Raw genomic sequence first — 55,415 nt, forward strand, 5'->3', positions numbered from 1 at the left:
GCCGCGTCCAGGATGCCGGCACCGCACTGCGAGCAGCTGCCCGGGAAGGCGCGTGCACTGCTGACCAGCGCGGCCTTGATCTGGTCGGGCGTGGCCGTCGGCTTGGCGCTGTACATCAAGGCGACGACGCCGGCCACGTGGGGCGTGGCCATCGACGTGCCTTGGTAGTAGGCGTAGCTGTCCGCGCCCGGTGCCTTGGTGCCGGCGTTCAGCGTGCTCAGGATGCCGTTGCTGCTGCTCGAGCGAACGTCACCACCGGGCGCTGCCAGCGTGACGATGGAGCCGTAGTTCGAGTAGTAGGCGCGGGCGCCGTTGCGGTCCGTGGCCGCCACGGCGATGACGCCGGAGCAGTTGGCCGGGTTGGAGTTGCTCGCGTTCTGGTTCTCGTTGCCGGCCGCCACGACGACGCTCGTGCCGCGCGAACGGGCGCTGTTGATGGCGTTCTGCGACGTCGTGTCGCAGGCGCCGCCGCCGCCCAGGGACATGTTGATGACCTTGGCCGGCGTGGCGTTGGTGGGCAGGCCCGAGACGCTGCCGCCCGAGGCCCAGACCATGCCGTCGGCGATGTCGGAGGTGTAGCCGCCGCACTTGCCCAGCACACGCACCGGCTGCACCTTGGCATTGAAGGCGATGCCGGCGACGCCGCTCGAGTTGTTCGTCTTGGCCGCGATGGTGCCAGCCACGTGGGTGCCGTGCCAGCTGGAGTTGCCGGCCGGCTCGCCGGTGCCGCATTCGCCCGCGGCCACCCAGTCGCCCGGGTCGCTGGGGTCGCTGTCGCGCGCCGTACCGTCGTTGGAAACGGCGGTGTCGTTGATCATGTCGTAGCCGGCCACGATCTGGCCGGACAGGTCGGCATGCGGGCGGTAGCCGGTGTCGATGACGGCCACGACGACACCGCTGCCGGTCGCCAGGTCCCAGGCCGCCGGGGCGCGGATGCCGCCGGTCGTCTCGTACAGGTCCCACTGCGAGCTGTAGCTCGAGTCGTTGGGCGTCATCATGGGGTACATCTTGCGGTCGGGTTCCGCATAGGCGATGTTGGCGTCGGCAGCCTTGAGCTGGTTGGCCAGGCTCTGCATCTCGCCGTGCGAGAGGCTCTTGTCGAGCTTGTAGATGTGGGCACCGGTGCCCATCTGGCGCAGCAGGCGGGCCTTGGCGCCGCGCAGGGCCACGGCCGAGTTGACGGCGCTCAGGCGCGCATCCAGCACATTGGCGGCCACACCGACGGCGCGCAGCACCGTGGCGTCCTTGGCATCGACCTGGGAGGCGTCGCGGTAGCTGATGATGAGGCGGTCGGTACTGCCGGCGCGCTGCGCCAGGCTGGCGATGCCCACGTCAACCTGGGTGTTGGACACACCGGCCTGGCTGGCGCCTGCGGTCAGCAGGCCGCAGGCCAGTGCGAGCAGGGTTCTCTTGTTGGCAAAAGCAAAACTCATTTGGTGGTTTCCGGAAAAGTCACCGTGGCGGACGGCGTACCGGCTCGGCCCGCGGGATCTCCACGAGGAGCACCACTGTGTTCAGTCACCGGCAGGACTCTCAACCCAACAACCAACGTCCCTGACCGGCATGGCGCATCCGAAGCGGCGCGCAGTGTGTCCGCGCCGCGAAGCCAGCCTTGTCACCAGGCGCAGTGACGGAAGTAACCCTAGCGGGCAACCCCGGATGACAGGCGCTGTGACGAATGGCATGCGGGTGCTCAAACGAGCGTTTTGGCCCGGTCGCAGTTCAGCCGCGGTTTTCTGCGGACCGTCGCACGCTGGCGGCAACTCATCGCTTGCAGCTTGGGGCCGCCCACCCGCACGCCTAGCCTGACAACAGGACGACGCAATTCGCGGCGCCCGCCTCCCGCCAGAACCCCACAGGAGCTTGTCATGTCCACCCGCTACTCGATCGCCCAGCGCACGCCCTTGCAAAACAGCCTGTTCGCCGGCATCGCCTGCGCCATCACATTGATCCTGGCCGCGGGCCCGGCGCTGGCACAGTCTGGTGACCTGGAGCGCGTCGAAATCAGCGGCCGCGTCTACGAGGCCCCGACACGCCTGGACGTGCGCGCGAATTGCGCCCACATCGAAGAGCAGCTGCAGGACGCCCTGCAACCGACCTGGGTGCGCGAGCGCCGCGCCGGCCAGGTGAAGGTGCAGCTGGTCATGGAGGGCGGCGAGATCACGGCCGTCAAGGCCAAGGGCATCTCGCACACCGTCGAGCGCTCGGTGCGCCACGCCGTGAACAGCCTGCATTGCGGCACGCAGACGACGGCCGGCGCACAGATCTACCGCTTCCGCGTCGACTTCCTCGACCCCTACGCGCAACCCGCCAGCAGCGACACGCAGACGGCCAGCGCCAAGACCAGCGTGCGGCTTGCGCTCGCCGCTGAGTGATCAGGGCCTGATGGCGGCGGCGATGGCCGCATCGACGGCCGTCAACGGCTGCGCCAGGCGCGCAGCCGCACCACCCGCCACCTCGTCACGCTGGGCCGCGGCCCAGACCGGCGCCGGGAAGTGACTGTCCCAGTCGAAGCGCGCGATGACGTGCCAATGCAGATGCGGCACGACATTGCCCAGGCTGGCGACATTGACCTTGGTCGGCGCGAGCAAAGACCTTAGAACCCGCTCGACCTCGGTGACAGCGTCCATGCAGGCGTGTCTATCCGTGTCCGGCAGGTCGCTGAACTCGGCGACATGCGCGTTCCAGATGACTCGATAGAAGGCCGGAAAACGCCGCGCCTCGTCGCCATCGGAGACGCGCACGACCCGGAACCGCGGCGTGCGCGCGACGACGAGGCCGCCGTCGCCATCACACAGCGGACACAGCACGCCGCTCACACCAGCACCCGCTCGATGCCGCCGTTGTTGGCCTTGGCCACGTACTCGGGCATCCAGTTGGGGCCGAGGATCTGGTTGGCCATCTCGACGACGATGTAGTCGGCTTCCAGCAGGCCGTTCTGCAGGTCGTTGCCGTAGCGGCTCAGGCCCTGCAGGCAGCTCGGGCAGGAGGTCAGGATCTTCAGGTTGTCGTTCGCACCGACCTGGCCGGACTCGCGCAGCTGCGTCTCGGTCTTGCGCAGCTCCTCTTCCTTGCGGAAGCGCACCTGCGTCGAAATGTCGGGCCGCGTCACGCCCAGCGTGCCGCTCTCGCCGCAGCAGCGCTCGCTCTTCACGACGTTGTCACCCACCAGCGCCTTCACCGTCTTCATCGGCTCCTGCAGCTTCATCGGCGAATGGCAGGGGTCGTGGTACAGGTAGCTGTTCTTGGAGCCGAGGGTGATGCCCTTCTCCAGCAGGTACTCGTGGATGTCGATGATGCGGCAGCCGGGGAAGATGTCCTCGAACTTGTAGCCCTGCAGTTGGTCGAAGCAGGTGCCGCAGCTGACCACCACCGTCTTGATGTCGAGGTAGTTCAGCGTGTTGGCGACGCGGTGGAAGAGCACCCGGTTGTCGGTGATCATCTTCTCGGCCTTGTCGAACTGGCCCGAGCCGCGCTGTGGGTAGCCGCAGCACAGATAGCCCGGCGGCAGCACCGTCTGCACGCCGGCATGCCAGAGCATGGCCTGCGTGGCCAGGCCCACCTGGCTGAACAGGCGCTCCGAGCCGCAGCCGGGGAAATAGAAAACGGCCTCGGTTTCGCTCGCCATCGACGGCGGACGGATGATGGGCACGTAGTCCTTGTCCTCGATGTCCAGCAGCGCACGCGCCGTCTTCTTGGGCAGGCCACCCGGCAACTTCTTGTTGATGAAGTGGATGACCTGTTCCTTGATGGGCGCGCTGCCGACGGTGGCGCGCGGCGCGCTGGTCTGCTTGCGGCCCGCGAGCTTGAACAGGTCGACCGCAAAGCGCTGGGCCTTGAAGCCGATGCCCACCATGGCCGTGCGCGCCAGCTTGATGGTCTCGGGGTTGGTCGCGTTCAGCATGAACATGGCCGCCGCGTTGCCGGGGCGCCAGGTCTTCTGGCCCATCTTGCGCAACAGGTTGCGCATATTCATCGTCACATCGCCAAAGTCGATCTTGACCGGGCAAGGCGACAGGCATTTGTGGCAGACCGTGCAGTGGTCGGCCACGTCCTCGAACTCCTGCCAATGCTTGATGGACACGCCGCGGCGCGTCTGCTCCTCGTACAGGAAGGCCTCGACGAGCAGCGAGGTGGCGAGGATCTTGTTGCGCGGGCTGTAGAGCAGGTTGGCACGCGGCACATGCGTGGCGCAGACCGGTTTGCACTTGCCGCAGCGCAGGCAGTCCTTGATCGAGTTGGCGATCTCGCCGATGTCGCTCTGCTGCATGATCAGCGACTCATGCCCCATCAGGCCGAAGGACGGCGTGTAGGCATTGCGCAGGTCGGCCGGGTGGGCGGCATCACGCAGCAGCTTGCCCTTGTTGAAACGGCCCTCGGGGTCGACGCGTTGCTTGTAGGCCGTGAAGTTGGCCAGCTCGTCGTCGGTCAGGAACTCCAGCTTGGTGATGCCGATGCCATGCTCGCCGGAGATCACGCCGTCCAGCGAGCGCGCCAGCGTCATGATGCGTGCCACGGCCGCGTGGGCCGTCTGCAGCATCTCGTAGTTGTCGCTGTTGACGGGGATGTTGGTGTGCACATTGCCGTCGCCGGCGTGCATGTGCAGGGCCACCCAGACGCGGCCGCGCAGCACTTCCTTGTGGATGCGCTTGAGTTCGGCGATCAGCGGCTCGAAGGCCGCGCCGTTGAACAGAGCCTGCAGGGGCTTCAAGATCTGCGTCTTCCACGACGCGCGCAGTTCGTGCGTCTGCAGGCCCTCGAAGAAGCCCGTATCCAGCCCGCTGAGCCAGTCCTGCCACTGGCCACCCACCTCGCGCAACAGCGAGAGCGCCTGCTGCACGCGATCTTCCAGCAGCTCGGCGCTCGGGATGTCGCCCGCGTCATCGGTCTTGCCCAGCGGCAGCTTGCCCGTCAGGAACAAGGCTTGCAGCGCCGCCACCAGGGCCAGCTTGTTGCGCAGGCTCAGTTCGATGTTGATGCGCTCGATGCCCAGCGTGTACTCGCCCATGCGGTGCAAGGGGATGACGACGTCCTCGTTCACCTTGAACGCGTTCGTGTGCTTGCTGATGGCCGCCGTGCGCTTGCGGTCCAGCCAGAACTTCTTGCGCGCATCGGCGCTGACGGCGACGAAGCCCTCACCCGAGCGGCCATTGGCGAGGCGCACGACCTCGCTGGTGGCACGCGCCACCGCATCGGCATCGTCACCGGAGATGTCGCCCACCAGCACCATCTTGGGCAGGCCGCCGCGCTTGCTCTTGGTCGCGTAGCCCACCGCCTTCAGGTAGCGGTCGTCCAGATGCTCCAGGCCCGCCAGCAGCACGCCGGTGTCGGCAATCGAGAACATGTAGTCCTTGATGTCGACGATGCTGGGCACGCAGTCCTTGGGGTTGCCGAAGAACTCCAGGCAGACGGTGCGCGTGTGCGCCGGCATGCGGTGCACGATCCAGCGTGCGCTGGTGATGAGGCCGTCGCAGCCTTCCTTCTGGATGCCCGGCAGGCCGGCGAGGAACTTGTCCGTCACGTCCTTGCCCAGGCCCTCCTTGCGGAAGACGCGGCCGGGGATATCGAGGCGCTCGGTCTTCTCCAGCTTGGTGCCCGACGCGTCGAAGTAGCGCAGCTCGAAGCTCGCCACCTCCACGTCATGGATCTTGCCGAGGTTGTGGTTGAGGCGGATCACCTCGAGCCACTTGGCCTCGGGCGTCACCATCTTCCAGCTGGCGAGGTTGTCCAGGGCCGTGCCCCAGAGCACGGCCTTCTTGCCGCCCGCGTTCATGGCCACGTTGCCGCCGATGCAGCTGGCCTCGGCCGAGGTCGGGTCCACGGCGAAGACGAAGCCATTGGCCTCGGCCATGTCGGCCACGCGCTGGGTGACGACGCCGGCCTCGCTGAAGATGGTCGGCACCTCGCGGTCCAGGCCCGGCAGCTGCAGCATCTCGACGCCGCGCAAGGCTTCGAGCTTCTCGGTGTTGATGACGGCGCTGTTCCACACCAGCGGGATCGCGCCGCCCGTGTAGCCGGTGCCGCCGCCGCGCGGGATGACGGTCAGGCCCAGCTCGAAGCAGGCACCCACCAGCCCGGCCATCTCGGCCTCGGTGTCGGGCGTCAGCACGACAAAGGGGTACTCGACACGCCAGTCGGTCGCGTCGGTCACATGGGACACGCGGGACAGGCCGTCGAACTTGATGTTGTCCTTGGCCGTGTGGCGGGCCAGCGTCTTGGCGGCACGCTTGCGCAGCGTGCCGACGCTGTCGAAGAACTTGCCGAACTCGGCCACGGCGCCGCGTGCGGCCTGCAGCAGTTCGCCCACGGCCGTGTCGCGCTGCGGGTCGCTCACCGGGTCGCGGCGCTTCTGCACCTCGCCCAGGCGGTGGTGCAGGGCCTCGATCAGCTGCCCGCGGCGGCGCGGGTTGTCCAGCAGGTCGTCCTGCAGATAAGGATTGCGCTGCACCACCCAGATGTCGCCCAGCACCTCATACAACATGCGCGCGGACCGGCCGGTGCGGCGCTCCAGCCGCAATTGGTCCAGCAGCTCCCAGGCCCGGGAGCCCAGCAGGCGGATGACGATCTCGCGGTCGGAGAACGACGTGTAGTTGTAGGGAATCTCACGCAACCGGGGGGCTGCGCTCTCGTCCGCCAAATTCGGAGCATCGGCGGTGGGCATCAGGGGATGCGGAGCGTTCATGGCAACCGGCTTGACCGGGAAAATAGCCTTGGCAGGCTGGTTCGGGCGGGCAGCGGCTCGGGTCGGCGCCAGGGCGGGCAAGGATCGCCCGGCTTGTGGCCACGGCCCCTCGCGGCAGGGGTTGGAATCCTAACCGAGGGGGGCTTCTCCCTAGGGGGCCACCGTATATGCCCGCCATTCGCGGCTCATCAAGCGGCGCTATGCTGGCCCGCAAAACACGCATGGAGACACTGCAATGAAGTCGTTCGCCCTTGCTGCAGCCTTGCTGGCCCTGGCCGGCTCGGCCCAGGCCCAGACCGAGATCCATTGGTGGCACGCCATGGGCGGGGCGCGCGGCGAGTGGATCAATGACCTGGCCAAGGATTTCAACGCCAGCCAGAAGGACTACAAGGTCATCCCAACCTTCAAGGGCACCTACGAAGAGTCCATGCCGGCGGCCATCGCGGCCTTCCGGGCCGGCCAGGCGCCCCACATCCTGCAGGTCTTCGAGGTTGGCACGGCCACCATGATGGCCAGCAAGGCGGCCATCAAGCCGGTGGCGGACATCATGAAGGAGTCGGGCATCCCCTTCGACCCCAGCGCCTATGTGCCCGCTGTGGCCAGCTACTACACGGCACCCAACGGCCAGATGCTGAGTTTCCCCTTCAACAGCTCGACCACCGTCTTTTTCTACAACAAGGATGCGCTGAAAGCCGCCGGCGTCGACAAACCGCCCACCAGCTGGCCCGAGGTGGCCTCCGCGGCCGCCAAGCTCAAGGCCAATGGCAGCAAATGCCCCCTCACCACGTCCTGGATGAGCTGGACGCAGCTGGAGAGCTTCTCGGCCTGGCACAACGTCGAGTTCGCCACCAAGAACAACGGTTTCGGCGGCCTGGACGCGCGCCTGGCCTTCAACACGCCCCTGCACCTGCGCCACATCGAGAACCTGGCCAACATGGCCAAGCAGGGGCTGTTCGTCTACAAGGGCCGCGGCAATTCGCCGGACGCCACCTTCATCTCGGGTGAATGCGCGATGACGACAGCGTCGTCGAGCATCTACGGCGACGTCAAGAAGAGCGCCAAGTTCGCCTTCGGCCTCACCGCCCTGCCCTACTACCCCGACGTGCCCGGCGCGCCGCAGAACACCGTCATCGGCGGCGCCAGCCTGTGGGTGATGGCGGGCAAGAAACCGGCCGAATACAAGGGCGTGGCCAAGTTCTTCGAATACCTGGCGCGGGCCGACGTGGCGTCGGAAAGTCACAAGCGCACCGGCTACCTGCCGGCCACCAAGGCGGCCTTCGTCGCCACCGAGGCCAGCGGCTTCTACAAGGCCAACCCGGGCAGCGACGTGGCCGTCAACCAGATGATCCGCAAGACCACCGACAAGTCGCGTGGCGTGCGCCTGGGCAACCACCCGCAGATCCGCACCATCGTCGACGAAGAGTTCGAGCTGATCTGGGCTGGCAAGAAGACGGCCAAGGAAGGCATCGACGCTGCCATCCAGCGCGGCAACGATCAGCTCGAGAAGTTCGCCAGAACAGCGAAGCTGTAGGTCACGGACATGGCGCAAGAAAAACGCGTCGTCTTCCGCTCCCGCTGGCTGCCCTGGCTGCTGCTGGCGCCGCAGGCTGTGGTCATCGGCGTGTTCTTCTTCTGGCCCGCGGCCCAGGCCCTGCTGCAATCGCTGCAGCAGCAGGACGCCTTCGGCCTGTCGACCGAATGGGTGGGCCTGGCCAATTTCAAGGCGCTGTGGGCCGACGCTAGCTATCTCGACTCGTTCAAGACCACGGCGCTGTTCTCCATCCTGGTGGCCGGCCTGGGCCTCTCCATCTCACTGCTCCTGGCCGTCATGGCCAATCGCGTGGTGCGCGGCGCGGGTATCTACAAGACGCTGCTGATCTGGCCCTATGCCGTGGCACCGGCCATCGCCGGCGTGCTGTGGCTCTTCATGTTCGCACCCTCCATCGGCATCGTGGCCTATGGCCTGCGCGCCCTGGGTTTCGACTGGAACCACTTGCTCAACCCCGACCACGCCATGACGCTCATCGTCATGGCGGCGGTGTGGAAGCAGATCTCCTACAACTTCCTGTTCTTCCTGGCGGGTCTGCAGTCCATCCCGCGCTCCCTCATCGAGGCGGCGGCCATCGATGGCGCCAGCCCCTGGCGGCGCTTCTGGGACGTGACCTTCCCGCTGCTGTCGCCCACCAGCTTCTTCCTGCTGGTCATCAACATCGTCTACGCCTTCTTCGACACCTTCGGCATCGTCGACGCCGCCACGCAAGGCGGTCCGGGCAAGGAGACGGCCATCCTGGTCTACAAGGTCTATCACGACGGCTTCAAGGCCCTGGACCTGGGCGGCTCGGCGGCGCAGAGTGTGGTGCTCATGGTCATCGTGGTCAGCCTGACGGTGCTGCAGTTCCGCTTCGTCGAGAAGAAAGTGAACTACTGATGGTCGAAAGAAAACCCTGGCTCGACTGGCTGGCACACACCATCCTGCTGCTGGGCGTGGCGGTAGTGGCCTTTCCGCTGTACGTGACCTTCGTCGCCGCCTCGCAGACGGCCGAGGCCATCCTGCATGCGCCCATGCCGCTGCTGCCGGGCGGCCATCTGATCGACAACATGGCCACGGCGCTGGGCGGCGGCACGGGTTCCGGCTCCAGTGCGCCGGTGGCCCGCATGATGTGGGTGAGTCTGGTGACGGCCATGGTGATTGCCATCGGCAAGATCGCCATCTCGCTGCTGTCGGCCTTTGCCATCGTCTACTTCCGCTTCCCGCTGCGGCAGCTGTTCTTCTGGGCCATCTTCGTGACGCTGATGCTGCCGGTGGAGGTCCGCATCGGGCCCACCTATCAGGTGGTGGCTGACCTGCACATGCTCAACAGCTATGCCGGCCTGACCGTGCCGCTGATCGCCTCGGCCACGGCCACCTTCTTGTTCCGCCAGTTCTTCCTGACCGTGCCGGACGAGCTGGTGGAAGCCTCGCGCATCGACGGCGCCTCGCCGCTGCGCTTTTTCAAGGACGTGCTGCTGCCGCTGTCCACCACCAGCATCGCCGCCCTCTTCGTCATCCAGTTCATCTACGGTTGGAACCAGTACCTCTGGCCGCTGCTCGTCACCACCGATGAGTCCATGTACCCCGTCGTTATCGGCATCAAGCGAATGATCAGCGGCGGCGAGGCCGCCAATGACTGGAACCTCGTCATGGCGACAGCCCTGCTGGCGATGATTCCCCCAGCGCTGGTGGTGATCCTGATGCAGCGCTGGTTCGTCAAAGGTCTGGTCGACACAGAGAAGTAGAGGACTTCGGGGACAGACCTGACCGGGTACCCCCGGTCTGCTCTGTCCTCGACTGATTCAGGAAATTCATGGCTTCCATTTCCATTCGCAAGCTGATCAAACGCTACGGCCACGGCCCCAAGGCCGTCCAGGTGATCCACGGCGTCGATGCTGACGTGAAGGACGGCGAGTTCGTCGTCATCGTGGGCCCCTCAGGCTGCGGCAAGTCCACGCTGCTGCGCATGGTGGCGGGGCTGGAAGAGGTCAGCGAAGGTGAGATCGCCATCGGCGCGCGTGTCGTCAACGACGTCGAGCCGGCGGATCGCGACATCGCCATGGTGTTCCAGAACTACGCCCTCTACCCGCACATGAGCGTGGGCGAGAACATGGCCTATGGCCTGAAGCTGCGCAAGATGCCCAAGGCTCAGATCGATGAGCGCGTGCAGCGCGCCGCCAAGATCCTGGAGCTCGGCCACTTGCTGGAACGCAAGCCGCGCGAACTGTCCGGCGGCCAACGTCAGCGCGTCGCCATGGGCCGCGCCATCGTGCGCGACCCGCAGGTCTTTTTGTTCGACGAGCCGCTGTCCAACCTCGACGCCAAGCTGCGCGTGCAGACCCGGCTGGAGATCCAGAAGCTGCACCGCGAGCTGGGTGTCACCTCACTGTTCGTCACCCACGATCAGGTCGAGGCCATGACGCTGGCCCAGCGCATCATCGTCATGAACGGCGGCCGCATCGAGCAGATGGGCACGCCCGAAGAGGTCTACGGCCAGCCGGCCTCGACCTTCGTCGCCAGCTTCATCGGCTCGCCGGCCATGAATCTGCTTCCGGGCCGCCAGCACGGTGGGCAATTCCACATCGACGGCGCGGCCCTCGACGTGCCGCCCGGCGTGGAGGGCGAACTGACGCTGGGCCTGCGCCCCGAGCATGCGCAGGTGGCTGACCGCGGCTGGCCGCTGCGCGTGGAGATGATCGAGATGCTGGGCGCCGAGCGCCTGGTCTACGGCAAGCTGGGCGCCGGCACGCCGTTCACGCTGCGCCTGGACGCCACCCTGCCACCGCCCCAAGCTGGCGAATGGTTGCACCTGGCCTTCAGCCCCTTGCATCTGCATCGCTTCGACGCCAAGACGGGGCAGCGGCTGTGATGTCCCCCTGGCCCTACCCTCTCTGGCTGGCCCACCGTGGCGCCGGCAAGCTGGCACCGGAAAACACGCTGGCCGCCTTCCGCATGGGCGCGGGCTTTGGCTTTCGCGCATTCGAATGCGATGTCAAGCTGAGCCAGGACGGCCAGACCTTTCTGCTGCACGACGACACGCTGGACCGCACCACCAGCGGCCAGGGCTCGCCCGCCGAGCAGGACTGGGCGCAAATGAATCGGCTTGACGCCGGCAGTTGGCACAGCCCTCCCTTTGCCGCCGAACCCCTGCCCCGCTTCTCCCAGATCGCTGCCTTCTGCCAAGCCAATGGTTGCGCGCTGAATGTCGAGATCAAGCCCTGCCCGGGTGAGGAGGCGCGCACCGGCGCGGCAGTCGCCCGCGAGGCTGCGCGGCTCTGGGCCGGCGCCTTGCCACCGCTGCTGAGCAGCTTCAAGCCCGAAGCCATCGCAGCCGCCCGCGATGCCGAACCCACCCTGCCGCGAGCGCTGCTGCTGGACAAGCTCTGGGACGGCTGGCCGGAAGCCGCCGAAGCCCTCGGCGTCGTCGCCGTCATCACCAACTACCGGCTGATGGATCGTGCGCTGATCGAGCGACTGCACGCCAAGGGTTGGCGGGCGCTGGTCTACACGGTCAATGACGCGGCGATTGCCCAGCGGCTGATCGAGGACGGCATCGACGGCCTCATCACGGACGCAGTGGATCGCCTCGGCCCCGGTAGCAGCTGACCAGGGCCGTCACCCGGTAGAAATGGCTGCCCGGCCGCAGCCGTGCCGCGTCGCAGGCCGGCTTGAAGTCGGCCTCGCCCTCGTTCAGCAACATGCGCACCAGGCGCTCGCCCTGCGTGCCGCGCCAGACCTCCCACTGCACATTGGCCGCCATCGGGATGACGTTCTCGGTGCGCCAGGGGCTGGCGGCGTAGCTGTAGGGGCGCTCGCGCGACAGCGGCTGGTGAACGCCGGCGATACCGATGGCCGACACCAGCGGCGCCACGATCTCGGCATGGGCGAAGCGCAGCACAGCGCCTTCGCCGGTGGTCAGCCGGTCCAGCATGTCGTCGAGCAACTGCGTGGCAATGTCATAGCTCGCCGGCCCGGTTTCGGCCAGGCCCGGCCCCTTGCGATAGAAGTCCTCGGCATCGTCATGCTCGGCGAACACGGCCGCAGCTGAAGCCGGCACATAGGCGGAGAAATCGCGCGCCAGTTCCAGCTTCAGATCGGCCGCCGCGCCACGCAGGTCGACGATGTGCTGAGCAGCGTCGATGGGCTTGGCAACGCGCAACGCGAACTCGGCGCCATAGAGACCTGTGAGCACCTGCTGAGCCGCAACAGCCAAGCGTGGATCAGCGTCGATGCGTCGTTGCTGCTCGGCCAACTCCGGCCCGCGCAGCCAGGCCTGGTAGGCAAGGCTGCGTTTCAACGTGGCCTGCCGCGCCGGCGAGTCGGCCGTGTCGCGCGAATCGCTGAGGCGATGGAAGTACAGCAGGAAGCGATCCGAGCCCCAGCTTGCCGGCACGCGAGCCTTGGGCGCTGTGCGACGCAGCGAATCGACAAAACTGCGTGAGCTGTCCACCGCGCGGTCCACGCCCGAGCTCAGCACTTCGACGCTCGGGCCGTTGTCGAACAGCGCAGGCAGCCGGGCAGCCATGCGCTGCGCCAGTTGCTCATGCTCGACGACACCGAGCCCGCTCAGGTTGCCGTAGCCGATGCGCTGCTGCGCCTCGATGAAACGCTGCAGGTCGGCGCCGAAGCGCTGGCCCAGTGGCGTCAACGCCCCCTGCGCCTCGGCCTCGCGCCACAGCTTGAGCGCTGCCTCGTCACTGCCCGCCTTGGTCAGCCCCCGGCTGCCGTGCCGCGCCACGAGTTGCACCGCCACCGGCGCATAGCCCGCCGGCGCCGTCTCGTAGCGGGCAGCGTCCTGGCGCGGCGCATAGGGCGTCTTGGAGCCGAGGTGCTCGCTTGCTTCAGCCGTGTGACAGGCCAGCACGAAGCCGGCCCACAACAACAGCCGGCCGATGTCATCGCCGATTCGCATTGGCTTCCTAGGCTGCGCGGTTTTCTTCTGCATTGCCATGAGCCTAAACATCTTCCGTGACAAGAACTCGACGCCGTTGACCGCGCTGGGCGCCGCCATCGCCGCGCTGCTGGCTTCAACAGCCCAGGCCCAGACGGCGCCCGAGAAGATCGACACCATCGTCGTGACCGGCCAGGCGTCCAGCCTGCGCAAGTCGCTGAAGATGCAGGCCAACGCCGACAACATCGTCAGCGCCGTCGTCGCCGACGACATCGGCGCCCTGCCCGACGTCAACGCGGCCGAGGCGCTGGCGCGGCTGCCGGGTGTGTCGGTGCAGCGCGACCAGGGCGAGGGCCGCTATGTGGTCGTGCGCGGCCTCGGCCCCGACATGAACACCATCACCATCAACGGCTCGCTGGTGCCTTCGCCCGAAGCCAGCCGCCGCGGTGTCAGCATGGACGTGCTGCCGTCAGGCCTGATCCGGTCGCTGGAAGTCATCAAGTCGCTGACGCCCGACATGGACGCCAACTCCCTGGGCGGCACCGTGGACGTGAAGACGCTGTCGGCCTTCGACCTGCCGGCCAGCCTGCTTAGCGCAGGCGTGACAGTCAGCCGCGATCAGCTGACACGCCAGAACAGCCCCGCCGCAGGCCTGCTGGGCGCCACCCGCCTGATGGGCGGCACCCTCGGCGTGGCCGCAGCACTCAACGTCGATCAGCGCAAGTTCGGCTCCGAGGACGTCGAAACCGACGGCGCCTGGAGCAATGGCAAGCTGGCCGGTGTCGAGCTGCGCCACTACCGCCCCAACCGCGATCGCGCCGCCTTTGCCGCCAACGTCGACTACAAGCCGGCCGCGGGCAGCAGCTTCCATGCGCGCGGCATCCTGGCCCGCTTCAGCGACGACGAGGAGCGCGATCGCCTGACCATCAGCAATATCAGCGGCGGCTCGATCGCCGAGGGCGCCACCGCCACGGTGCGCGCCGAGCGCCGGCTGCGCGACCGCAAATACACGCGCTCCATCGCGTCGCTCGTGCTCGGCACCGAGCAGGAATGGCAGGACTGGCTGCTGCAGGCCAGCGTCGGCCTTGGCAAGGGCAATGAGCGCACACCTGAGCAGATCAACGACGCCCGCTTCCGCCAGAACAATGTGGCCGGCGTGTCCTTCACCGACACCGTCAAACCCCTAGTCACCGGCCCGGCCGCTCTCTACGACGCCAGCAAATACACGCTGAACGCGTTGACGATCCAGAAGCGCCGCAGCGACGACGACGAGCACAACGGCCGCGTGGACGTCACCCGCGCCTTCACGCTGAACGGCGGCGGCAAGCTGGACCTGAAGTTCGGCGCCAAGCTCAGCCGCCGCGAGAAGCGCAACGACACCGACCAGTGGAGCTACACCAGCAACTCGGCCACCAGCCCCAACTACTGGGGTGCGGGCTCCACCTCGCTGTCGGCCTTCGTCAAGGACTCGCAGCTGGACTTCGGCACCGGCGCCATCGGCTCGGCCATCGATTCCAACGCCATCTGGGCGCGACTGGCCACGCTGCCGCGCGACCCGGCCAAGGTGGCCGGCGCTTCGGCCCTGGCCGACTACCGCCTCAACGAGAACATCGACGCCGCCTATGGCCAGGCGTCGGTGGACCTGACCGCCGCCTGGAACGTGCTGGCCGGCCTGCGCCTGGAGCGCACACGCTTCGACGCCAGCGGCTTCGCGAGCTCGGTGGCCGGCGTCATCACGCCCACGCAGTACGCCAAGGGCTACAGCAATTGGCTGCCGGGCCTGCACAGCCGCTACAAGCTCGACCGCGACACCAGTCTGCGCGGCGCCTGGACGAACACCGTCGTGCGCCCCAACTTCGACCAGCTCTCGCCCTCCATCACGCTGGCCAGCGCTACCGAGGCCACGGTGGGCAACCCGCTGCTCAACCCCATGCGTGCCCACAACATCGACCTTGGCGTGGAGCACATGCTGGGCGACGACGGTGCCGTGTCGGCCTATCTCTTCCACAAGGACATCACGGACTTCACCTACGCCACCAACATCGCCGGCACCGGCTCGTGGGCGGGCTACACAAGCGTGACCGGCTACGCCAACGGTCCCAGCGCCAAGGTGCAGGGCGTGGAGCTGTCCTGGCAGCAACAGCTGCGCATGCTGCCGGGCTGGATGAAGGGCTTCATCGTCGGCGCCAACGCGGCCGTCACGCATTCCAGCGCCGACGTCGGCCGCTACGACGTCACCAGCAAGACCGCGCTGCTGCGCAGCACCCGCCTGCCCGGTCAGTCCGACACGACGATCAACCTGATGCTGGGCTACGAGGCCGGCCCGCTGAGCGCACGGCTGGCCGTCAACCACAAGTCCAAATACCTGCTGCAGTTCGGCAGCGACGTGACCAACCCGGCACAGGACCAGGTCGTGGCGGGCCAGCGCCAGTTGGACCTGTCGGTCGGATACAAGATCACGCCGTCGGTGCAGCTCACCTTCGAGGGCGTGAACCTCAACAACGAGCACTACTACACCTATGTCGGTGTGCCTTCGCTGAACTACCAGTACGAGCAGTACGGCCGCACCTACAAGCTGGGCTTGAAGGTCGCGTTGTTCTAGGCCATGCGTGAGTAGACGTAGGTGTCGCGGGCATGCCCGTCGACACCCAGCGTCTAGTTGCGCAAGATGCCTTCGAGCTCGAAGCCACAGCGCTCGGCGACCGCGCGGCTCCTGGTGTTGCGCGGGTCGCAGCGGATCTCCAGACGACGCGCCGCGAGCTGGTCGAACGCCAGCGCCGTCAGCAGTTTCACCGCCTCGCTGACATGGCCCTGGCCCACCGGCTCGGGGCGAATCCAGTGCCGATCTCGAACTTGCGCGCCGCCCAGTCCATGCGGTGCAGGCTGGTACCGCCCAGCAGGCGCCCCGGGCGGCCATCGGCACGGCGGGCGTAGATGTGGAAGCCCAGGTCGCAGCGGGCGATGAAGTCGGCCTGCATGCGGCGCGCGACCAACTCCGAACTCTCCGCCTTTGGCGCCTCCTGGGCCCAGGGCATCCAGGGGCGCAGATTCAACGATGCGGTGATTGCGCAGCGCCTGATAGATGACGGCATCGACGGCATCATCACGGTTGCTGTAGACCGCCTCGGACCCGGCCGCTGAAACAACTGCAAGAGTTCACGAGGCCGAATTCTCCGCTCAGCGCGACGCCCGGCGATTTCGCCGCCTAGGGTTGGCTCAGCGTTGCACATCAGGGCAGCAATTGGCAGTTTGACGTGCAGTGCGCGCGAACGGCCGGCAGATACCTCCGCCGCAGCCCTTGTCAGTTTCTTTGCTCTTCATCGATCGCCAGAGCGAGGGCTTCCTGAACGATTCTTGAGATCGGGATCGCCAGGATCTGCCGATCGCGCGGCCGGTTCCGGCTCGCCGCCATTTGCTCGCTCAGAGTCGCCTTTGCCCGCCCAAAGTGCCGGGCCACTGCGCCAGCAGAGCACAGCCCCGACTGGACTGCCAGATTGCCTACCAGTGCCCGCGCCCTTGCGGCCAGGTGGTCCTTGCGAACCAACAGGCTCTGCCCACTTCGTGCCCGCAGCTTGACCTCCACCCAGCGCTCCAGGAGCGCCAGCGCACCGGAGATGCTCTTCGTCTGGCTGGCTGCCACGAGCACGGCCGCGGCGCCGCGAACCTGTCGTGACATCGGCCCTAAGGGGCCGACCGCGCCGGACGCGAGGACGATCCCATGCTCAAGCTCCCACTGAAGCGTTTCCACCTCGCTCGGACGCCGTGACACCAGCGCGCGAAGGGCAGCTCGGCCCTCCAGCAACGAGCTTCCCAGCATCCCGTACAGCACGGAAGGGTCGTAACCCTCCACCCAGTCCAAGCCCACGGCGCTACGAATGGCCGAAAACGGGAAATGCGTCGGCGCGACGCATAACCCCAAGGAAACCGGCCTCCACGCCAGCATGCGCACCTCTTGCAGGAACTGCTCAACATTGCAGAGCCGCCGGGTCCGATAGGGGCTAGCGAAGACCGGCCCTGGGATGCCGTCAACGTCGCGTACCCAACGCGCAACGATATTCGCCACGCCATGCGCAATCGCGTCGGGCTTGTCGCTGGCGGGTAAGGCGCACAAGAGATGAACCTCTGAACTAGTCAGCAGGAAAAAGAACAGCTTGCGCTCGGGTGAACGGTGCGCCTGCAGCAAACGGGATCGGATTCTGCGGGCCAGCGTCGGCGTGTTCATGAGATTGCGCCCCGTGGCCGTCTGCCAGAAAACATGCCATGTGCTAAAGGCGTTGCCTTCGAAGATGGAAACGTCCATCTTTCTATGACGTTAGCGATTGAACTCTTTTCCTCGCGTTTTCACGGATGGCGAGTCGAACGTTCGGCATTCCAAGTGCGTTGGCCGCCACGGTCGCCGGCGCGGAGGCACGCCATGGACGTGGAGTTAGTTGCCTAGATGAGCCGGCGTTGACCCAGATCGCAACGTGCATTCGCGCGGAGCGGTCCTAGCGAAGAAGCGAAACCGAACGAACAACCCGTCGCACCACTTCAGCCAGATCCGGAACACGTCCGCGATCAACTGGGCAAACCGCCGTCGCCCTGCCTCGCGTCGATGCCGAACACCGGACAGGACTCGAAGAAATCTATGGAGGACGTGTGCGGGAATTCGTAGCTTTGCCTGGCCTGACGCATTTCGCTGAAGGCAATTTCACCTGCAACCAACCGAAGGAGAACGTGATGAACGAAGACCTGCAACTGGAAATCGTTGACCTGGGCGACGCGAAGGAGGAGACCAAGGGTCGCATCCAGGGCGTGGAACCCGAGCTGAACGAAGCAGCTCCGTACAAGCCCTGATCACGGCGTGGTGCCCAAAGCGCGCGGACGAAGGTTTTCGCGCCAACAACACCGCTACACGTGATCGTTGATCTGAGCAGGACCGGGGAGAAATCCAAGGTCCTGCTTCGGGCGCCAGCACCACTGCCCGCGCAGCGGCGGCGACGCGCGTCACCAAAGAGAGTTGTCATGCAAAGCATCAATGCGCGAGGACCGCAGTACCGATTGGCCGATCATGTCCGGGCATGCCGCGTTGACGAGCAGGTCCTCCTGTTGGACTTGCGGCGAAATAAATACCTTGGCTTTCGTGGTCCACAACTGGACGCACTGAGTCAGGTCATCGTCGACTGGCCTTGCTCCCTTGCCGACGGGAACAGCGCACCATTGAGCCCGTCCGCCCTGGCGCGGCTGCAGCCTTTGCTCGACCAACAGTTGCTGTCAGAGGCGCACACAGAAGGTCAACTTGGCCCGCTGCTCCCGCAAGCGCTCGAATGTATCGATCCCGATGCCAACCACACACGTCCAACCGCGGCCGGGCGAGACGTACTTCGCCTTGCCTGGGCCGCCGCTGGCGCTGCGCTCTGGCTGAGGCGCCTGAACCTGGCTGAGATTGCTAGCCGCGTTGCGCGTCTGCGATCGCTGGGCGGCACCAACGACGAGCGGGAAAGCACGGCGGCCTTGCGTGACGCCGTATCGTCGTACATGCGGCTTCGCCCTTTCCTGTTCACGGCTCACGACAAATGCTTGCATGACTCGCTGACGCTCATTCGTTTTCTAGCCCGCCGCAGGATGTTTCCCGCTTGGGTCATCGGCGTGCGAACCCGGCCTTTTGCTGCGCATTCATGGGTGCAGAGCGAAAGCCGGGTCCTCAATGACGTACACGAACACGTCCGCACCTACACGCCGATCCTCATCGTCTGAGCCGAGCGGCAATCCATGTTCCGCTATATCGCCTTTTGCTGGGAGGTCACCAGTCCGGAGCAGGCAGATCTCGCGCACCGACTTGAGCAGGCCCTATTGGGACGGGGCTGGAGATCAGCGTTTCAGATCTCGGGACACCGCGTCTTCATGACCGGCAACGTCCGGGGCGTCAACGATGCGTACCCGTTGGCGGCAAATCAGGGCGTCATCCTGGGGCGAATCTTCAGGCGCGGCGTGCCCTCATCACGTGGGGACGGTGACGTCGCACTCACGGAGCTCGAGGCCCAACGCATCGTTCACACCGACGGACGCAGCCTCGTCGACCATTTCTGGGGCCGATATGTCGCCTTCCTGCCCTCGTGGACAGGAGTGCCGCACGTGCTGCGCGATCCCACGGGAACCTTGCCCTGCTACCGCCTCGAGGTTCTGGGCATCGCCGTCGTCCTGTCACGGCTCGATGATCTGCTGTCACTGCCGCACATCGCCGCGCCGCCGGTGCATTGGGATGCCGTCACAGCCCACATGGTGCTGGGCCAGGTGAGCGGCCGCGAGACGCTCCTGACCGGCGTCACCCAGGTCCTTGCCGGTGAATTGGTAGCACTGGCGCGCGGTCAAGGTACCCCGCAACAGCTTTGGAACGCAGTCGATCACGCCCGGCGCACCTCATGGATCTCCGCGCCTGAAGCGGCTACGCAGCTGCGCGACACCGTTGCCGCCTGTGTGCAGAGCTGGTCCTCGTGTTACGAAACCATCGTGCTCAGGCTGTCCGGCGGCGTGGATTCCGCCATCCTGCTGGGCAACCTCGTCGCCGATCGCAACAGCGGCGACGTCGTCTGCCTGAACTATCACTCCCCCGGCACGGACAGCGACGAGCGCGCCTACGCCCGCCTTGCGGCTGCGCTGAACGAGGTGGAGCTGGTCGAGGGCACCATCGACGATGGTTATCGCCTTGAAAATGTCCTGGACGTCGCTCGTACTCCCACGCCGGCCAACTACCTCGGGTTCATGGGAACAGGTCGTGGCGATGCCGACGTCGCCGCATCCCGCGGGGCAGGCGCCGTCTTCAACGGCGCGGGCGGAGACCAGCTCTTTTTCGAGGTCCGATGCACCTGGCCTGCGGCCGACTACCTGAAGCTGCGCGGCATCGAGCTGGGATTTTTATCGGCGACCCTGGACGCGGCCCGTCTTGGCAACGTCTCCTTCTGGACCGCGCTGAAGCAGGCCGTGAAGGACCGGTCCTTCCATGGGGATCCCATGAGCGGGGCCACGCGCTACTTGACCTTGATGGATACGGCAGCAATGGACGACGCATTGAAGATCGCCTCGCGATTCRTTCACCCGGCCTGGCTCGCCGCGCACGACCTGCCGATCGGAAAGTTCAATCAACTCGGCATGCTCATCTGCCCTTTCGAGTACTACAACCACTACCTCCTCGAGGCCGCGCCTGAGCGTGTCCAGCCGCTGATGTCACAGCCGCTCCTGGAGCTCTGCCTTGCATTGCCAACCTATCTGTTGACCCACGGAGGACGCGGTCGTGCACTCGCTCGCGAGGCATTCGCGCACCAGATCCCAGCCGAAATCGCTTCCCGCCGTTCGAAGGGTGGCACTGCGAACTACATCGCGAAAGTACTGCAGCGCAACCTGCCGTTTGCACGGGAAATGCTGCTGGACGGCCTGCTCGCGAGCCGCGGCCTCCTGGACAGACGGCGCGTCGAGGCGACTCTTGCCGGCAGCGCTGCTTCGAAGGCAGGCTATGTCACAGAGATCCACGCATGCCTCGCCACGGAGGCTTGGCTGCGGCGCGCGACCACGGCGACTGGTCGGCGCGAACCTTGACCCGGCCGCCGATGTCACGGCCAAGAACGCTTGCAGCCGGGCTTGCCCTGATCCTTGAGGCAATGGACCGCCATCTGCTGCTGGAGGTCCTGGGCACACTGATGCTGGTCACGCTCAGCGGTGCCCTTTCGGCAGGTTCGCCCCTCGCGCTCAAGCACTTGGTCGACGCAGTGGCTGGCATGAAAACAGCGGACCACACGGTGGGCAGCGCCGTGCTGCTGACCGGGGCGATCTACCTGACGACGCTGGTCGGCGGTCGAATCATGGCGGACGTTCGCCCCCTCCTTGCCGGCAGGATGGAGCAACGCGTGCTGGCCGGCATCAGGCAACGCTTCTTCGGTCATCTCCTGCGCCTGCCGACGGCCTACCTGGTGAACCGCCGTGGCGGCGAACTGCTCCACAGTGCCGACCTCGCTGCCGCCGGCGCACAGGCCATCATGTCTCACGCCACGAACAGCATCGCCCCCTCCCTGATCGAGCTGGTTTTGATGACGGTCATCCTGAGCCAGCTTCGACACCCTCAGCTCGCGGTCTTGTTCGTCACGACGGCCCTCCTGTACCTGGCGGTCTTCTCGGAGGAGGGCCGGAAGCCAATCGACCGGGTCGTCGCCGACCCGTGCGCGCACCGCATCGAGCAGGGCGACGTTGTCAGTGGTAGCCGACAGCACGGTCACGAAGTCCTCCAGGCCGGCGAGATCCAGCTCGCAAATGGCGCTGACGTGACCCTGCTTGAACAGGAAGCGCCGGCCGCCCTGGCCGCCCAGGCTGCGCACGATGTCGTACTCCGCCTGCGTCAGGCCGAAGCCATCGACGTACTCCTCACGCACCGCCTCTGGATTGGCGAGGAAGATCTTGGTGACGCTTTGCTCGATCATCGTGCGGCCGATGGGGTGGCGCAGCACGTCGGAGGGGCTCTGCGTGTCGAAGATGCCCAGGCCGTTTTGCTTGCGAATCGTCTTTTGCTTTTGCTTGGCGAAGTCGCTGAAGATCTCGTGGTCAAGCGCCTTCCAGAATTCCGAGATCACGTAGATCAGGCGCTCGCCATTGACGAGCTCTTCCATCACCTGCAGCAGGTACATCATCACGGGCGTGCGAACCTCGGGCAGGTCAAGGAACTCAGTCGTGTCAAACCCAATGACGGAGGCCTCGTGCAGATCCATCAGGCGGTCGTCGGCCTGGTCGAAGACCCAGGCAAGCGCGCCGCCCTGGCACCAGCGGCCAAGGCGCTCGAACAGGCTGTTCTCGCCCGTCTTGGGCAGGTTCTGCCGCACTGTCGACAAGCGGCGCAGCGGCGCCGGCATCATCGCCACCGCCTTGACGGCATCCGCGATGGCCCGCTCGTCCGCCGGCAGCAGGGGTATCGCCACCGAACCGATGCAGGTGCGGATCAACTGCTCCCAAAACTGAATGCGCGCCGGTGTCGGTTCTTGCTGCAGCGGGTTGAAGCCAGTCGGTCTGCCGGCTTCAAGGGTGAAGTAGCGCCCTCCGAGCGCGCGGATGGCGATCTCGCAGCCGCGGTCGAGGTCGAAGAGCACAAGGCGAGGCGCAGGGTCCCATTTGCGCGTGAGCGCCAGGATGAACATCTCCAGCGTTGTCTTGCCAACGCCGGTTGAGCCGATGATGAGCGTATTGCCGGGCAACTTCTTGTCCGCCGAGTCCTCCCCTTGGGGACTGCTGTGAAGGTTCAGATAAAAGGGCTGACCCGACGGTGTTCGTAGCAGTGCCAGCGCCTCGCCCCAGGGATTGCCGGTGCGCTTGCCGCGGGCGAAGTTGTGACCGCTGGCTAGCGCTGCGAACGCCCGCGACGAAAGCTTGGCATCACGCGGTCGCCACTGCCAGTTGCCCGGCATCTGTGCAAACCACGCAGCATCGGCCACCAAGTCCACTGGCGACATCTGCAAACTGGAGGCCTCGCCAACCGCGCCGATGGCCTGGGCTGCTCGACGGCCGGCGCCGGCGATGCCGTCCTCGCCTTCCTCTGCGAAGACGACAAGGCTGTAATGGAACTCTCCCATGCAGAACTGGCCGTCGCCGAGCTCGTCGAGTGCGACGTCCATCTCTGCCACCTGGCTGGCCACCACATCGTCGCTGGCGATCAGTTGGTCGCGCTGAAGTTCCAGCGCACGCATGGCGTCTCGGCGCGGCATGATCGAGAAACTCTGTGTCTCGATGAACTCGCTAGGCTCGTAGAGCAGGGCGTTCAGGATGCCTGGCTCCACGGCATCGGCGTACTCCTTGATATCGACCAGGGCCGCGTAGCGTCGCCCGTCGCCCTGGCGCAATTCGAGTTTGTCGCCACCAAAGGAGAGCCGCGTCGTCGGGAGCGTTCGGTACAACGGTCCCGGGGTCATCGGTATCGACCGCCAGCAGCCGTTGACCAGGTAGCCCAGGAATTCGGCCACTTCTGAGAATGACCGCCCCCCTTGTTCGCGAGCGCCCAGCAATTGCGGCCCGAACCCCCGCAGCACCCGATCCACCAACGCGCTGCGTTCTTCCATGACGCGCAAGGCATCGGCCTGCGCTGCGGCAATCATCGAGCGAGTGCGCTGCGTCGACTGCAGGGCGCGGCTGAGCCGTGAGACGTTGGGCCGATAGACCAGCGTCAGGTACAGCTCGTTGCTCATCATTCGGCGCTCACCGAGCTTTGCCTGGTACGCCAGGGACAGCTCCCGCGCAAAGCCGGGTTGCACCGGGTGCTGCAGGCCGTCTCGGACGACGCGGTGCAGACGATGCGTCCACACGGCCCATTGGCCACCGGTGAGGTTGCGAAGCAGGCTACACAGTGCCTCATGCCGTTCAATGATCAGGTGATCGTCGGCGCATTCAAAGGGCACGCCATCAAGGCGCCATACACGCAGGTAGTCCCCGCCGCGCGTGATCACGTCATGTGCGCTGACGAGTGATGAAAACGGGATGAAGCGGGCCAGTGGGTTTTCCATCTGGGCCTCGGTCCAATACCGAGGACTGCAGCCGTCCTTGTCAGCTTGGGATCCAGCGCGCATCCTCGGTTTCCGGTCAAACATGCCAAGCATCGCGGGCTCCACGGAAAAGGGTGGGCGCATAACTGCGCGCGTGCCAGAAGCGCCGGTTGCGGTCGTGCAGCCGCAGCTTCATCGCAATGAACACTTGCCTGAATCGCTGATCGTCCTTCGCGGTGATCAGGCGCATCCAGAGCAGCGCGGGGACGATAGACAACACGGTACCTAGCGCGATCCACCAGCTCACCAGGACGCCGCCCCACAGCGTCAGCAGCATGCCGGTGCCGAACAGGACGACGAGTGGAACGAGTGGGATGCCCAGTTTCATCGCTGGGCGCGTGGCACCCTTGTAGATCGCTTCGCTTTGCATGGCGTTCGTTCCCGCTCAGCTGACGATGTAGGAGGCCATGGCGCCTGCGCCGCCGACCAGCGTGCCGCCGATCAAAACGTTAGCTACGTCCGTCAGACGCGCGCCATGGAAGATCATCTTGAAGCCGGCCCAGATGATCGCGATGGTGACCACTGCGACTGAGATCGTCACCAAGATGGTGTTGACGTTGACCACCGTGTCGTTGATCTTGTCGAAGCCGGCGGCCACGGCGGGCGACCGCGATGCCATGGTGAATTGGACGGCAAGCACCGCGACGACGCGCTTGAATTGGCTGATGTGGTTCATGGGTTTTCCTTTGAAAAGGTGGCGGGAATGTCTGCAGACAAGGGAACAAGATGCCGGCCGCTTGCCGCCGCCGCCACGACCCGGGCCACGTAGCCGTACTTGATTCCGGTCACGAAGTTGCCGCTGTAGTAGCAGGAGAGCGCGGGTCGAAGCGCCTGCTGCTTCGACCCGGTGCCAATTGCGATGGCCCGTTGGAAGCAATCGGAAAGGACCGTCTGCATTGCGGTCAAATTCATGCACGGTTCGAACGCGGACTCGAGGGTCAGGCCCAGCCGCGTGAGGTTGCGGACGTTGATCTGACCCAGTCCAACGCTGAAGTCCCAGCCCGCCGCGCGCAGGGCACGCGCCGTGGCAAGTGCCTCCTCCCGGCTGCGAGGTTGGCGCAGCAGCGAGCCACCGACAACGCCGATCGCCCACGGATTGAATGCGCTCTCGACATGAACGACCGCAGCGGCCGTCTGCAGATGGACAGCTGGGGCGCAGGTTGCCGCCAGAGATGCAAAGTCAGATGCGTCCATGGCTTGCGCTCAGTACTGTGGGCCGGTCGACGACGGGCGACTGGCCTTCCAGGTCGTGTAGTCGTCGTCAAAGCGCGTGTCCCAGCTTCCGAGCTGCGCCTTCGCCGCTGTGCTGAGCTCGGTCACCGTGTCGCCGTCCGTTGACCACCATGTGCGGTAGAACGGCATCCCGAGCACGGTGACGGAGATAGCGCCGCTGAAGTCGCAGGTGTAGACAACACCATTGGGACCATCGTGGCTTCGCGTGTACTGGGGCGGACAGAACTCTGGCGCCACAGCCCAGTTGTGGCTCGCCGAGTTGCTCGTACCTGCCATCGCACATGTCGGGAAGGCCTTCCCGCGCGCCAAGTCGCGCAGCACTTGGCGTACCGGTGGAACGCACTGTGCAATGGCCCGCCAGCTGGGAGCGGCCAGGCAGAGGAGCACGGTGCATCCGTCGGCGGCGTTTGCCGATCCGGCCGCGCCGACTGCCCCCAGGACAGCCAGCATGGCGACTCGAATCAGCCCTGGACACGGCGGTACTTCCTGAGGAGCCGATTCACCGGCTTGCAGTGGGCGGTGGGCGGTGTTCATGCCTTGAGTTCTCTCGTGACTGCTCTTGTGAGCGTTGAGATCAATCTAGGCGCCGAACTGGCAAGCGCGTGTGCAGGATTCGACGGGGAAATCTTTCACTGCCGGTTGCGGCTTACAGCAGGCCGTAGAGCCGGGCAACCCGCGCCGCGCTACGACGATCAGGCACGTCGAGCCTCGCGCAAAGTCGGTGGAAGCGCGTGTCCACCGTTTGGGGCGCGATGTGCAACGCCTGAGCAATGGCCCTGCTGTTGTTCCCGGCCTGCTCGTATCTGAGCAATTCGATGTCTTCAGGCTTGATGCGTGCCTTCACCAGCAGCTCCTTGCGAGCAGCGCGGCGCATCCACCTGTGCAATTCCATGGCCAGCATCGTCGCCACGATGCGGATCTGCGGATAGCTATCGCTGTCGAAGAAGCCACGTCGCCTGGAGCCCAGGCTGAGAACGCCGACACGAGAAGTTCCGGCGCTGCTCGGTGCCGGGACAACCATCGCAGAGTCAAATCCGAACTCCGCTGCCGCCTGGACGAACTCAGTTTCGCCGGGCAGCAGCTTCAGTTCAAAGTCCCGCACCGGCTCTTCGTTGTGAAGAGCGTGGCGTAGCCATGGATCATGCTCATGCCAGCCGAGCCTTGCGTACTCGATGGCCCAGACCGGATCGCAGGCGAGCAGAGATCGGTACGAGGTTCGAGCAGCGTCGTCCCTGATCGCGCTGAGGAAGACACCGGCGTCAGCACCGATCAGTTCCAGAGCGCCGTGGAACCTCCCCACGGCCGACTCCGCGTCGTCGGCGCTGCTGAATCCGGCCAGGAGGTCCAGCACCTCGTCGCCGCGTCCCGGCCCGTTCACCAGCGTCTCGTTACCAATGAGCTCAGCGATGTCCGAGGCATTCATGGCCTTGCCGGCGCAGTTCAGCGTGCAGCAACGGGTCGTCAAACCTGAGGGGTTCCAACTCGCACCAGCGATCGAATCCCGCCGCGTCGCGAAAGAACAGCGTCTGTGCGGTTCGGGGGCCCGATGGCCGCCAGAGCCGCTTCTCGATCATCAAGCCGGTGGCGGCGCGATGGATCGCGAACTCAAGGGCGCCGTCAAAAGACACGAGCAACTGGGCGCCGGTCCGGCTCCCCGCGCCGGTAACTCCGGCGTGCCATGTCGGGACAGCCTTTCGATGCTTTCGGAGGTGCAGTGCGGAACGCTTGGCGCCCAATCTTCTGGCTGGCTGGTCGATCGCGTCTTGTCGACGGACAGTGCCACGCGGCTTGGGTTGAGGTGCCGGCTCCCCGTGGGTGCCGACCTGAGTTGACGACTTCATCCTGGCTCCCGGTGAGATCTCTCTCCCGCTCTCGCCTGATGGGCTATTGCCCGAGGCGAGTAGCTTGAGGTCCGGGGCGCATTGCAGACCGTCCCTGAATGCTTGTCTAGTCCGCTTGCTTGATGAGTTATCAAGCGGCAATGCGGCACTCGATCATTTCAGGCATCCAACGATGCTCTGAGCCGATCCGTGAACCGAACGAAGTGGTCGTTATGTTCATGAGGCGCTCGGTGCGGCGGGGTTTTCGCCAGTGCCGCGACCCGGAAAATCCGGCACGTCCAACCGTCCAGGGCGCTTGGAACGGCGACGGTTTTACTATTTGTTTCTGATTGAGCCGATGGCTACCGTGCATCGCCACGAATTGGCCATGCGTGTTCAATGCCCTGCTGCATCTGCCTGATGATCGCAGTCGCCCGAGGGTTAGGACGCAGCGATCATGCGGCTGTGTCCGGGCGTGCGTGTAGCAGCTCTGGTCGGCATCTGCGCTCGCCGCTGAGCAGGCGTCCCCGCTCGCTGCCTGGAGTCCAGCGTGCCGCGGCCCTGACAACATTTATCCATGGCTGAAGACGACATCGCCCCGCGCATGGTCGAAGCGCTGCAGGACGCACCGATCTCGCAGCTGTACCAGACGCGCGCGCCAATCGATGTGTGCTCGATGGCTACCAGCCTTCCATCCAGCTGGTGAGCTGCAAGGTGGCCTTTGCAATGTGTGCGTGCACGGTGGCGATGCTGACGCCCCGAGCCCGCGCGATCTCGCCATAGGTCAGGCCGTCCAGGCGGTGGGACAACAGGATGGCGCGAGTGGTTTCGCCGAGCCGGCTGAGCCCTTCGCTGAGCCGTGCGAGGCGCTCCTTGGCGAGCATCGAATCCTCGGCGGTGGGCGCGAGATCGATGATGACCGCTTCCTCCACGAGCACCTCGTCGCCACGCGTCATTCGGGCACGGTGGGCGTCGATGGAAAGATTCAGCGCGGTGCGCATCATGAAAGCCTCGGGCTGCGCCACGACCTGTTCGCGCTGGTATCCCGCCAGGCGAATCCACGCTTCCTGAACCAGGTCCTCGGCGTCCTGCGCCGAGTTCCCGCGGCGCAGCAAGGCAGCACGGATGCTGGCGAGGGTCTTCTTAATGTTCATGGCCTGCGGCGCGAAAGCCGGTCAGCAGACTGCCGCGGTCACCGCCGAGAAATTGGCCGAGCGCGGCTCGCGCGCCGGCTCGATGGGCTCCGGCCAGTCGCGAGAGATGCAGCGCTCGGCCGATCGACGCAGCAACGCTGCGGCGGCAGTCGCGCTGAAAAACGGGCCGTGGCGAGCGGCGGCCCCCTTCAGGCGCAGGCTCAGAGAACTTGAGACCTCCAGGGCGCGCTCGACGTACTGGCGATGACCAGAGAGGGTCGATTCAAACTCTGGGTGGGCGAGCGTCGCGGACGCCGGTAAGACCGTGCTGAAACGGTATCGGGGCGCCATGGCGGCTTGGATCTCGACTGGATCCGGGCCGATAACGATGCGTAGCCGGTCGACGCCGCGGTCATGAATATCGCTGGCGACTGCGCGCCACCAAGCGTCCCTGGGCTCCTCGACATGCCAAGCGCCCAGATAGTGAGGACTGTGGTCCGTCAGGACACCAACAGCCCAGAGGAGTTGTGTGGCTTGAACGCCAGCATCACGCTGGACCTTGAGCTTGAGTACATCGAACGCTGCGCAGACGTAAGAGCGGCAGAGGGGTCCGGTTTCAGCCGCTGCATTGATCAGGGTGAAGTTCATCGCTTGCTCCTATTTCCCGCGTAGTGGGTGAGTCCCTTCAGCAGGCCGACTTCAGCAACCAGCTCGATTGAATCACAAAAGTCTGATTCGGACTAGTCCGTAACAGCCTTGATTGTTGGGCCCAGAAACCTCCTCGGGCCCATGCGGAAAACGATCTATTCGAAGCAGCAGGAGCAACTGCTGCGCCTCCTAGTAGAAGCGCGATTGGCAGCCAACGCGACGCAGGGCGACTTGGCTGGCTGGCTTGGGATCACGCAGAGTGAGGTCAGCAAACACGAAAGAGGAGAGCGAGGGCTCGACTTTATTCAGGTGAGAGCCTGGGTCGAAGCTCTCGGAGTGCCGTTCGAGGCTTTTGTCGCTGAGTTTGAGGCGAGGCTTTCGCAAAACCAACTACCCGCTCACCACCCGCGCTGACAGTGATAGGCCTTGGCCGGCATTTAAGAACGTGACGTGGGGCTCGCAGCTAGCGCCGTTGCGCAAAAAGCGGGCCGCAGACTTCGATGGCAAATTCCGCGGCGCGACCGAGCGATTCCTCTGAAAAGACTGGCACGGGATGGTGTGGGCAAGTCAATGCTCAATGTCTTCTAGGAGTGCGGCGCCTCTATCGAGCAACGGCTTGCTCCGGCCGAGGAGTCACTTGCAATCGACGATGCTCCGGCTGCCGTGGCCGCCGTACGGGTATGCGACACCTGCCAGCCACCGTTGAGCGTTGATCTATAGCCACCGCGGTTGACTTGCGACTGGTGTGGAGCCACCGGGCGCCCCCCTGCCCCAGCTTGAACAAATAGACCCATCAGTTGTAAAGTTATTTACGCCGATATGGGTTCTTCATTTCACTAGCGTCGGTCAAGCCTGCGTCCCACAGATGCACGGCGATGCACGCCCTGACGGTGCGCATGTGAAGGTATTGCAATGAGCATCGACTGGCCGAAGGTATTCTCGAAGGTGAAAGCAGCTCTGATGCGGCGTGGCCGCTCGGAGCATGATGCGGATGATCTCGTGCAGGAAGCCTGGGTACGGTTGACCTGCTATGAGCGCGACAACACCGTGGAGCAGCCCGAGGCCTTCTTGATGAGAGCCGCCATCAACCTATCGATCGACGCCCATCGGCTGAGCGCAACGCGTGGCGAGCAGGTGATGCTGGAGGAACTCGTGCATATCGACGGCAGTCCTGGCGTTGAGGATGTGCTCCTCGGGCGCGAGCGGCTCGCGCGATTGTGCGAGTGCATCTCGCTGCTGGACGACCAAACCCGGCAGATCCTGCTGGCCCACCGCATCGATGGCCGTAGCTATCAGGAGATAGCGCACCAGCATGGCATTAGCGTCACCAGCGTGCACAGGCACATCGCCAAGGCGCTCCTGCTGATCGCAGAACGAATGGAAGGCTGGTATCCGTGAACGACATCCCTTCAGGCGTGCCCGGCCGGGGGGCGGATGCAATGCCGCGGGTGACGCGCGAGATTGCCGCTGAGGCGGCCCTGTGGGTCGCCCGCTTGCATGGGCCGGATCGAGACTCGGCGATGGAACGCGAGTTCCAATCTTGGCAGGCCCGATCGCCAGCACATCGCGAGGCCTTTGGACGCTGCACTGACGTCTGGATGGAAGTACCGCGCGTAAAGGTGGCGGACGCCTATGCCGCCGTGTCGGCCAAGCGACAAGATGAAGAGCGCCCCGTCTCGCGCGGCTCGACCTGGCGCTGGGAGAGCGCGGGAGCCCTTGCGGTCGTGCTGACGGCCAGCGTGTTGCTGTTCCAGCACTGGAACGGTCAGGACAGCTACACCACGGCGATTGGTGAGCAACGTTCGGTTGTGTTGGATGACGGCACGCGCATGCTGCTCAATACGGACACGCATTTGCATGTCAGCATGCGCGCGGACCGGCGCATCGTTGACGTCGATGATGGCGAGGCGTTGTTCGAAGTAGCGAAAGACGCGTCTCGGCCCTTCGTCGTCCGCGTGGCCGGCAGCGAAGTTGTCGCATTAGGCACCGCTTTCGCAGTCAGGTATGTCGCCTCACCGAAGAGGACGAACGAACTGGCCGTGACGCTCATCGAGGGCAAGGTGACGGTGCAGCCCGCCAAAGACCGGGGCGACGAAAGACTGGCTCCGGCCAAGCTCTTGACCCTGCAACCGGGCGAGCGGCTGCAGATCGACCACGGAAAAAACGGCAGCCACGGTCCCGCGGTGCCAAGCGTCGATAGACCGAACGTCGAGCAGGTGATCGCCTGGAAGCGCAGCGAGGCGGTGTTCCAGGACGAACCGCTGGCAGAGGCAGTTAGCGAAATGAACCGATACAGCCGAACACCAGTGGTGCTGTCGGGCAATCTTCCAGCGGCCGGCCTGCGCGTCAGCGGTGTCTTCCGAACCGGTGACAACGCCAAATTCGCCCGTGCTATCGCGGCCTTGCATGGTTTCGCGGTGCGCGAGAACGGCGGACGTTTGGAACTCGAGAACGTTCGCTAGAGGAATCACTGACAAAAGAACTCTCGACAACCCCGTCATCTCGTTGTCACTCCTTCGACAACAAGACAAGGGACCGAGATGTTTGGAAGTTTCGATTCGATAGGCACCGTTGGTATGCGCGTGCGCTGGTTGCCAATCCCGCTGGCGATCTCACTGCTGCTGGATTGTGGTCTGGCGAGTGCCGCCGAGCCGAGTCCCGCAGCCCGCTACACGATCGAGCAGCCGTCACAGGACATGGGAGACGCGCTGCGCGCGATCGGTCGGCAGACGGGAACGTCTGTGCTCTTCGATCCGCGTGTCATCGCGGGGCGGATGGCCAGGCCAGTCTCTGGCCGCCTTTCCGGCGTGGAGGCCATCAATGCTGCAGTAGAAGGTGCGGGCCTCGAAGTCCATGTCACGCCAGATGGGGCCGTGGTCGTGCGGTTGCCGGCCGCGGCCAAGGCTGTCCCTCCAGTCCCGGCAGCGTCGGCGGCGCGTCCGGCTGTGCCGGCCCGGGACAGTTTGACGGGGTCCGGTCGCGCTGGTGCCGGCGATGAGCTCGCAGTCCATGACGGCGTTGACGTCGCTACCCAGCCAAGCAGTGGCGATTCGGTTTATCAGATCACGCGTGTCGAGGTTACCGGCTCGCGGTAGCGGCGCGTTGACGCCGAAGGCCCGGCGCCGGTGAATGTCTATACGGCCAGGGACATCGAACGCAGCGGCCAGTCCAGCCTGCAGCGCTTCCTGGCCGGGCTCAACGAAGTCTCCGCCTCTGCCGGCGAAGGCGGGTTCAGCCGGACCCTCGGACAGGGCACAGTGCAGCTTCGCGGAATGCCGCTGGGCTCCACCCTGGTATTGGTCAACGGGCGCAAGTTGGAGGCCGTTGGTTCGTCCACGGGCAGCGTCTTCAACTTGAACCTGATTCCGCTGTCAGCTATCGAGCGGGTCGAAGTGGTGCCGTCGGGATCTTCGGCCGTGTATGGAGGCGACGCTTTGGCCGGTGTGGTCAATATCGTGCTGAAGAAGTCCATCGACGGAACTTCCCTGGCCGCACGATTGGGCACGGGCCGAGGCTTTGGTGATGGCAGCCTATCGCTCGCTACCGGCGGACGCGGCGAAGACGGCAGTTACTTGCTACTCGGGTCGTTCAGCCGCTCGACACCGCTGACCATGCTCGACCGCACACGGTTTGCGGATGTGGACTTCAGGGGCGTCGGCGGAACCGATGAGCGCCAGCCCTACTGCGCTCCGGGCAACGTGAGCAGCATCAGCGGCGATCTGCCGGGCCTTGGCACCAGCGTCGCGGCGATTCCTCAGCTGGCTCCTGGAAAGATTCCGACGGTCGCTGACTTCCAGGCCACCGCAGGCACGCGCAACCTCTGCAACCGATATGCCACGGGTGGGGGCGCCGCGTTGATCCATGGCACGCAAACTTTCGCGTTGCATTCGCTCGCGGAGCATCGGCTCTCGGGCAGCTGGTCGGTGTTCGGTGAGGCGATGGTCGTCAAGGATCGGACCGAAGCGCCGGGCTACGGCGTGACGTTAGCCAGCATCAAGGTGCCTGCAGCCAACCTCTTCAACCCTTTTGGCGTCGACGTGCGAGTCTCGTCGGTGCTGGGCAACGACAGCGGGTTTCAGGGGCTGCTGCGACAGGGCAGGTTCACGCGTCTACTGGCGGGTATCAAGGGCCAACTGGGCGAGGACTGGGATGCCGAGCTGGCCGTTTCGACGAGCAGCGATCACGGCCGTTCGGCATCCCGCAACGACTCGGTGAACTCGACGGCTCTGGCCACGGCGCTGGCGTCCACAAACCCAGCGACCGCCTTCAACCCGTTCACGGCTGGCAAGGCGGCGACAGACGAAGTGCTGCGTGGCATCCTGAGAGAGACGATTCGCAGCGACCGGGGCCGCAAGGATCAAGCCAGTGCAATAGTGCGCGGCAATGTAGGTCAGCTTTGGGCAGGCCCCGTGGACGTCGTCGTCGGCGCGGAGGCCGCCCGCGACTGGTACGACATGTCTGTTCCCGGTCAATCCGAAATCCACGGCAACCGCCGCAGCTCTGCTGCCTATGGCGAAGCTCGGGTGCCGCTGCTGGCCGGCCGTGAAGACGGGCGCATCGGGTGGAGCCTGGCCGCCCTCACGCTGGCTGCTCGCCGCGATACCTACAGCGACTTCGGCTCCGCAAACACGTTTCAAGGGGGACTCGAAATACGTCCCACGCGCAATCTGCTGATCCGAGGCTCAGCGGCGGGCTCATTCAAGCCGCCGACGCTCCTGCAGACCAACGTCAGTGACCTCGTCGATGACGCCGCGTTCTATGGCCTTGTCGATCCCGCACGCGGAGGCGAGGCCATCACATCGGGGACGCTGGTGCGCACAACGAACAAGGAATTGAAGCCTGAGCGCGGCCAGGCCCGCGGCATCGGCGCCGTGTGGGAGCCGGAGGGTGGTCTAGGTACACGGCTGAGCGCCAGCTATTGGCAGCTGAAAGTCCGCTCGATGATTGCTCTGCTGGCGCCTCAGGCGGCGCTGAACTACGAAAGCGCCTTCCCAGGCTTCGTCACACGTGGAGCGGGAGCCAACGGCATGCCCGGCGTGGTCACGAGCATCAAGGCGGCTGAAGTGAACTTCGGCCATCTGGATACGGCGGGGACCGACTTCGATGCGGCCTACGGCTGGGCGACGCCCGTCGGCCGGGCGACCGTTGCGGCCGGCGCGACCCGGGTGAACGAGTACCGAGTCCAACTGACACCAGGGGCGCCGATCGTGGATCGCCTGGGACGTCGATTCGTCGATTTCTGGGCGCCACGCTGGAAAGGGCGTCTGTCCGTCGGGCTGGACCAAGCCGCCTGGAATATCGGTCTGACAAGCCGCTATCTCGGCGTGTACAACGACGTGGGTACCAGTGAGAGGCGACTCGGCAACTACTGGACCCACGACTTGGCGGCCCAATTGAACCTGATGAAGCTCTGCCCGGAGTTGATGCAAGGCTTTCGGGCGGCGACGTTCGGGGTCAGCGTCACGAACCTGGCTGATCGTGAACCCCAGTACGTACCTGGCGCACCGAACTTCGACGTCACGCAATCCGACTGGCGTGGCCGCTACCTCACCGTGCGTCTCACGCTCGATTGGTAGACCGCGCAGCGGCGCTAGCGACAGGCCGGCAGGACCGGCGTCTCGTTGACCCACGCATCCCACCGCCACTCGGGTGGGTTGGCCGCGCATTTTCTGGAATCGAATTCATGCGTCTTCTTTGGCTTATCGCAGCGTACGCGCTTCTTGGTGTGCAGCCGCCTGCAGCCGCGGCGTCAGCCGCTGGTCCGGCTGTCCGTGACATCGTCGAGTTCACCCGCATCGTCCAGCCCGAAGGCAAGGACCCTGCCGAGATCCGCCGGCAGATATCACCGGATGGCACGCATGCGTTCGTCGTGGTGCGCCGGGCGAACTTGGCCACCGACACGAACCGATACGAGATCCTGCTGTTGTCCCTGGATGCTCTGAGAGCCAACAACCCGCACCCACCGGAAACCGTGTTTTCTTTCGATGCCGACAAGGATCCCTATGACGGCGACCAGGCCGTCCAGCGGGTCCGATGGCTAGACGGGAACACGCTGGTATTTACCGGCCGCATCGGCGCTGCCGTCAACCAGGCCTACCGGTTTGACATCCGCTCTCGCCTTTTGACGCCGTTGACGCGCGAGGATGCGCCCGTCGTGTCCTTCGATGTGTCAAAGGACGGGCGTCGCATGGTCTATGCCGTGCAGGTGCCCAATCCGCCGATGACCGAAGGCGCGCGCAGCATCGTCATCGGCAACCAGTCTTTCTGGACGGTCAAGTGGGGCCAGCAGCGCTTGCAATCGCAGCTGCGCAAGTACCGTTTCTACGTCTCCGACATCGGGACGTCAGCAAAGCCTCGGCCGCTCGGAGAGCCGTTCTTCGAAGCGAACTTCGCAAAGCCACAGGTGAGCATCGCCCCGGACGGTCGCTGGGCATTGCTGCCCCGCTACGAACCGGAACGAACGCTCGCCTGGAGCCATGACTACCCGTTGCTGGCTGAAGTTGTCACCCGGTATGCGCCGGCCCTACAGGCAGACCCCTTGCGCTACTACTCGGGCGCGCTCGTCAAGACGGCCCGCCGAATGACGGCCTGGCGGCTGGACGACGGCCGCGAGCAGACCATCGTGGACGCGCCGGACGATGCCCTGCCGGGATGGTTTCAAGGACGCACGGACAGGCTGTGGCAGGGCCGCGGCGAATCCGTGATTCTTGCGGGGACTCATTTGCCCATGGTGAAGGGCGGCAATGCCTCAGCAGCGTCCCATGTGGTCGAGTACTGGCCGGAGAGCGGACGGTGGCAGGTGGTCGCGCGAATGGTCGGCCGGGTCAAGGGTGCCGAGTCGACGACCGACGGTTTCGTCGTCCTAGATGGTGACCGGCGTCGGCGCTTCCAGCGAAGGGATGCAGGGAACTGGCGCGAGATGGCGGACGCCGGGAAGCATGTGGATGGTGCCGGGACGGCCTGGTCATTGCGTCTTCAACAATCCTTGGACGAGCCGCCCGACGTCGTCGCGGATGGGCCGGCGGGCCAGACCGTGCGCCTGACCCGGCTGAACCCTCAGTTCAGCACTGCAGCCTGGGGCGTCATGAAGCCCTACGCGTGGCGCGATGCGAAGGGGCGAGAGTGGGGCGGGGGAGTGTTAGGGCCCGACGAGACGACTCCCCCGGGCAGGCGCCCGCTGGTCATCCAGACCTATTTCTTCGATCCTGAGGCTTTCTACCTGGACGGCCCCAACTTCAATTTCGGCTTCACGAGCGCCTACCCTGGCCGCGCCTTCGTGCGCGAAGGTATTCTCGTTCTGGCCATGGGGTTGCAGCCCACGAGCGGCACGGACCCGGGCACCGACAGTCAGACGAAGCTGACCCAGTTTTACGAGGGCGTGCGTGGCGCCGTGAACGCGCTGGTCAAGGACGGGCTGGTCGACCCCGACCGGGTGGGCATCATCGGGTTCAGCACCACGGGTGAGACCACCCTCAACCTTGTCACCTTCTCGGACCTCGCCATCCGCGCTGCGACTCTGGCCGATGGTGATACGAACACGCTCTTCCAGCTTTCTGTGGCGTACGGTGTGGAAGCCTGGCGCCAGATGGAGGACATGAATCGGGGCCTCCCATTCGGGCCGACGCGGGACGAGTGGCTGCGCAACGATCCTTCGCTGAACACGGACTGCCTGCGCGCCGCCCTCCGGATCGAGTCCTATGGTGTGCCTGTGTATGGCAACTTCGACATATACGCGTTGCTGCGCCGTCAGTACAAGCCGGCGGAGATGGTCCTGATTCCAGGCGGCGCTCATTCGCTTGCCATGCCGAGCGAACGGATGGTCTCCCTGCAGGGCAACGTCGATTGGTATCGCTTTTGGCTGAAGGGAGAGGAGCGGACCGTCCCCACACTGGCAGCGGAGACGACTGAATCACTGAAGGCGCAATACGACGCTTGGCGCCAGATGGAGAAGATGAAGGCGCAGGTCGATGCCACGCCCCGGTGCACTCGCGAACCCAGCCGGGGATAGGTCAAGCCTGCCCCCCAGTCTGCTGGTGCCAAAGCTGAGCGTAGAGCCCCTGCTTGGCAAGCAACTCCGCGTGCTGCCCCTGCTCCTGCACCCGCCCGCCCTCAAGAACGACGATCTGGTCGGCGTGCATGATGGTCGAGAGCCGATGGGCGATGACGAGGGTCGTGCATTCCGAGGTGAGCTCACGCAGAGCGGGCAGGATGGCCGCTTCTGTCTTGCCGTCGAGCATCGAGGTTGGCTCGTCCAAAAGGTAGATCAGGGGCTTCCTGAGCATCGCCCGCGCGATGCCCAGGCGCTGTCGTTCACCGCCCGACAAGGTCTGGCCGCGCTCGCCGAGCAGCGTGTCGTAGCCGTGGGGCAGCGTATCAACCAAACAATGAAGTTGAGCGCGCCTGGCGGCGGACTCGATGCTCTGCTGGGTCTCCCCTGGCCGACCCAGCGCGATATTGCTTCTGACGCTCCTTTGCACCAGCCCTGCGTCCTGGGGCACGAGGCCGATCATGGCGCGCAGCTCCGCGGTCGGCACTGACTCGATGGGATGGCCATCCACCAGGATGCGTCCCCCCTGTGGTTCGTGCAGCCGCAGCAGTAGCCGCACCAGCGAAGACTTGCCGCAGCCACTGCGCCCGACAATCGCCGTGGTGCGGCCAGCTGGGATCTCCAGATCCAGTCCGGAGAAGACCGGCGTTTTGGGGTCATACCCGAAATGGATGTTTTCGAACCGGAGCGAAGGTGCACTTGCAGGTGTCGTCCACTTGGCGTCAGCGCAGTCGCTCGGTTCGGTCCAGGCCTCGCGCCGCTCGGCGAGGATATCCAGCAACGGCCGCATGAATCCCGTTGCCCGTGCCAAGTCCCGGGCCGCCGTGCCGAGCGTTTCGAGCGGCCGCACCAACTGCAAGATGTAGACGCTGGTCAGCACGAAGCCGCCCACGCTCAACTGGTCTCTTGCGACGGCTTCAGCGGTAAGCGCGAGGCAGGCCACCAACGCCACTGCAAACACGGCAGAAGCTGCTAGCGCGCCTTGGACGGTCAGTTGATGGAGCCGAAGCCAACGTGATGTCAGGCAGGAAGAAGCTTGACGCAGAGACCGCTCGGCCTCTTCCACGGCGCCGAAGCAGCGCAGGATCTCGACGTGCGCAATCCCATCATTGAGCTGGCCATGCACGTCCAGGCTGGCTGCCGACAATTCCTGGATCGCCGGCTGCTGCCGGCGGAGACGCCGCCGTTGCCATCAACTGGACCAATCCTCAGAACCAAGCTGTGCAACGCAAATGCAGGATGTCACGCTGGTCCTTGGCATATGGTCGAGACCGGCGATGGGCTTAGAGAATGCACTGAGGTCTATGGACGGGCTGGCACCTGCCGTAAGTCGACGTACGGCACCAAGAAGGTCTCCCGCCTTTGGGTAGTCAAGCTTGGCAACGACTGGCTGCAATGCCAGCTCCCTGATATGGGTAGCAAGTGCGTGAAGGTGTTCGCCCGCCCACCCGCCAATCTGCCCTTCGACGCAGTCCAGTAGGAGATCAATTCCATGTTTACCTGGATTGGGACAAAGTTCGACGCCATCCTCGGCGCCTACGTGCTTGGGGTGGTGTCCACCGTGATGACTGCAATCGCTCCAATTGCGTTGACAGCGACCAGCATCTGGGTCGCCCTGTACGGCTGGGCGGTGCTGCGAAACGAGGTGTCCGAAACGGTTCCGGACTTCGTTTGGCGCGCGTTCAAGATAGGTTTGGTACTGGCCTTCTCGCTTCAGTCCGGCATCTACATTTCAAGCGTTTCGGACAGCGCAAATGCCCTGGCGATTGGGGTTGCATCGACATTCGTTCCGTCCGGTGTCGACCCTGCGACCGTCACCACTCCTTACGCGCTGCTCGACAGATTCAACGACGCCGCTAGCGCGCAGGTCGCAGACATCATGAAAGAGGCCAGCATGTTTCGCCTCGATCTCGTTCTGGCTGCCGCGATCTTCTCGATCGGCTCGATCTGTTTCCTCTGCATCGGGCTTTTCGTCGTGACGCTTGCCAAAGTGTTCCTGACGTTTGTCATAGCGATCGGCCCGTTGTTCATTCTGTGCCTGGCTTGGCGACCAACAGCACGGTTCTTCGACAGCTGGCTGTCGATGGTCCTTAACTCGGTGGTACTGACCTGGTTCGCCTTTTTTGCTCTCGGCCTGAGCACCTACATGGGAGCAGCCATTTTCAAGGCGATTGCCGATGGAGGTGGTTTCCTAGGCGGTACGTTCAATGTTCTTGGCGAGGCCACGCGCTACTGCGTTCTGATGATCTTCATGGCCATCATCTGCTTCCAGGCGCCAAGCCTCGCGTCCGCGCTCACCGGCGGCACGGCGATCCAGCAAGGCGTCCAGATGATCCAGAACGCCATCCGGGTCTCAAACATGCGTTCGCTGTCGCGTGGACGCGGTGCAAGTGCTGCTGCGGCGGCGGGCGGAGTCGCGCGGGCCGGCGTCGGTCTGGCCTACGCCGCAGGCCACGCGACGGGTGCCGGCGCCGCAGCTGGAGGCCGCGCTGCTGCGGCTGTCGCCGCCGGCGCTGGTGCCGCGGTGCGAACCGCTGCGTACAAGCTCGCTGCCTTGCGCGGTCGGGCGTGATCTAGAACAAGCAAGGAGCATCGTTATGCACGTTCGTCTCAAGGTTGCCTGCGCGGTCCTTGCCCTCGGGTCGGGCGGGGCGGGAGCGCAGGGCATTCCGGTCATCGACGTCGCCAACCTGGTCCAGACCATCCAGCAGGTGATCGACGGCATCACCCAGATCAACAACCAGGTGCAGCAGATCGCGCAGTTGCAAAGCCAGCTCAACAGCATCAATGGCGTGCGCAATCTCGGGGACATCTTCAACAACCCGTCGTTGAGGAATTACGTCCCGGCAGAGGCCTACACCTACCTGAACGCCGTCAACTCATCCGGCTACTCGGGGTTGAGCGCGACGGGCCGGGCGCTGCGCAACGCGAGCATGGTCTACAACTGCATGGACCTGACGGGAGTGGCCCGCACCACCTGCCAGGCTTCGCTGGCGCAGCCCTACCAGCACAAAGGGTTGCTGCAGGACGCCATGAAATCGGCGGCCGGCCGGCTGGTTCAGATCCAGTCGCTGATGGGCCAGATCAATGCCACGAACGACCAGAAGTCGGTGCAGGAGATCCAGGCCCGCATCGGCGCCGAGAACGCACTGCTGGCGCACGAGATGTCCCAGGTGCAGATGCTGCAAGGCATGGCGGAGAGCGAGGAGCGCATCGCCCGGTCGCGTGACCGGGAGCGCCAGTACGAAATGCTAATGTGGCGCAGGTGCGGGGCTGGCGCGCCTTGCGCGTGTCTGGGCACGAGGACTTCAAGCGCCTGATCTGGCTGGAAGCGTCGGTGCGGGGGATCAAGGCCCTGGGGTTCGAACCGAGTCCTCAGGATCTGGTACTGCTCCAGCGGGAACGCGAGGCACGCCTGGAGAACCGCATCGAGCCCAAAGCGCAAGGCGCGCGCAGCGCTGCCGCGGCGACTGAAGATAAGGCATCCGGGCCCAGCGGCCGCGGACGCAACGCGATCCTGGCGGCCGTTGAGGCACTGCTGGTCGCACAAAAGGTTCCCGAGGAGCAGCGCGTCGCGGTCATGGCGGCAGCAACTGAAAGGCTCGCCCAACTCAGGAGCCAGGGCGTGATACCCCGGCTCAAGGTCTACGACATGGCGGCGCCATCGCATGCTGTCATGACGCCGGCGCCTGAAACGCAGCGCTCGCACGAGCGCGCCGCGCCGGYGCGGCTGCGGTGAGGTCAAGCCATGAACGCGTCCATGCCCCCCGTCATGGCGGCCTGCCCGGTCTATGAGGTCGGCGGGCAGGCGTACGCCGTGGACTCTCGCGAGTTCGCGGATGTCGTCGCCGAGGCCCAGGCTTCCCATCGCCGGCTGCGGTGCATGTGCCGGGAAGCCGGCGTCGAGATGTATGTGGCGCGCCTGGCCCAGGCGCAGGGCGGCTACATCGTCAAGCGGATGCCCGACACCGGCTGGCGTCACGCGACACACTGCCCGTCCTTCGCGCCACCCGCGACGACCTCCGGCCTCGGGCAGCTGCTTGGCAGCGCGATCCTCGAGGACCCGGCCGCCGGGACGACCACGCTGAAGCTCGGATTCGCGCTGAGCCGGATGCCGGGTCGCGCCGTGACGGCGGCGGCTGCAGCCGGCGGCAACAGCGTGCGCTCGGACGGCGTCACGCTGTCGTTGCGTGGCTTGCTGCACTACCTTTGGGACCAGGCGGAATTGACCCGCTGGCATCCGGGCTTCGCGGGCAAGAGGAGCTGGGGTACGGTGCGCAGCCAGTTGCTTCGCGCGGCCGGCCAGCTGATCGCAAGGCGCGAGCCGTTGCGTACACGGCTGTACATCCCCGAGCCCTTCTCGTTGGACCAGCGGGAAGCGCTCAACACCCGGCGCCTCRCAGCCTGGTCCTGCGCCGTCGCCGAACCAGCGGGATCCGTGGCGTTGATGCTGCTCATCGCCGAAGTCAAGGAAATCGTGCCGGCGCGCTACGGCTTCAAGGCTGTCGTCAAACACCTTCCAGATCAAGCCTTCACGATCGACGAGTCGCTTTACCGACGGCTCGGGCGCAGTTTCGAGGCGGAACTCGCGCTATGGGCGACCGGCGAAGACGTTCACATGGTCATGATCGCGACCTTCGGCGTGAATGGCGGCGTTCCTGCGGTGCAGGAGCTTTGCCTGATGCCGGTGACGCGCCAGTGGCTGCCGGTAGATGACGGTTTCGGCAAGCGGCTGGTGGACAAGCTGGTCGCCGAGGGGCGGGCTTTCACGCGAAGCCTGCCGTACGAACTGCCGGCGCAAGTCCCGCTGACGTTTGCCGTGTTGTCGGATTGCGGCGAACTGCCCACGACGCTCGGCATCGTGCGCGCAGACCAAGCGTTGCCGGACGAAGGCGTGCCGGAAGGCGACCCGGTCGCTGCGGGCTGGCTATGGCATGCGCATCTGGAACCCCTGCCTGCATTGCCGGTGCGTTCGCCGGGCAGCGCCAAAGGTGCAGCTCAAGGGTACGCGCGGGCGGGTGGCATGGCTCCGACAGACAACCCGAGCGCCTTCGCTGCTGGCTGGGACAGCAGCGCTGCGTCGCCCGCCGATCGTTCTGATGAAGGGATCGCTCCATGAACAAGACCGCGCCGAGCACCGATCTACAAGTCGAGATCGCCAACCGGGACCAGGTACACGTCAATTTGCTGGGTTTGGGGCCGCGTCTGCGCGAGCGCGCGGCGCGTCTGGGAGTCAGCGTCGGCTGCGCTGTCCGAATGGCGGTCGCGAGCATGCTTGAAGACGAAGCGGGAGACCGTGAATCGACGACGGACCGGCCACTTGCGCCCGACGCCGACAATGGCCAGGACGGCAAGACGCGTCTGCTGCTGCGCGTCTCAGCGGTACGAGCCGAGGCCCTGGTGGCGCGCGCACGCGAGTGCGGCGTTTCTCGAAGCCGTTATGTGGAAATGCTGATGGACGGGGGGCAGCCGCTTGCGTTGCCGGCCGACCATGCAGCCATGGTCGCCGCGCTGATGACGTCGACCGATCTCATCGCCGCGCTCAGCGTCGACCTGCGGGTCTTCATGCGCCTGCTTGGCACCGTCCCGGCGTCAGAACTGGATTCCTACCGCGCCCGGTTGCGATCGCTCATCGACGATGTCCGGGCGCATCTGAAGCCTGCGGCCGCCATGCTGGCCGAGCTCGAGTCCACAAGGAGATGGCGATGACGAACAGCCCATCCATCGACGGCGTCCTGGTGCAGTGGGGCGAGCGGCTCTTCTATCCACCCAACCGCATCGTGAAAGCCGCCCCGACGCCGCGCCTGGACACCTTGACGCGTAGAAAGGCGGCCGTCATCCGAAAGCRCATCGAAGCGCTGGTGGTCCGTCGCGCGCCCGAGGTGATGGTCAAGGTCGTCGGCGGGGGCCGCGGCATGCGGGCCATTGCTTCGCAGTTCGACTACATCACCCGCAACGCCAGCCTGGAGATAGAAGACGATCGAGGTATACGCAGCGTTGGCAAGGACGCGCTGAAAGACCTGGTCGAACAGTGGCGCTATGCGGGCGTTTTGATCGATCAGGTGTCCTGGCGGCGCGAGGCGCTCAACGTCACCCTGTCGATGCCACGCGGCGTCGACCCGGACCTCGTGCTCAAGGCTGCTCGCGCGTTTGCCCGGTCGGAGCTGGCAGGAAGCCGCTACGTCTTCGTGCTGCACAAGGACCGTGAACATCCGCATGTGCATCTGGTCGTGCGTGCTCAATCCGGGTCCAGCGAGCGTCTCAATGTCTGGACGGACCGGCAGCGCTGGCGAGAGACGTTCGCCGCCCAGCTCCGGCATCTGGGCGTGGATGCAGAGGCGACCTCGCAGGCCTGCCGCGGAGCAAACCGCAAGGCAGAGCCCTCGTGGCGTCGGCAGGCCGCAGAGAAGGGCACCCAATCTGGCGCCGGTGCTGCCAAGAAGTCGGGGGACCGCTACTACGAGAACCGGGTAGGCGTGATGCACGCGTGGTCCCACATCATGAGGGCACTTTCAAGCTCGCCTGATGCGGGCGAACGCCAGCTCGCCCAAAGCATCGCCGACTTCATTCGTGACACGCCATTTGTCGTGGAGACGCTGGGCCCGAGAGCGCGTCAATCAGAGCGCATGCAGGAACGTGTCGGGCACACGCACTCCGACCGGTACAGGGACGGTCCTCAGAGAGCACGAACCAAACCGGACATTGAGCGGTGAGGGCCAGCAGGCGTGCCGTCATCGTCGAGTCGTCGAGCACCCCGAAGCGCAGCGCCAAGTCGATGCCTTGCTCCACAAGATCCACGACGTCGTCGCTTAGGACGATCTCGATCCTCAACGCCGGATGCATGGCCTGGAACTGCGCCGCCAGGGGCGAGATAGCGCGTGCCCAGCATGCGCGGTGCCGTCACCCGCACCCTTCGCCGGTGCGGCGCACTGCCATATGCTGGAACACCCTCCTTCTTGGCGTCTTGTAGGATGAAATGCTAGGGACGACACAGAACATCGATACATGGCGGACGTTGAACTGCTGCTGACGCATGCGCGGCAGGAAAGCCTGAAAGGTGAACACGACTTGGCAGTGGCGTACTGCGAGGAAGCCTTGGCGCGTGCTGGGGGCAACCCGCAAGTCCTGGCCTTTCATGGGCTGGTGTGCTGGAAGGCCGGCATGCATGCCCCCGCGATCCGGTCCCTCGTGACCGCGCTGGAACACTTTCCCGCCCATCCCGAACTCAGCGTGGCGCTGCTTGACAGCTACGGGCAATTGGGACTGCCGCGCAAGGCGCTCCAAACCGCGGCCGCCATGAGCCCGGAGCTGCTCCGCAACAGCACTGCCGCAGCGACCGTGGAGCGTGCCCAGCTGGCGCTGCAGAAACCTGATCCGGACATGTCCGTGACTGCACGACTGGCGACTTTCCACAACACCTATCAGTTCGAACGCCTGGCCGAACAGGTCGAAATGCTGTTGGAGGAGTGGCCAGATTGGGGCGACGGGCAGGCTTTCTTCGCGTCGGTCATGCGACACCGCCCCGAGGGCGTGACCGCGAACATCGACTTGTCCATCGCCCCAGGTGAAAGCGTCGAAGTCGCAAGCGAAAGATGGCGTGCAGCGCTGCATGCGGCCCATGAGAAGCATCGAGGCGACGTGCTGCGAACTGCCCAGCGGGCCCTTGACCTTGGTGCAAGCGTCGACCTGGCTAGGCAAGTGCACGTCCGTGCGCGGTTCGAACTGGGTGAAGAGCTGAGCACCCTCGACCTCGAGTTGCTTCGTGACATCGCGCCCTGGGGGCTGCTGCCGGTAGCGCCCCTGCGCACCGTGCAAGAGGCAGGCCTGACCGGCAGCTTGACTTGGCAAGAGATCGAACCATCGGGTATTCAAACGGTCTCCCCACCCGAAACGATCGGAGGCACTTTTGCCAACGCCGAGGCGCTGGGCGCGGCTGCCCTGCAGGGCAGCTACGGCGCCGTGGCCACGAACGCGCAAATCTTCGGCGGCAGCGACGTCGTGCGACTGGGCGACGGATCGGTGCTGTGCGACAACCTCACCCACGCCCTGGGCGAGTTGACCAACTGGAGGAAGGACAGCTGGATTGCCATCCGCTCGCCCAAGACCTTGCTGCTGAAGTCGCCGGGCAAGACCCGGCATATCGCAGGCGTCGCGGTCAAGCTGGTCGGCGCCAGCACGTGCGAATACGGGCACTGGCTGATGGAGCATCTTCCTCGGTTGCGCGCGCTCGAGCACCTACCGTCCTTCGCCACCGCGACCTTCGTCGTTGACGCCGGCATGCCCGCGACGCATCTCGACGCCCTGGAACTGGTGTTGGGCCGCAAGCCGCCCGTTGTCGAGCTCGGCGCCGGTGAGCTGGTCACCGCCGACGAACTCCTGTTCAGCGGACCTGACTGCTACTTCCCCTACCATCTGACGACGCAAGGCCTGGAAATACCCAGCTTGGCGCCGTCATCGACCGCAGGCATGAAATACCTGCATTCACGCGCCGTCCAGCATCTCCCTCCACGCACGGGGCAGCTGCCGAAACGCAGGATCTACGTGCGCCGCACGGGGGCGCTGCGCCGACTTCTCAATGAAGCCGATCTCATTGATCGCTTATCGGCGAGATGGGGGTTCGAGGCCGTGCAGCCCGAGACACTGGGCTTCGCCCAGCAGGTCCAGTTGTTCCACGACTCGGATCTCGTGGTGGGCGTCCACGGGTCTGCCCTGACCAACTGTTTGTTCTGCCGGTCAGGCACCGAGGTACTGACCATCACGGCGCCTTTTGCCGACAACCTTCCCTCCTGGGCCAGCGCCCTGGCCGAACTGGGCGTGCGAAACACCTTTGCCCTCGCGCGCGGCATCACGGGCACGCATCCGGTGCGACGGCATTGGAGCCTGGTCGCCAGTGTCGACGCGATCGAATCATTCATCGAGAGGCGCCTCCAGGCGGTCGGATGATCGCGGGGCAATCCGCCCCCGAGGAGCCAAGGCGGTGCCAGGGCGAGCATCAACCTCGATGCCGAGGTACCGCACCGTTGACTCCAGTTTTGTGTGCCCAAGCAGCAGCTGCACGGCGCGCAGATTCCTGGTCCGCCGATAGATCAGCGTCGCCTTGGTCCTGCGCATCGAATGCGTCCCGTAGTCAGCAGGGTCAGGGCCGAGTTCCTCCACCCAGCCTTTCAGAATTCGGGGCGTACTGTCGCGTTCCAAGATGCGGCGAGGAGCGCATGCAACTTGGGAACAGGAAACGGTCGCGTCTCAGTCCCGCTTGCATCGAGCTCGGCCGTGAGCCAGGTGGTTCCAGCGTTTCTTGACGCCAAGGTCTGACGAACGAGTGGCAGGCGGGCAGTCATCACAGCTGGGCACATGGATTGCCGTCGCCCGCCATGCAGGCAAAGACTTCCCACATGCAGAACCATCCATCGCGATCCACCGACTTCATTCACATCGTCGGTGCCCGCGAGAACAATCTGCGCAACGTCAGCGTCGACATCCCGAAGAAGCGCATCACGGTGTTCACAGGGGTCTCGGGATCGGGCAAGTCCTCACTCGTTTTCGACACCATTGCAGCCGAGTCGCAAAGGCAGCTGAACGACACCTTCTCCACCTTCGTGAGGCACCGTCTGCCGCACCACGCCCAGCCGGATGCCGATGTGCTGGAGAACCTCTGCGCGGCCATCGTCATCGATCAACGCCGCCTGGGCGGCAATGCGCGCTCCACGGTTGGCACGGCGACCTGCTGAGCCGGACCGCCCCCTGCCGCCGCGCCCGGCAGTGCTCGACGGCGTTCGCTCTCAAGCAGGGTGACGCAATTCCGATGCCGGCGATCGACGGCTTCGCCGAAGGAGTCGCGATGGCCGTCGCCAACGATGGCACGGCTGTCGGATACGCGTATGACGCGTCAAACTTCCAACCGCTGTTCTTGCCAGTCGTCTGGCCGGGCGGTGCAGCCGCAAAACGGTTGGCGACGCTCGCCCATGTCGAGGAGACGCAGGCGGTCGGCATCGATTCGTCCAGCCGAGTCATCGGCAATGGCCGGATCCCAGCGGTGAGCCACGGCATGTCCCGGACAGTCGCCATGGTGTGGTGTTCACAGGACTCCACGCCCTGATTGCTGCCAAGCCTGGTCGCCGCAACGGATCCGAGCCTCAACAGCGGCGTGACCGCGGCGCACGCCATCACGGATGATGGCTATATCGTCGGTGCGGTGGGCATGTCCGACGGTTTTCACCCAGCTTACTGGCGCATCGACAAACACTGCGATGTCTCGGTGCCGACGCTGCTGTCCAATTCGCGCGGCATCGCCTTTGCGCGCATCGCTCCTGGTCAGTTCGTCGGTCACATCTATCGCGGTGAGCTGTCGCAGGCCGCCGCCATCTGGGACTCGGGAACACAAATCACGCTGGAAGTACCTTCGCCGTTGACGCTGACTCTCATCGCAGGCGACGCCGACACGCTCTATGGCTTCGTCACCGACACCGATCAAAATGTCACCCGAATCTTTGCCCGCGACCGGCGCAGCAACAGCGACGTCAAGCTGCCAGGAAACGTTGCCGACAGCCTGAGGTTTGTGAACAGGGTGGACCCCAGCGGGACGGCGGTCGGCATGGGCGTTGTGAACGGTCGCTTTCAACCTGTCAAACTGCACCGGCCTGACGTTGTCGAGGCCACCCGATGAACAGCCCGCAAATCGCGCTCAATAGTCCCGGACACGCGACCGTTCATCGCGCGCTGTCCAAAACTCCTTCGGGCTGAGCGGCGCCAAGTGTGTTGCGTCGACCGGTTGAATCCGCTGCATTGACCTGCCCCCCCGGGACGCGGACCGGCAGGCCGTCGGCAGCTTGGTGCCCAAAGATGCTATGTGGGACTGACCTAGCGACCTCGTTGGCGTAAGACGAGGTTTCCAAAACTCGCTACTCAAGGAGAACGGAAATGGCGATCTCCCCGACATCAGTCCCACAAGGCCAGAGTACAGCCGGAACCGGTGATTTGTACGTGAGCTTCGAGCTCGGTGACAAGCGCTGGAAGTTGACGATCAGCGACGGTCGGCGCGGGCCGAGCCGATACAGCATTGACGCGGGCGACGTGGTGGCCGTGCTCGATTGCTTCAACAGGGCACGGTCGCGCTGCAGCTTGGCGAGTGGATGTAAGGCGCACAGTTGCTATGAAGCCGGCCGGGACGGCTGGTGGCTGCACCGCTGGCTTCAAGAGCAGGGCGTTGACAACATCGTCGTCGACGCTGCGAGCATCGAGGTCAACCGGCGTTCACGTCGTGCGAAGACGGATCGTCTTGATGGCGACAAGCTGCTGGCGATGCTGCTACGCCATCTCAATGGCGAACGAGTCTGGTCAGTTTTGCGTGAACCGTCCCGCGAGGCCGAGGATGAGCGCCGCACCCATCGTGAACTTGGGCGACTCACGCATGAGCGGGTCGCTCACCAGACCCGAATTCAGGCGTTGCTGGTGCTGCACAACCTTCGCCCGCAAATCGTCATCGGCGGACGTGACTGGGCGAAGTGGTGGGACCTGCACGGCTCACAGGTGCCGCCCGCGTTGCGCATCGAGATCGAGCGTGAGAGTGCACGGCTGAAGTTGGTCAAGGATCAGATCCGAGCGTTGGAATCGGCTCGCCGGCTTGCGCTTGAAGAGGGCAAGCAACCTCTTGTCGCCCAACTGAGCCGACTGCGCGCCATTGGGGAAAAAGGTGCGTGGGTGTTGGTCACGGAACTGTTCGGCTGGCGCAAGTTCAGCAACCGACGCGAGGTGGCAGGCTGCGTGGGCTTGGCTCCAACGCCCTATTCAAGTGGCGACAGCGAACACGAGCAGGGCATCAGCAAAGCCGGAAACCGACGTGTTCGAGCGCTGCTGGTCGAGCTGAGTTGGGGGTGGCTGAAATTGCAGCCCGACAGTGCGCTCACCTTGTGGTTCAACCAGCGATTCGCGGCCGGCGGCAAGCGCATGCGACGCGTGGGAATTGTCGCGTTGGCCAGGCGCCTTGTCATTGCCTTATGGAAGTACCTGAAACAGGGTGAGATTCCCGCGGGCGCCGCTCTCAAGCCCGTGGTCGGCTGAGAGCTATCAACTACGTAGCACCTGGCGGAATCAACTCATCGTGATCAAAGGTCAACGCGCCCGAAACTTCGGCGGGTCACTCACGAGTGACCGTCCCCAAAGAAGGGGCGCGTCGATAACTGGGGTTTGCCAGCGCAATTTGCGCGTATGTTGCATTTGGTGCCGGACATCCATGTTCGACACGGATAGAAGCTGGTCCGGACACTGGCTCGGACGCTCGTCATACCCCTGCCTTGGATCCGCTGAACGCCTCCGCCAAGTTAACTTCAAGGTCATGACTATGCGGATCCATGAACGAGCACCGCCACGAGCCGCTTGACAAACGAGTCCCCATAGAAGGTCATGACTATGCGGATCCATGAACGAGCACCGCCACGAGCCGCTTGACAAACGAGTCCCCATAGAAGCCGAAATTCCAGATCCACGGCTATGGACAGCACCGCAGCGGGTGCTGCCAGTCGTGGCCTGGTCACGAATGCACGGTCACAGCTCCATAGCAGTCATCCGAGCGCTGAAACATTTGCAAGGCGCTCCAAGCGCATGCCCAGGTCCGCCCGCGGTAGCCGACGGGCCGCCACGCTAACCAGCCTCGACGCGGTCGCGCCTAGTGCGGTTCGCGGAACAGGCAGCTGCGCCACACGTCTGGGGCACAGCGCTGAAGCCGCCGTGCCACTGCTGGTCGCGCTGGTACACATTGCTCGCCCACCATCCCGTTGCGTTTTTGGCCTGTTCCTGTTCCTCGGTATCACGCGGCCCTATGAACGGCATCAGAGCCCGCTGATCATGCCTTCATGGACATGGGCTCAATCGCGAGTTATTTACGCTCAGTGCATCGATGGCTCCGGACGTCCAGCCACTCGCCATTGCCGCCACCGAAGGTGAATCAGCATGGCTAAGGCGATGGAGAGGAACATGCTTGCGAAAGCCAGCCAAGCGTAGGGGCGCAGCGTGGGGATGCCGATGAGGATGAGGCCGTCGTTGGAGCCGGGAATCAATAGGCTGCCCCAACCCATCAGCACGCCGCCTGTGAAGCAGCGCAGCACTTGAACGATCAGAGGCCGGGCCGAGCGCCAGCGACCGGCGGTGAGGCCACCGAGCAGGGCGCCTGCATACAGCGCCAGGAACAGCAGCAGCGGCAACAGGCCTGGACCCTTTCGCGAGGCACCACTCATGCGCGCCAGGTCTGCCAGTACGTCGGTGTAGGCCCAGCTGCCGGCCAGCAGCAGCGTGACGACAAAGCTCGCGCCAATGACGATGGTGGCGGCGTGCGGGGACGATACCTTTTCGCCCAGCACCCGCAGGCGGCCCGGCTCCTTGAGTACGGCGAGGCCCGGCCACAGGCGCCAGCAGACGTAGCCAATGAACAGCGGAGCCAGCAAAGAGGCAGGGCCTTCTATCGCTGAGGCGTGGGCCAGCGTCTGCGCGGCCGGGCGCGCGAAGAGGGGCTGTACGCTCAGGCAGCCGGCATAGAAGCCCAGCGGCGTGGCGGAGTAAGCCCAGTCTCCCGAGCCCAGGCGGGCAATGGCACCGAACACGCAGGCCTGGTTGACCCAGGCGCCCAGCCCGAGGAGCACGCCGCCTGCGACCGTCCAGACGTTGGACGCGAAACCGGGAGGCATGCTGCCAGCCAGATGCATGAGCTGGCCGATCGCCAGGCCGCCGGCAACCCATAGCGATGCCTCCAGCATGGCGGCCAGGCGGTGGGCACGGCGGGCGGTGATGACCTCGTCCACTGCCGCCACCATGCAGGTACCACCGCGCTGGATGGCGAAGCCCATGGCGCCGACACAGAGCAAGGCCGTGAACCAGATGGCAGTCATCCTCTTTCCCGGTTCAGACGTGCTCGACCACGCCCTCGATGGGGTCGGTGGGCTCGCGCCAGGGCGAGCGCTCAATCATGCGCATCGTGTCGGCATAGCCGGCTTCGCGGCGTGCCTTAACGCCGGCCGGCGTGAAGTCGATGTCCTTGGTGTGATCCTCGCCCTCCAGCCGGGGCGCCAGCAGATGGGCCACGTGCATGGTGGTGCCGCAGCCCCAGGACGACAGCTCCTTGACGGTCGGGTCAGCCCGCTTGGACGCCGGCAGTTGCTGCGTGAGTTGGCGGATGACGTGGCGCAGGCGGTGGATCTGCTTTTGTCGCGCGATGTGGCTGTCGGCGCGGCTGGCGAACTGGATGTCCTTTTGCCGGCCCATGACCTGCCAGATGGACTCGGGCTCGGGCGCCGTCTGGTGCCACACGTTGACGGCGAAGATCAGCGAGTCGCGACGGCGGCGGTCGTCCAGCACGGCCTCGATGGGTGTGTTGGAGTACAGGCCGCCATCCCAGTAGGGCTCGCCGTCGATGCGCACGGCCGGGAAAGCCGGCGGCAGCGCGCCGGAGGCCATGACGTGCTCGACGCACAGGGCCTCGTGCTCGCTGTCGAAATAGCGCATCGCGCCGGTGCAGGCGTTGACGGCGCCCACTGTCAGCCGTGTGGGGCCATCCTGCACGCCGGCGAAGTCGACCAACTCGGCCAGCGTCTCGCGCAGCGGCTCGGTGCTGTAGTACGCGGCCGACTCCACGCCCACGTTGGCCCGCACACCGCGCAGCGCGGCCCTGCTGGGCTCGAAGAAGGCTGGGATGCCGCGCATCACCGTGGTCATGTTGGCGACCCAGTTGCCCATACCCAGCCAGTCCAGCGGGCCGGCGGTGGTGACCGGCTGCTCGACGTGCTGCCAGAAGGCGTTGAGCCGCTCCATGCGGCGCTCGGGCGGGTTGCCCGCGATGAGTGCGGCGTTGATGGCGCCGATGGAAGTGCCGATGACCCAGTCGGGCTCGATGCCCGCGTCATGCAGCGCCTGGTAGACGCCCACTTGGTAGGCGCCCAGCGCCCCGCCGCCCTGCAGCACCAGCACAACCTGGCCTGGCAGGCCGTGCTGCTCCGCTGGCGGTGCGGTGCGGGCTTTGCGGGCCTTGACGGTGGAGGTCGTGGTGGCGTTCATCGGGTGTCTCTTCTTGGGTTGCTGGACAGGGTCGTGGGCGGTGGCCGCGGCCTTACATCATCTTTTCCATGGTGGCGGGCTTCTTATCGTTGACGACGTCGGCGATGGTCAGCTCCACCGGCAGCGCGCCGACGTTCTTCCACCAGTGCTTGGTGCCCAGGAACTCGCGTGCGATGTCACCGGCTTTGTGCAGGACGGGCACGCTGCACTTGCTGCTGTACTCGTAGATCTCGCCGCTGTTGACCATGATGAGCGCGGGGCGGTCCTCGTGGCTGTGCAGGGGCACCACGCCGCCAGGGGCGATGGTCATGTGGCGCATGCGCAGGCGGCGCTGGTCGAGCTTGACGTTCTCCTTAGACAGGTCGATGGAGGCCAGCTCGGTGTCGGTCACGCCGACCGGGGCGGTGGCCGCACCTTGCAGCGCGTTGGCGGCGAGCTTGTCGGCCGGGCATTCGCCGGCATGGGCGGCGCCTGCAAAGGCGAGTGCAGTGATGGCGATGAGGGTCAGTTTTTGCATGGGAGTTCTCCTTGGGGGTGGGTGGGCTGAGCCCGGGCTTACTGCGCCGTCCAGCCGCCTTCGATGGGCAGGATGGCGCCGGTGATGGAGGCCGCGTCGTCTGAGCACAGGAAGGCCGTGAGGGCGGCGACCTGCTCGACGGTGACGAACTTCTTGGTGGGCTGGGCGGCCAGCAACACGTTGCGCACCACCTCTTCGGGGCTGATGCCGCGGGCCTTGGCTGTGTCGGGGATCTGCTGCTCGACCAGCGGCGTCAGCACATAGCCGGGGCAGACCGCGTTGACGGTGATGCCGCCCTCGGCCACTTCCAGCGCCACGGTCTTCGTGAAGCCCGCGACGCCGTGCTTGGCCGTCACATAGGCCGACTTGTAGGGGCTGGCTACCAGCGCATGGGCTGAGGCGATGTTGACGATACGCCCGAAGCCCTTCTTCTTCATCGCCGGCAGTGCCAGCCGCGTGGTGTGGAAGCAGGCCGACAGGTTGATGGCCAGGATGGCGTACCACTTGTCGACGGGGAACTCGTCCACCGGCGAGACGTGCTGGATGCCGGCGTTGTTGACAAGCAGGTCGATGCAGCCGAACTCGGACAGTGCCTTGCCCATCATGTCCTCGATGGCTTCGGGGCGACTCATGTCGGCGCCGTCGTAGCGCACTTGCACGTCGTATTGCTCGGCCAACTCGCCGCGCAGCCGTGCGATCTCGGCGGCGTCGCCAAAACCGTTGAGGATGATGTTGGCGCCTTGGGCGGCCAGGGTGCGCGCGATGCCCAGGCCGATGCCTGAGGTCGAGCCTGTGACGAGGGCGGTCTTGCCAATGAACATGATGCGGGTGCTCCTAGTGATTCGTGGGTTGGGCAGGTGGTGGCGTATCAACGTCCGCAGTACGCGTGAAGCGCAGATGAGTGACGTCGGCAGGGAAGAAGAGGCTCCAGGTCCACTCGACCCAGATGCGCACCTTGCGGCCCAGCGTGGGCATGCGCATGAGGTAGTAAGCCCGCCATAGCAGCCATGCAGGCAGGCCGGTGAGCTTGATGCCGAAGACCTGTGCCACACCGCGGTGATGGCCGGTTGTGGCCATCATTCCGCGCGATTCGTGATTGAAGGGGCGGGTGGGTTGGCCAGCGATGTGGCGCAGCAGGTTTCGCGCGAGCTGTTCGGCCTGAGCCACGGCGAACTGCGCCGTCGGCGGGCAAGGCTGGCCATCGGCCAGGTTGAGGGTCGCGGCGCAGTCGCCGACTGCCCACAGGCCGGGCCGGTCGGGCACCTGGCCATCGGAGTCGGTCACGATGCGGCCACGCAGAGTCGTGAGACCCAGGCGGTCTACCAATGGGTTGCTGCGTGCGCCGATGGTGCAGACGACGGTGGCGGCCGGCAGGCGTTCGCCGCTGGCCAGGTCAACGCCATAGGCGTCCACGTTGGCAGCACGCGCGCCCAGGCGCACGTCCACGCCGCGCTCCGCAAGCGACTTGGCGGCCGAGATGCCCAGTGTGGCCGGCAGTTCCGGCAGCAGTCGGTCGCCGTCGTGCAGCAGCGAGACGCGCAGCTCGTGGGCCTTCACGCGGGGATAGCAGCGCAGTGCGCTGCGGATGAAGTCCACGACGGCACCGGCCACCTCGACGCCCGAGAAACCTCCGCCGATGACGACGAAGTGGCCCAGCGAGCGTCGATGCGCCTTGTTGTGGCTCAGCTCGATGTGGGCCAGGCGCTGCAGCAGGCGGTTGCGGATGTGCATCGCGTCGCCCACCAGCTTGAGCGGCAGCGCATGCTCGGCCAGGCCCGGGATGATGTTGAGGTTGGCGCGCTGACCGAAAGCCAGTACCAGATGGTCGAAGCTCATCTCCAGCGGGCCGGCCAGCGTGGAGCAGCTGAGGGTCTTGGCCGCGTGGTCGACACGCTCCAGCCGGCCCATGATGAAGCGGGTCGTGACCAGCATCTCGCGGATCGGCGCGATGACGTGCTCAGGGAACACGGCCGCCCCCACCACCTCGGCCAGCATGGGGTTGAAGGTGGTGTAGCTCTCTTCGCTGAGCAGCACGAGCTGCCAGCCCGGCGGCAGCTGTGCCTCCAGGCGGCGGGCCAGCGTGGTGCCGGCAAAGCCGCCGCCGGCGATGACCAGGGTCTTGAGGGGTTGGGTGGGGGTGTTCATAGGCTTGCTCGTCAACGGGGAGAAGCTTAGGAACCGGGCCCGCGGCGCGGAAATCGCAACAATTCATCGCGCCATCGGCGGCGGTTATCGGCGACGTGCTTTTTCACTGAAAGGTTTTGCGCCCGTCCTCGACCGAGGTGCGCATGGAGCTCTACCAGATCCGCTATTTCCTGGCCGTGGCCGACACGCTGAACTTCACGCGTGCGTCGGAGCGGTCCTTCGTGTCGCAGCCGGCGCTCACCAAGGCCATACAACGGCTGGAAGAGGCCATCGGCGGACGGCTTTTCGACCGCACCAAGAACTCGGTGCAGCTCACCGAGCTGGGTCGGGGCATGCTGCCCAACTTCCGCCAGATCTACGAGACGGCCAATCACGCCCGCGAAGAGGCCAGGCGCCTCACGCGCGTGCAGCGCGAGGTGGTGCGCGTAGGCGTCATGTGCACCATCGACTTCCACCAGGTGCTGCCGGGCTTCGTGGAGAGCCAGGAGGGCCGCACCGAGGTGGAACTGAGCTTTCGCGAGGGCAACCTGGAGGCGCTGACCGATGCGCTGGATCAGGGCGACGTGGACGTGGGCATCATGTGCTCTCCCTATGAGATCCCCAAGCGCTTCGCCGCCACGCCGCTGTTCAGCGAGGACTACGTGCTGGCCATCGGCGACGACCACCGCTTCAGCGGCCGCGTCAGCGTGGAGATGGCCGAGCTCAATCGCGAGCGCTATTGCGAGCGTGTGATGTGCGAGTTCTCGACCTACATCGAGCGGCTGCTGCGCGACCGCGGCGTGCGGCTGGAGGTGGTGCAGCAGTCATCGCGCGAGGACTGGATTCAGGCCTTGGTCCGCGCCAACTTCGGCGTCGCCTTCATGCCCATCTCCATCGCCCGCGCCGCTCGGCTTGCGTACGTGACCATGTCGGACGTGCCCATCGTGCGCGAGGTCAGCGTGCTGACCCAGGCCGAGCGTCCCACAAGCCCGGCGCAACAGGCCGTCATTGATTCGCTCGTGAACCACGGCTGGGAGGAGGGACGGCCGGGCTGACCCCCTAGAACCATTCCTCGACTGTTCCGCGGCCGTTCGGCAAGCTGCAGGCAAGGCGGCTCTTTGTAAACTGGACCATCGCGATTGCCATGGGACCCCATGACCGACTTTGCGCTACAGGTTGAAGGCCTGCGCCCTCATCTGC

At 65.2% G+C, this 55,415-nt stretch carries 52 protein-coding genes and 5 pseudogenes (1 of these 57 running past the window's edge); 34 read left to right on the top strand and 23 right to left on the bottom strand.

Annotated elements, in window-relative coordinates; translation table 11 throughout:
• The coding region (locus AC1DW3_RS20630) for a S8 family serine peptidase (RefSeq protein ID WP_477934372.1) at nt 1–1,433 on the bottom strand (1,433 nt) is incomplete at its 3' end.
• A 435-nt stretch (nt 1,434–1,868) separates the two neighbouring features.
• Between AC1DW3_RS20630 and AC1DW3_RS20635 the strand changes: the two genes are divergently transcribed.
• Nucleotides 1,869–2,375 carry a hypothetical protein gene (locus tag AC1DW3_RS20635; RefSeq protein ID WP_477934374.1) on the top strand — a complete coding sequence of 169 codons (507 nt, stop codon included), beginning with the start codon at nt 1,869–1,871 and terminating at the stop codon, nt 2,373–2,375.
• Here the strand turns inward: AC1DW3_RS20635 and AC1DW3_RS20640 are convergent, their stop codons facing one another.
• Nucleotides 2,376–2,810: an HIT family protein gene (locus tag AC1DW3_RS20640; protein ID WP_477934515.1), complete on the bottom strand. Its 435-nt coding sequence runs from the start codon at nt 2,808–2,810 to the stop codon at nt 2,376–2,378.
• Between the two features lie 5 nt (nt 2,811–2,815).
• Nucleotides 2,816–6,682 carry a DUF3683 domain-containing protein gene (locus AC1DW3_RS20645; RefSeq protein ID WP_477934376.1) on the bottom strand — a complete coding sequence of 1,289 codons (3,867 nt, stop codon included), beginning with the start codon at nt 6,680–6,682 and terminating at the stop codon, nt 2,816–2,818.
• Between the two features lie 235 nt (nt 6,683–6,917).
• Between AC1DW3_RS20645 and ugpB the strand changes: the two genes are divergently transcribed.
• The 5 genes from ugpB to ugpQ all read left to right on the top strand — a co-directional run bounded on the left by ugpB (nt 6,918) and on the right by ugpQ (nt 11,819).
• Nucleotides 6,918–8,213: a sn-glycerol-3-phosphate ABC transporter substrate-binding protein UgpB gene (gene ugpB, locus AC1DW3_RS20650; RefSeq protein ID WP_477934378.1), complete on the top strand. Its 1,296-nt coding sequence runs from the start codon at nt 6,918–6,920 to the stop codon at nt 8,211–8,213.
• A 9-nt stretch (nt 8,214–8,222) separates the two neighbouring features.
• Complete coding sequence (gene ugpA / locus AC1DW3_RS20655) at nt 8,223–9,110, top strand: sn-glycerol-3-phosphate ABC transporter permease UgpA (protein WP_477934380.1); 888 nt, start codon at nt 8,223–8,225, stop codon at nt 9,108–9,110.
• On the top strand, nt 9,110–9,958 hold the full coding sequence (gene ugpE, locus AC1DW3_RS20660) for a sn-glycerol-3-phosphate ABC transporter permease UgpE (protein WP_477934382.1): 849 nt from the start codon (nt 9,110–9,112) through the stop codon (nt 9,956–9,958). The genes ugpA and ugpE overlap by 1 nt, the downstream gene beginning before the upstream one ends.
• Before the next feature lie 68 nt (nt 9,959–10,026).
• Nucleotides 10,027–11,082 carry a sn-glycerol-3-phosphate import ATP-binding protein UgpC gene (locus AC1DW3_RS20665; RefSeq protein ID WP_477934384.1) on the top strand — a complete coding sequence of 352 codons (1,056 nt, stop codon included), beginning with the start codon at nt 10,027–10,029 and terminating at the stop codon, nt 11,080–11,082.
• On the top strand, nt 11,082–11,819 hold the full coding sequence (ugpQ, locus tag AC1DW3_RS20670; protein ID WP_477934386.1) for a glycerophosphodiester phosphodiesterase: 738 nt from the start codon (nt 11,082–11,084) through the stop codon (nt 11,817–11,819). Before AC1DW3_RS20665 ends, ugpQ begins: the two co-directional genes overlap by 1 nt.
• Here the strand turns inward: ugpQ and AC1DW3_RS20675 are convergent.
• A complete protein-coding gene (locus tag AC1DW3_RS20675; protein ID WP_477934388.1) occupies nt 11,779–13,125 on the bottom strand; it encodes a histidine-type phosphatase in 1,347 nt (448 codons plus the stop codon). The genes ugpQ and AC1DW3_RS20675 overlap by 41 nt on opposite strands.
• Nucleotides 13,126–13,162: 37 nt before the next feature.
• On the opposite strand from AC1DW3_RS20675, the gene AC1DW3_RS20680 reads away from it, so the two are divergent.
• A complete protein-coding gene (locus AC1DW3_RS20680) occupies nt 13,163–15,706 on the top strand; it encodes a TonB-dependent receptor (RefSeq protein ID WP_477934390.1) in 2,544 nt (847 codons plus the stop codon).
• A 53-nt stretch (nt 15,707–15,759) separates the two neighbouring features.
• Here the strand turns inward: AC1DW3_RS20680 and AC1DW3_RS20685 are convergent, their stop codons facing one another.
• Together AC1DW3_RS20685 and AC1DW3_RS20690 are read right to left on the bottom strand one after the other, a co-directional pair.
• Complete coding sequence (locus tag AC1DW3_RS20685; protein WP_477934392.1) at nt 15,760–15,897, bottom strand: GNAT family N-acetyltransferase; 138 nt, start codon at nt 15,895–15,897, stop codon at nt 15,760–15,762.
• The gene (locus AC1DW3_RS20690; protein ID WP_477934394.1) at nt 15,894–16,082 is read right to left on the bottom strand and encodes a hypothetical protein; all 189 of its coding nucleotides are present in this window, start codon (nt 16,080–16,082) and stop codon (nt 15,894–15,896) included. The genes AC1DW3_RS20685 and AC1DW3_RS20690 overlap by 4 nt, the downstream gene beginning before the upstream one ends.
• On the opposite strand from AC1DW3_RS20690, the gene AC1DW3_RS20695 reads away from it, so the two are divergent.
• Nucleotides 16,081–16,245: a hypothetical protein gene (locus AC1DW3_RS20695; RefSeq protein ID WP_477934396.1), complete on the top strand. Its 165-nt coding sequence runs from the start codon at nt 16,081–16,083 to the stop codon at nt 16,243–16,245. The genes AC1DW3_RS20690 and AC1DW3_RS20695 overlap by 2 nt on opposite strands.
• Nucleotides 16,246–16,405: 160 nt before the next feature.
• Here the strand turns inward: AC1DW3_RS20695 and AC1DW3_RS20700 are convergent, their stop codons facing one another.
• Nucleotides 16,406–17,404, bottom strand: coding sequence for a hypothetical protein (locus AC1DW3_RS20700; RefSeq protein ID WP_477934398.1), 999 nt, complete (start codon nt 17,402–17,404; stop codon nt 16,406–16,408).
• 419 nt (nt 17,405–17,823) lie between these two features.
• Here AC1DW3_RS20700 and AC1DW3_RS20705 point away from each other — a divergent pair, with 419 nt between their 5' ends.
• The 4 genes and pseudogenes from AC1DW3_RS20705 to AC1DW3_RS20720 form a co-directional block, all read left to right on the top strand.
• Nucleotides 17,824–17,940 (top strand): rubrivinodin family lasso peptide, encoded by a 117-nt coding sequence (locus AC1DW3_RS20705; protein WP_157256560.1) that lies wholly within the window; start codon nt 17,824–17,826, stop codon nt 17,938–17,940.
• A 168-nt stretch (nt 17,941–18,108) separates the two neighbouring features.
• Nucleotides 18,109–18,840, top strand: coding sequence for a lasso peptide biosynthesis B2 protein (locus tag AC1DW3_RS20710; RefSeq protein WP_477934400.1), 732 nt, complete (start codon nt 18,109–18,111; stop codon nt 18,838–18,840).
• 15 nt (nt 18,841–18,855) lie between these two features.
• The gene (locus AC1DW3_RS20715) at nt 18,856–20,676 is read left to right on the top strand and encodes an asparagine synthase-related protein (protein ID WP_477934402.1); all 1,821 of its coding nucleotides are present in this window, start codon (nt 18,856–18,858) and stop codon (nt 20,674–20,676) included.
• Nucleotides 20,677–20,777: 101 nt separating this feature from the next.
• A pseudogene (locus AC1DW3_RS20720) lies at nt 20,778–21,185 on the top strand (ABC transporter transmembrane domain-containing protein); the annotation flags it as partial.
• 75 nt (nt 21,186–21,260) lie between these two features.
• Here AC1DW3_RS20720 and AC1DW3_RS20725 read toward each other — a convergent pair.
• The 6 genes and pseudogenes from AC1DW3_RS20725 to AC1DW3_RS20750 all read right to left on the bottom strand — a co-directional run.
• Nucleotides 21,261–23,738, bottom strand: a pseudogene (locus AC1DW3_RS20725) (VirB4 family type IV secretion/conjugal transfer ATPase); the annotation flags it as partial.
• Entirely contained in the window at nt 23,692–24,024 is a 333-nt protein-coding gene (locus tag AC1DW3_RS20730) for a VirB3 family type IV secretion system protein (protein WP_477934404.1), read from the bottom strand. The pseudogene AC1DW3_RS20725 and the gene AC1DW3_RS20730, both read right to left, overlap by 47 nt.
• A gap of 15 nt (nt 24,025–24,039) precedes the next feature.
• Nucleotides 24,040–24,330 carry a TrbC/VirB2 family protein gene (locus tag AC1DW3_RS20735; protein WP_477934406.1) on the bottom strand — a complete coding sequence of 97 codons (291 nt, stop codon included), beginning with the start codon at nt 24,328–24,330 and terminating at the stop codon, nt 24,040–24,042.
• Nucleotides 24,327–24,848, bottom strand: a complete 522-nt coding sequence (locus AC1DW3_RS20740; protein WP_477934408.1) for a lytic transglycosylase domain-containing protein — start codon at nt 24,846–24,848, stop codon at nt 24,327–24,329. The genes AC1DW3_RS20735 and AC1DW3_RS20740 overlap by 4 nt, the downstream gene beginning before the upstream one ends.
• Nucleotides 24,849–24,857: 9 nt before the next feature.
• Nucleotides 24,858–25,421 carry a hypothetical protein gene (locus tag AC1DW3_RS20745; RefSeq protein WP_477934410.1) on the bottom strand — a complete coding sequence of 188 codons (564 nt, stop codon included), beginning with the start codon at nt 25,419–25,421 and terminating at the stop codon, nt 24,858–24,860.
• 112 nt (nt 25,422–25,533) lie between these two features.
• Complete coding sequence (locus AC1DW3_RS20750) at nt 25,534–26,310, bottom strand: autoinducer binding domain-containing protein (RefSeq protein WP_477934412.1); 777 nt, start codon at nt 26,308–26,310, stop codon at nt 25,534–25,536.
• On the opposite strand from AC1DW3_RS20750, the gene AC1DW3_RS20755 reads away from it, so the two are divergent.
• The gene (locus AC1DW3_RS20755; RefSeq protein ID WP_477934414.1) at nt 26,294–26,719 is read left to right on the top strand and encodes a hypothetical protein; all 426 of its coding nucleotides are present in this window, start codon (nt 26,294–26,296) and stop codon (nt 26,717–26,719) included. The two genes, AC1DW3_RS20750 and AC1DW3_RS20755, sit on opposite strands and share 17 nt — an antisense overlap.
• A gap of 565 nt (nt 26,720–27,284) precedes the next feature.
• Nucleotides 27,285–27,413, top strand: coding sequence for a hypothetical protein (locus AC1DW3_RS20760; protein ID WP_477934416.1), 129 nt, complete (start codon nt 27,285–27,287; stop codon nt 27,411–27,413).
• On the opposite strand, the gene AC1DW3_RS20765 is transcribed toward AC1DW3_RS20760, so the two are convergent.
• Together AC1DW3_RS20765 and AC1DW3_RS20770 are read right to left on the bottom strand one after the other, a co-directional pair.
• The gene (locus AC1DW3_RS20765; protein ID WP_477934418.1) at nt 27,388–27,861 is read right to left on the bottom strand and encodes an RNA polymerase sigma factor; all 474 of its coding nucleotides are present in this window, start codon (nt 27,859–27,861) and stop codon (nt 27,388–27,390) included. The two genes, AC1DW3_RS20760 and AC1DW3_RS20765, sit on opposite strands and share 26 nt — an antisense overlap.
• A 21-nt stretch (nt 27,862–27,882) precedes the next feature.
• On the bottom strand, nt 27,883–28,488 hold the full coding sequence (locus AC1DW3_RS20770) for a transposase (protein ID WP_477934420.1): 606 nt from the start codon (nt 28,486–28,488) through the stop codon (nt 27,883–27,885).
• Between the two features lie 141 nt (nt 28,489–28,629).
• On the opposite strand from AC1DW3_RS20770, the gene AC1DW3_RS20775 reads away from it, so the two are divergent.
• From AC1DW3_RS20775 to AC1DW3_RS20805, 7 genes and pseudogenes are all read left to right on the top strand, one after another.
• Nucleotides 28,630–28,902, top strand: a complete 273-nt coding sequence (locus tag AC1DW3_RS20775; protein WP_477934422.1) for a helix-turn-helix domain-containing protein — start codon at nt 28,630–28,632, stop codon at nt 28,900–28,902.
• A gap of 498 nt (nt 28,903–29,400) precedes the next feature.
• Nucleotides 29,401–29,886: an RNA polymerase sigma factor gene (locus AC1DW3_RS20780; protein WP_477934424.1), complete on the top strand. Its 486-nt coding sequence runs from the start codon at nt 29,401–29,403 to the stop codon at nt 29,884–29,886.
• Nucleotides 29,883–30,950, top strand: coding sequence for a FecR family protein (locus AC1DW3_RS20785; RefSeq protein ID WP_477934426.1), 1,068 nt, complete (start codon nt 29,883–29,885; stop codon nt 30,948–30,950). The genes AC1DW3_RS20780 and AC1DW3_RS20785 overlap by 4 nt, the downstream gene beginning before the upstream one ends.
• 78 nt (nt 30,951–31,028) lie before the next feature.
• The gene (locus AC1DW3_RS20790; protein ID WP_477934428.1) at nt 31,029–31,583 is read left to right on the top strand and encodes an STN domain-containing protein; all 555 of its coding nucleotides are present in this window, start codon (nt 31,029–31,031) and stop codon (nt 31,581–31,583) included.
• A gap of 27 nt (nt 31,584–31,610) precedes the next feature.
• Nucleotides 31,611–31,922 (top strand): annotated as a pseudogene (locus AC1DW3_RS20795) (TonB-dependent receptor plug domain-containing protein); the annotation flags it as partial.
• A 177-nt stretch (nt 31,923–32,099) separates the two neighbouring features.
• Nucleotides 32,100–34,064, top strand: coding sequence for a TonB-dependent receptor domain-containing protein (locus AC1DW3_RS20800; RefSeq protein WP_477934517.1), 1,965 nt, complete (start codon nt 32,100–32,102; stop codon nt 34,062–34,064).
• A 107-nt stretch (nt 34,065–34,171) separates the two neighbouring features.
• Nucleotides 34,172–36,496, top strand: a complete 2,325-nt coding sequence (locus AC1DW3_RS20805) for an alpha/beta hydrolase family protein (protein WP_477934430.1) — start codon at nt 34,172–34,174, stop codon at nt 36,494–36,496.
• Nucleotide 36,497: 1 nt separating this feature from the next.
• Here the strand turns inward: AC1DW3_RS20805 and AC1DW3_RS20810 are convergent, their stop codons facing one another.
• Entirely contained in the window at nt 36,498–37,682 is a 1,185-nt protein-coding gene (locus AC1DW3_RS20810) for an ABC transporter ATP-binding protein (protein ID WP_477934432.1), read from the bottom strand.
• A 345-nt stretch (nt 37,683–38,027) separates the two neighbouring features.
• On the opposite strand from AC1DW3_RS20810, the gene AC1DW3_RS20815 reads away from it, so the two are divergent.
• The 6 genes from AC1DW3_RS20815 to AC1DW3_RS20840 are packed head-to-tail and all read left to right on the top strand — an operon-like array spanning nt 38,028 to nt 43,248.
• Nucleotides 38,028–39,107: a TrbL/VirB6 family protein gene (locus tag AC1DW3_RS20815; protein WP_477934434.1), complete on the top strand. Its 1,080-nt coding sequence runs from the start codon at nt 38,028–38,030 to the stop codon at nt 39,105–39,107.
• 25 nt (nt 39,108–39,132) lie between these two features.
• Entirely contained in the window at nt 39,133–39,855 is a 723-nt protein-coding gene (locus AC1DW3_RS20820) for a TrbJ/VirB5 family protein (protein WP_477934436.1), read from the top strand.
• Nucleotides 39,825–40,274 (top strand): hypothetical protein, encoded by a 450-nt coding sequence (locus AC1DW3_RS20825; RefSeq protein ID WP_477934438.1) that lies wholly within the window; start codon nt 39,825–39,827, stop codon nt 40,272–40,274. The genes AC1DW3_RS20820 and AC1DW3_RS20825 overlap by 31 nt, the downstream gene beginning before the upstream one ends.
• Before the next feature lie 9 nt (nt 40,275–40,283).
• Complete coding sequence (locus AC1DW3_RS20830) at nt 40,284–41,654, top strand: DUF1173 domain-containing protein (RefSeq protein WP_477934440.1); 1,371 nt, start codon at nt 40,284–40,286, stop codon at nt 41,652–41,654.
• Nucleotides 41,651–42,244, top strand: a complete 594-nt coding sequence (locus AC1DW3_RS20835; protein WP_477934442.1) for a hypothetical protein — start codon at nt 41,651–41,653, stop codon at nt 42,242–42,244. Before AC1DW3_RS20830 ends, AC1DW3_RS20835 begins: the two co-directional genes overlap by 4 nt.
• Complete coding sequence (locus tag AC1DW3_RS20840; protein ID WP_477934444.1) at nt 42,241–43,248, top strand: relaxase/mobilization nuclease domain-containing protein; 1,008 nt, start codon at nt 42,241–42,243, stop codon at nt 43,246–43,248. The genes AC1DW3_RS20835 and AC1DW3_RS20840 overlap by 4 nt, the downstream gene beginning before the upstream one ends.
• A gap of 10 nt (nt 43,249–43,258) precedes the next feature.
• Here AC1DW3_RS20840 and AC1DW3_RS20845 read toward each other — a convergent pair.
• Nucleotides 43,259–43,378: pseudogene (locus AC1DW3_RS20845) on the bottom strand (LysR family transcriptional regulator); the annotation flags it as partial.
• 162 nt (nt 43,379–43,540) lie between these two features.
• Between AC1DW3_RS20845 and AC1DW3_RS20850 the strand changes: the two are divergent.
• Nucleotides 43,541–45,478, top strand: coding sequence for a glycosyltransferase 61 family protein (locus tag AC1DW3_RS20850; protein ID WP_477934446.1), 1,938 nt, complete (start codon nt 43,541–43,543; stop codon nt 45,476–45,478).
• Here AC1DW3_RS20850 and AC1DW3_RS20855 read toward each other — a convergent pair.
• Nucleotides 45,443–45,791, bottom strand: a pseudogene (locus tag AC1DW3_RS20855) (tyrosine-type recombinase/integrase); the annotation flags it as partial. The gene AC1DW3_RS20850 and the pseudogene AC1DW3_RS20855 sit on opposite strands and share 36 nt — an antisense overlap.
• A gap of 136 nt (nt 45,792–45,927) precedes the next feature.
• Between AC1DW3_RS20855 and AC1DW3_RS20860 the strand changes: the two are divergent.
• From AC1DW3_RS20860 to AC1DW3_RS20875, 4 genes are all read left to right on the top strand, one after another.
• Nucleotides 45,928–46,263 (top strand): P-loop NTPase family protein, encoded by a 336-nt coding sequence (locus tag AC1DW3_RS20860; protein WP_477934448.1) that lies wholly within the window; start codon nt 45,928–45,930, stop codon nt 46,261–46,263.
• A gap of 74 nt (nt 46,264–46,337) precedes the next feature.
• On the top strand, nt 46,338–46,631 hold the full coding sequence (locus AC1DW3_RS20865) for a hypothetical protein (protein WP_477934450.1): 294 nt from the start codon (nt 46,338–46,340) through the stop codon (nt 46,629–46,631).
• Nucleotides 46,632–47,198 carry a hypothetical protein gene (locus tag AC1DW3_RS20870; RefSeq protein ID WP_477934451.1) on the top strand — a complete coding sequence of 189 codons (567 nt, stop codon included), beginning with the start codon at nt 46,632–46,634 and terminating at the stop codon, nt 47,196–47,198.
• 254 nt (nt 47,199–47,452) lie between these two features.
• Nucleotides 47,453–48,592 (top strand): IS110 family RNA-guided transposase, encoded by a 1,140-nt coding sequence (locus tag AC1DW3_RS20875; protein WP_477934453.1) that lies wholly within the window; start codon nt 47,453–47,455, stop codon nt 48,590–48,592.
• An 824-nt stretch (nt 48,593–49,416) separates the two neighbouring features.
• On the opposite strand, the gene AC1DW3_RS20880 is transcribed toward AC1DW3_RS20875, so the two are convergent.
• Genes AC1DW3_RS20880 through AC1DW3_RS20900 form a run of 5 tightly spaced genes read right to left on the bottom strand, consistent with a single transcriptional unit; the run spans nt 49,417 to nt 54,236 of the window.
• Nucleotides 49,417–50,412 (bottom strand): YeeE/YedE thiosulfate transporter family protein, encoded by a 996-nt coding sequence (locus AC1DW3_RS20880; protein WP_477934455.1) that lies wholly within the window; start codon nt 50,410–50,412, stop codon nt 49,417–49,419.
• A 13-nt stretch (nt 50,413–50,425) separates the two neighbouring features.
• Nucleotides 50,426–51,574 carry a patatin-like phospholipase family protein gene (locus AC1DW3_RS20885; protein WP_457356254.1) on the bottom strand — a complete coding sequence of 383 codons (1,149 nt, stop codon included), beginning with the start codon at nt 51,572–51,574 and terminating at the stop codon, nt 50,426–50,428.
• 52 nt (nt 51,575–51,626) lie between these two features.
• Nucleotides 51,627–52,091, bottom strand: coding sequence for a cupin domain-containing protein (locus tag AC1DW3_RS20890; RefSeq protein WP_457356255.1), 465 nt, complete (start codon nt 52,089–52,091; stop codon nt 51,627–51,629).
• 38 nt (nt 52,092–52,129) lie between these two features.
• Entirely contained in the window at nt 52,130–52,912 is a 783-nt protein-coding gene (locus AC1DW3_RS20895) for a 3-hydroxybutyrate dehydrogenase (RefSeq protein WP_457356256.1), read from the bottom strand.
• A gap of 13 nt (nt 52,913–52,925) precedes the next feature.
• Nucleotides 52,926–54,236, bottom strand: coding sequence for an NAD(P)/FAD-dependent oxidoreductase (locus AC1DW3_RS20900; protein ID WP_477934459.1), 1,311 nt, complete (start codon nt 54,234–54,236; stop codon nt 52,926–52,928).
• 116 nt (nt 54,237–54,352) lie between these two features.
• Between AC1DW3_RS20900 and AC1DW3_RS20905 the strand changes: the two genes are divergently transcribed.
• Together AC1DW3_RS20905 and AC1DW3_RS20910 are read left to right on the top strand one after the other, a co-directional pair.
• A complete protein-coding gene (locus AC1DW3_RS20905; protein WP_457356258.1) occupies nt 54,353–55,270 on the top strand; it encodes a LysR family transcriptional regulator in 918 nt (305 codons plus the stop codon).
• A gap of 99 nt (nt 55,271–55,369) precedes the next feature.
• Nucleotides 55,370–55,415 carry the start of a sigma-70 family RNA polymerase sigma factor gene (locus AC1DW3_RS20910; RefSeq protein ID WP_457356259.1) on the top strand. Its footprint extends 512 nt past the window's final position, so 46 of the gene's 558 nt are visible here — the first part of the coding sequence; it begins with the start codon at nt 55,370–55,372; its stop codon lies beyond the right edge, outside the window.

This window comes from Roseateles sp. P2_H4, assembly GCF_056403315.1.

Excerpts from the sequence above, each read along its gene's own strand:
- AC1DW3_RS20635 (WP_477934374.1), top strand. The coding sequence starts at position 1,869 with ATGTCCACCCGCTACTCGATCGCCCAGCGCACGCCCTTGCAAAACAGC.
- AC1DW3_RS20645 (WP_477934376.1), bottom strand. The coding sequence starts at position 6,682 with ATGAACGCTCCGCATCCCCTGATGCCCACCGCCGATGCTCCGAATTTG.
- ugpB (WP_477934378.1), top strand. The coding sequence starts at position 6,918 with ATGAAGTCGTTCGCCCTTGCTGCAGCCTTGCTGGCCCTGGCCGGCTCG.
- ugpA (WP_477934380.1), top strand. The coding sequence starts at position 8,223 with ATGGCGCAAGAAAAACGCGTCGTCTTCCGCTCCCGCTGGCTGCCCTGG.
- ugpE (WP_477934382.1), top strand. The coding sequence starts at position 9,110 with ATGGTCGAAAGAAAACCCTGGCTCGACTGGCTGGCACACACCATCCTG.
- AC1DW3_RS20665 (WP_477934384.1), top strand. The coding sequence starts at position 10,027 with ATGGCTTCCATTTCCATTCGCAAGCTGATCAAACGCTACGGCCACGGC.
- ugpQ (WP_477934386.1), top strand. The coding sequence starts at position 11,082 with ATGTCCCCCTGGCCCTACCCTCTCTGGCTGGCCCACCGTGGCGCCGGC.
- AC1DW3_RS20675 (WP_477934388.1), bottom strand. The coding sequence starts at position 13,125 with ATGCGAATCGGCGATGACATCGGCCGGCTGTTGTTGTGGGCCGGCTTC.
- AC1DW3_RS20680 (WP_477934390.1), top strand. The coding sequence starts at position 13,163 with ATGAGCCTAAACATCTTCCGTGACAAGAACTCGACGCCGTTGACCGCG.
- AC1DW3_RS20695 (WP_477934396.1), top strand. The coding sequence starts at position 16,081 with ATGCGGCGCGCGACCAACTCCGAACTCTCCGCCTTTGGCGCCTCCTGG.
- AC1DW3_RS20690 (WP_477934394.1), bottom strand. The coding sequence starts at position 16,082 with ATGCAGGCCGACTTCATCGCCCGCTGCGACCTGGGCTTCCACATCTAC.
- AC1DW3_RS20700 (WP_477934398.1), bottom strand. The coding sequence starts at position 17,404 with ATGGACGTTTCCATCTTCGAAGGCAACGCCTTTAGCACATGGCATGTT.
- AC1DW3_RS20705 (WP_157256560.1), top strand. The coding sequence starts at position 17,824 with ATGAACGAAGACCTGCAACTGGAAATCGTTGACCTGGGCGACGCGAAG.
- AC1DW3_RS20710 (WP_477934400.1), top strand. The coding sequence starts at position 18,109 with ATGCAAAGCATCAATGCGCGAGGACCGCAGTACCGATTGGCCGATCAT.
- AC1DW3_RS20730 (WP_477934404.1), bottom strand. The coding sequence starts at position 24,024 with ATGCAAAGCGAAGCGATCTACAAGGGTGCCACGCGCCCAGCGATGAAA.
- AC1DW3_RS20735 (WP_477934406.1), bottom strand. The coding sequence starts at position 24,330 with ATGAACCACATCAGCCAATTCAAGCGCGTCGTCGCGGTGCTTGCCGTC.
- AC1DW3_RS20740 (WP_477934408.1), bottom strand. The coding sequence starts at position 24,848 with ATGGACGCATCTGACTTTGCATCTCTGGCGGCAACCTGCGCCCCAGCT.
- AC1DW3_RS20745 (WP_477934410.1), bottom strand. The coding sequence starts at position 25,421 with ATGAACACCGCCCACCGCCCACTGCAAGCCGGTGAATCGGCTCCTCAG.
- AC1DW3_RS20755 (WP_477934414.1), top strand. The coding sequence starts at position 26,294 with ATGTCCGAGGCATTCATGGCCTTGCCGGCGCAGTTCAGCGTGCAGCAA.
- AC1DW3_RS20750 (WP_477934412.1), bottom strand. The coding sequence starts at position 26,310 with ATGAATGCCTCGGACATCGCTGAGCTCATTGGTAACGAGACGCTGGTG.
- AC1DW3_RS20760 (WP_477934416.1), top strand. The coding sequence starts at position 27,285 with ATGGCTGAAGACGACATCGCCCCGCGCATGGTCGAAGCGCTGCAGGAC.
- AC1DW3_RS20765 (WP_477934418.1), bottom strand. The coding sequence starts at position 27,861 with ATGAACATTAAGAAGACCCTCGCCAGCATCCGTGCTGCCTTGCTGCGC.
- AC1DW3_RS20770 (WP_477934420.1), bottom strand. The coding sequence starts at position 28,488 with ATGAACTTCACCCTGATCAATGCAGCGGCTGAAACCGGACCCCTCTGC.
- AC1DW3_RS20775 (WP_477934422.1), top strand. The coding sequence starts at position 28,630 with ATGCGGAAAACGATCTATTCGAAGCAGCAGGAGCAACTGCTGCGCCTC.
- AC1DW3_RS20780 (WP_477934424.1), top strand. The coding sequence starts at position 29,401 with ATGAGCATCGACTGGCCGAAGGTATTCTCGAAGGTGAAAGCAGCTCTG.
- AC1DW3_RS20790 (WP_477934428.1), top strand. The coding sequence starts at position 31,029 with ATGTTTGGAAGTTTCGATTCGATAGGCACCGTTGGTATGCGCGTGCGC.
- AC1DW3_RS20800 (WP_477934517.1), top strand. The coding sequence starts at position 32,100 with ATGCTCGACCGCACACGGTTTGCGGATGTGGACTTCAGGGGCGTCGGC.
- AC1DW3_RS20805 (WP_477934430.1), top strand. The coding sequence starts at position 34,172 with ATGCGTCTTCTTTGGCTTATCGCAGCGTACGCGCTTCTTGGTGTGCAG.
- AC1DW3_RS20815 (WP_477934434.1), top strand. The coding sequence starts at position 38,028 with ATGTTTACCTGGATTGGGACAAAGTTCGACGCCATCCTCGGCGCCTAC.
- AC1DW3_RS20820 (WP_477934436.1), top strand. The coding sequence starts at position 39,133 with ATGCACGTTCGTCTCAAGGTTGCCTGCGCGGTCCTTGCCCTCGGGTCG.
- AC1DW3_RS20835 (WP_477934442.1), top strand. The coding sequence starts at position 41,651 with ATGAACAAGACCGCGCCGAGCACCGATCTACAAGTCGAGATCGCCAAC.
- AC1DW3_RS20850 (WP_477934446.1), top strand. The coding sequence starts at position 43,541 with ATGGCGGACGTTGAACTGCTGCTGACGCATGCGCGGCAGGAAAGCCTG.
- AC1DW3_RS20860 (WP_477934448.1), top strand. The coding sequence starts at position 45,928 with ATGCAGAACCATCCATCGCGATCCACCGACTTCATTCACATCGTCGGT.
- AC1DW3_RS20865 (WP_477934450.1), top strand. The coding sequence starts at position 46,338 with ATGCCGGCGATCGACGGCTTCGCCGAAGGAGTCGCGATGGCCGTCGCC.
- AC1DW3_RS20875 (WP_477934453.1), top strand. The coding sequence starts at position 47,453 with ATGGCGATCTCCCCGACATCAGTCCCACAAGGCCAGAGTACAGCCGGA.
- AC1DW3_RS20880 (WP_477934455.1), bottom strand. The coding sequence starts at position 50,412 with ATGACTGCCATCTGGTTCACGGCCTTGCTCTGTGTCGGCGCCATGGGC.
- AC1DW3_RS20885 (WP_457356254.1), bottom strand. The coding sequence starts at position 51,574 with ATGAACGCCACCACGACCTCCACCGTCAAGGCCCGCAAAGCCCGCACC.
- AC1DW3_RS20890 (WP_457356255.1), bottom strand. The coding sequence starts at position 52,091 with ATGCAAAAACTGACCCTCATCGCCATCACTGCACTCGCCTTTGCAGGC.
- AC1DW3_RS20895 (WP_457356256.1), bottom strand. The coding sequence starts at position 52,912 with ATGTTCATTGGCAAGACCGCCCTCGTCACAGGCTCGACCTCAGGCATC.
- AC1DW3_RS20900 (WP_477934459.1), bottom strand. The coding sequence starts at position 54,236 with ATGAACACCCCCACCCAACCCCTCAAGACCCTGGTCATCGCCGGCGGC.